Annotated in this window: 42 protein-coding genes and 1 pseudogene (2 of these 43 cut by a window edge); 28 read left to right on the forward strand and 15 right to left on the reverse strand. The window is 39.6% G+C overall.

The window, feature by feature from the left end; genetic code table 11:
• Positions 1-1,561, forward strand: the 3' portion of a protein-coding gene (locus EKM65_RS01900) for a glycoside hydrolase family 2 protein (RefSeq protein WP_125604942.1). Its footprint begins 179 nt before the window's first position; the window shows 1,561 of its 1,740 coding nt (coding positions 180-1,740); its start codon lies beyond the left edge, outside the window; the stop codon is at positions 1,559-1,561.
• Positions 1,562-1,642: 81 nt separating this feature from the next.
• On the opposite strand, the gene EKM65_RS11405 is transcribed toward EKM65_RS01900, so the two are convergent.
• The 4 genes from EKM65_RS11405 to EKM65_RS01920 form a co-directional block, all read right to left on the reverse strand.
• Entirely contained in the window at positions 1,643-1,822 is a 180-nt protein-coding gene (locus tag EKM65_RS11405) for a hypothetical protein (RefSeq protein WP_225420366.1), read from the reverse strand.
• A 169-nt stretch (positions 1,823-1,991) separates the two neighbouring features.
• A complete protein-coding gene (locus tag EKM65_RS01910) occupies positions 1,992-2,660 on the reverse strand; it encodes an SGNH/GDSL hydrolase family protein (RefSeq protein ID WP_125604946.1) in 669 nt (222 codons plus the stop codon).
• Positions 2,661-2,722: 62 nt separating this feature from the next.
• Complete coding sequence (locus EKM65_RS01915) at positions 2,723-4,924, reverse strand: GH92 family glycosyl hydrolase (protein ID WP_125604948.1); 2,202 nt, start codon at positions 4,922-4,924, stop codon at positions 2,723-2,725.
• A gap of 30 nt (positions 4,925-4,954) precedes the next feature.
• Entirely contained in the window at positions 4,955-6,031 is a 1,077-nt protein-coding gene (locus EKM65_RS01920; protein ID WP_125604950.1) for a GntR family transcriptional regulator, read from the reverse strand.
• A gap of 222 nt (positions 6,032-6,253) precedes the next feature.
• Here EKM65_RS01920 and EKM65_RS01925 point away from each other — a divergent pair, with 222 nt between their 5' ends.
• From EKM65_RS01925 to EKM65_RS01945, 5 genes are all read left to right on the forward strand, one after another.
• Positions 6,254-7,546 (forward strand): glycoside hydrolase family 125 protein, encoded by a 1,293-nt coding sequence (locus EKM65_RS01925; protein WP_125604952.1) that lies wholly within the window; start codon positions 6,254-6,256, stop codon positions 7,544-7,546.
• Positions 7,547-7,577: 31 nt separating this feature from the next.
• Positions 7,578-8,447 carry an ROK family protein gene (locus tag EKM65_RS01930; protein WP_125604954.1) on the forward strand — a complete coding sequence of 290 codons (870 nt, stop codon included), beginning with the start codon at positions 7,578-7,580 and terminating at the stop codon, positions 8,445-8,447.
• Positions 8,448-8,620: 173 nt separating this feature from the next.
• Entirely contained in the window at positions 8,621-10,921 is a 2,301-nt protein-coding gene (locus tag EKM65_RS01935; RefSeq protein ID WP_125604956.1) for a glycoside hydrolase family 31 protein, read from the forward strand.
• Positions 10,922-11,226: 305 nt separating this feature from the next.
• The gene (locus EKM65_RS01940) at positions 11,227-12,357 is read left to right on the forward strand and encodes a glycoside hydrolase family 88 protein (protein WP_125604958.1); all 1,131 of its coding nucleotides are present in this window, start codon (positions 11,227-11,229) and stop codon (positions 12,355-12,357) included.
• 88 nt (positions 12,358-12,445) lie between these two features.
• Positions 12,446-13,399 carry a sugar kinase gene (locus EKM65_RS01945; protein ID WP_125604960.1) on the forward strand — a complete coding sequence of 318 codons (954 nt, stop codon included), beginning with the start codon at positions 12,446-12,448 and terminating at the stop codon, positions 13,397-13,399.
• Positions 13,400-14,209: 810 nt separating this feature from the next.
• On the opposite strand, the gene EKM65_RS01950 is transcribed toward EKM65_RS01945, so the two are convergent.
• Entirely contained in the window at positions 14,210-14,998 is a 789-nt protein-coding gene (locus EKM65_RS01950; protein ID WP_125604962.1) for an AraC family transcriptional regulator, read from the reverse strand.
• 232 nt (positions 14,999-15,230) lie between these two features.
• On the opposite strand from EKM65_RS01950, the gene EKM65_RS01955 reads away from it, so the two are divergent.
• The 8 genes from EKM65_RS01955 (at position 15,231) to EKM65_RS01990 (ending at position 26,532) form a co-directional block, all read left to right on the forward strand.
• The gene (locus tag EKM65_RS01955; RefSeq protein WP_125604964.1) at positions 15,231-17,258 is read left to right on the forward strand and encodes a beta-galactosidase; all 2,028 of its coding nucleotides are present in this window, start codon (positions 15,231-15,233) and stop codon (positions 17,256-17,258) included.
• A 93-nt stretch (positions 17,259-17,351) separates the two neighbouring features.
• Positions 17,352-18,434, forward strand: coding sequence for a GntR family transcriptional regulator (locus EKM65_RS01960; RefSeq protein WP_125604966.1), 1,083 nt, complete (start codon positions 17,352-17,354; stop codon positions 18,432-18,434).
• A gap of 298 nt (positions 18,435-18,732) precedes the next feature.
• A complete protein-coding gene (locus EKM65_RS01965; RefSeq protein ID WP_225420368.1) occupies positions 18,733-20,004 on the forward strand; it encodes an ABC transporter substrate-binding protein in 1,272 nt (423 codons plus the stop codon).
• 64 nt (positions 20,005-20,068) lie between these two features.
• Positions 20,069-20,947, forward strand: a complete 879-nt coding sequence (locus EKM65_RS01970) for a carbohydrate ABC transporter permease (RefSeq protein ID WP_125604970.1) — start codon at positions 20,069-20,071, stop codon at positions 20,945-20,947.
• Between the two features lie 13 nt (positions 20,948-20,960).
• Complete coding sequence (locus tag EKM65_RS01975) at positions 20,961-21,806, forward strand: carbohydrate ABC transporter permease (protein WP_225420369.1); 846 nt, start codon at positions 20,961-20,963, stop codon at positions 21,804-21,806.
• Positions 21,807-22,504: 698 nt separating this feature from the next.
• Entirely contained in the window at positions 22,505-23,221 is a 717-nt protein-coding gene (locus EKM65_RS01980; protein WP_125604972.1) for an L-ribulose-5-phosphate 4-epimerase, read from the forward strand.
• A 16-nt stretch (positions 23,222-23,237) separates the two neighbouring features.
• Complete coding sequence (gene araA, locus EKM65_RS01985) at positions 23,238-24,662, forward strand: L-arabinose isomerase (RefSeq protein ID WP_125604974.1); 1,425 nt, start codon at positions 23,238-23,240, stop codon at positions 24,660-24,662.
• 259 nt (positions 24,663-24,921) lie between these two features.
• Positions 24,922-26,532 carry a xylulokinase gene (locus tag EKM65_RS01990; RefSeq protein WP_125604976.1) on the forward strand — a complete coding sequence of 537 codons (1,611 nt, stop codon included), beginning with the start codon at positions 24,922-24,924 and terminating at the stop codon, positions 26,530-26,532.
• A gap of 190 nt (positions 26,533-26,722) precedes the next feature.
• On the opposite strand, the gene EKM65_RS01995 is transcribed toward EKM65_RS01990, so the two are convergent.
• A complete protein-coding gene (locus EKM65_RS01995) occupies positions 26,723-28,684 on the reverse strand; it encodes a glycoside hydrolase family 127 protein (RefSeq protein WP_125604978.1) in 1,962 nt (653 codons plus the stop codon).
• Between the two features lie 99 nt (positions 28,685-28,783).
• Between EKM65_RS01995 and EKM65_RS02000 the strand changes: the two genes are divergently transcribed.
• A complete protein-coding gene (locus EKM65_RS02000) occupies positions 28,784-29,731 on the forward strand; it encodes a helix-turn-helix transcriptional regulator (RefSeq protein WP_125604980.1) in 948 nt (315 codons plus the stop codon).
• A gap of 3 nt (positions 29,732-29,734) precedes the next feature.
• On the opposite strand, the gene EKM65_RS02005 is transcribed toward EKM65_RS02000, so the two are convergent.
• Positions 29,735-30,703, reverse strand: coding sequence for an aldo/keto reductase family protein (locus EKM65_RS02005; RefSeq protein ID WP_125604982.1), 969 nt, complete (start codon positions 30,701-30,703; stop codon positions 29,735-29,737).
• 116 nt (positions 30,704-30,819) lie between these two features.
• Between EKM65_RS02005 and EKM65_RS02010 the strand changes: the two genes are divergently transcribed.
• Both EKM65_RS02010 and EKM65_RS02015 read left to right on the forward strand, forming a co-directional pair.
• The gene (locus tag EKM65_RS02010; protein WP_125604984.1) at positions 30,820-31,239 is read left to right on the forward strand and encodes a MerR family transcriptional regulator; all 420 of its coding nucleotides are present in this window, start codon (positions 30,820-30,822) and stop codon (positions 31,237-31,239) included.
• Positions 31,240-31,288: 49 nt separating this feature from the next.
• Entirely contained in the window at positions 31,289-31,948 is a 660-nt protein-coding gene (locus EKM65_RS02015; protein WP_125604986.1) for an aquaporin, read from the forward strand.
• Positions 31,949-32,137: 189 nt separating this feature from the next.
• Here EKM65_RS02015 and EKM65_RS02020 read toward each other — a convergent pair whose 3' ends face one another.
• The 3 genes and pseudogenes from EKM65_RS02020 to EKM65_RS02030 form a co-directional block, all read right to left on the reverse strand.
• Positions 32,138-32,761, reverse strand: a complete 624-nt coding sequence (locus EKM65_RS02020; protein WP_164506774.1) for a GyrI-like domain-containing protein — start codon at positions 32,759-32,761, stop codon at positions 32,138-32,140.
• A 31-nt stretch (positions 32,762-32,792) separates the two neighbouring features.
• Positions 32,793-34,285 (reverse strand): annotated as a pseudogene (gene glpK, locus EKM65_RS02025) (glycerol kinase GlpK).
• A gap of 214 nt (positions 34,286-34,499) precedes the next feature.
• Positions 34,500-35,036 (reverse strand): hypothetical protein, encoded by a 537-nt coding sequence (locus EKM65_RS02030; RefSeq protein ID WP_125604988.1) that lies wholly within the window; start codon positions 35,034-35,036, stop codon positions 34,500-34,502.
• 783 nt (positions 35,037-35,819) lie between these two features.
• On the opposite strand from EKM65_RS02030, the gene EKM65_RS02035 reads away from it, so the two are divergent.
• From EKM65_RS02035 to EKM65_RS02045, 3 genes are all read left to right on the forward strand, one after another.
• Positions 35,820-36,551 carry a GntR family transcriptional regulator gene (locus tag EKM65_RS02035; RefSeq protein WP_125604990.1) on the forward strand — a complete coding sequence of 244 codons (732 nt, stop codon included), beginning with the start codon at positions 35,820-35,822 and terminating at the stop codon, positions 36,549-36,551.
• Between the two features lie 195 nt (positions 36,552-36,746).
• Positions 36,747-37,595, forward strand: a complete 849-nt coding sequence (locus EKM65_RS02040) for an AraC family transcriptional regulator (protein ID WP_125604992.1) — start codon at positions 36,747-36,749, stop codon at positions 37,593-37,595.
• 153 nt (positions 37,596-37,748) lie between these two features.
• Positions 37,749-39,755 (forward strand): glycoside hydrolase family 31 protein, encoded by a 2,007-nt coding sequence (locus EKM65_RS02045; RefSeq protein WP_125604994.1) that lies wholly within the window; start codon positions 37,749-37,751, stop codon positions 39,753-39,755.
• Between the two features lie 286 nt (positions 39,756-40,041).
• Here EKM65_RS02045 and EKM65_RS11130 read toward each other — a convergent pair whose 3' ends face one another.
• Positions 40,042-40,185, reverse strand: coding sequence for a hypothetical protein (locus EKM65_RS11130; RefSeq protein WP_164506775.1), 144 nt, complete (start codon positions 40,183-40,185; stop codon positions 40,042-40,044).
• A 387-nt stretch (positions 40,186-40,572) separates the two neighbouring features.
• Here EKM65_RS11130 and EKM65_RS02050 point away from each other — a divergent pair, with 387 nt between their 5' ends.
• The 4 genes from EKM65_RS02050 (at position 40,573) to rbsK (ending at position 45,605) form a co-directional block, all read left to right on the forward strand.
• The gene (locus EKM65_RS02050) at positions 40,573-40,914 is read left to right on the forward strand and encodes a hypothetical protein (protein WP_125604996.1); all 342 of its coding nucleotides are present in this window, start codon (positions 40,573-40,575) and stop codon (positions 40,912-40,914) included.
• Between the two features lie 231 nt (positions 40,915-41,145).
• Positions 41,146-43,521, forward strand: a complete 2,376-nt coding sequence (locus tag EKM65_RS02055; protein ID WP_125604998.1) for a phosphoketolase family protein — start codon at positions 41,146-41,148, stop codon at positions 43,519-43,521.
• Positions 43,522-43,768: 247 nt separating this feature from the next.
• Positions 43,769-44,413, forward strand: a complete 645-nt coding sequence (rpe, locus tag EKM65_RS02060) for a ribulose-phosphate 3-epimerase (RefSeq protein ID WP_125605000.1) — start codon at positions 43,769-43,771, stop codon at positions 44,411-44,413.
• Positions 44,414-44,687: 274 nt separating this feature from the next.
• Positions 44,688-45,605, forward strand: a complete 918-nt coding sequence (gene rbsK / locus EKM65_RS02065) for a ribokinase (protein WP_125605002.1) — start codon at positions 44,688-44,690, stop codon at positions 45,603-45,605.
• A gap of 702 nt (positions 45,606-46,307) precedes the next feature.
• Here rbsK and EKM65_RS02070 read toward each other — a convergent pair.
• On the reverse strand, positions 46,308-47,300 hold the full coding sequence (locus tag EKM65_RS02070) for a LacI family DNA-binding transcriptional regulator (protein WP_125605004.1): 993 nt from the start codon (positions 47,298-47,300) through the stop codon (positions 46,308-46,310).
• Between the two features lie 202 nt (positions 47,301-47,502).
• Between EKM65_RS02070 and galE the strand changes: the two genes are divergently transcribed.
• The 3 genes from galE (at position 47,503) to EKM65_RS02085 (ending at position 51,279) form a co-directional block, all read left to right on the forward strand.
• Positions 47,503-48,492: a UDP-glucose 4-epimerase GalE gene (galE, locus tag EKM65_RS02075; protein ID WP_125605006.1), complete on the forward strand. Its 990-nt coding sequence runs from the start codon at positions 47,503-47,505 to the stop codon at positions 48,490-48,492.
• 14 nt (positions 48,493-48,506) lie between these two features.
• Entirely contained in the window at positions 48,507-49,694 is a 1,188-nt protein-coding gene (locus EKM65_RS02080; protein WP_125605008.1) for a galactokinase, read from the forward strand.
• Between the two features lie 91 nt (positions 49,695-49,785).
• Entirely contained in the window at positions 49,786-51,279 is a 1,494-nt protein-coding gene (locus EKM65_RS02085) for a UDP-glucose--hexose-1-phosphate uridylyltransferase (RefSeq protein ID WP_125605010.1), read from the forward strand.
• A 654-nt stretch (positions 51,280-51,933) separates the two neighbouring features.
• Here the strand turns inward: EKM65_RS02085 and EKM65_RS02090 are convergent.
• Complete coding sequence (locus tag EKM65_RS02090) at positions 51,934-53,274, reverse strand: FAD-dependent oxidoreductase (protein ID WP_125605012.1); 1,341 nt, start codon at positions 53,272-53,274, stop codon at positions 51,934-51,936.
• An 804-nt stretch (positions 53,275-54,078) separates the two neighbouring features.
• Here EKM65_RS02090 and EKM65_RS02095 point away from each other — a divergent pair.
• The gene (locus EKM65_RS02095) at positions 54,079-54,783 is read left to right on the forward strand and encodes an MgtC/SapB family protein (RefSeq protein ID WP_125605014.1); all 705 of its coding nucleotides are present in this window, start codon (positions 54,079-54,081) and stop codon (positions 54,781-54,783) included.
• Positions 54,784-56,093: 1,310 nt separating this feature from the next.
• Here the strand turns inward: EKM65_RS02095 and EKM65_RS02100 are convergent.
• Together EKM65_RS02100 and EKM65_RS02105 are read right to left on the reverse strand one after the other, a co-directional pair.
• Positions 56,094-57,026, reverse strand: coding sequence for an alpha/beta hydrolase (locus tag EKM65_RS02100; protein WP_125605016.1), 933 nt, complete (start codon positions 57,024-57,026; stop codon positions 56,094-56,096).
• A gap of 84 nt (positions 57,027-57,110) precedes the next feature.
• A protein-coding gene (locus EKM65_RS02105) for a tyrosine-protein phosphatase (RefSeq protein WP_125605018.1) crosses the window boundary here: on the reverse strand, positions 57,111-57,671 show its 3' portion. The gene runs 255 nt beyond the window's last position; the window shows 561 of its 816 coding nt (coding positions 256-816); the start codon falls outside the window, past its right edge — the gene reads right to left on this strand; it ends in the stop codon at positions 57,111-57,113.

Below are 57,671 nucleotides of genomic sequence, written 5' to 3' on the forward strand. Positions count from 1 at the left end.
ACTAAGCGGCATTCATTACACTGACTTTATTGCGGCGGTTTGGTATCAAAAAACATTTGAAATTTCTCAGGCTGAATTAGCGCATACGACATTAATACACTTCGGTGCAGTTGATTATTCATCGGAGGTTTATGTTAATGGTCAGTCAGTTGGCACTCATCGAGGCGGTTATTCCTCATTTAGTTTTGATATCAGTCAGTACTTAATTGTCGGTGAAAATGTCGTTACGGTTTACGCCGAAGATGATGTTCGCTCGTATCGACAACCTAAAGGCAAGCAAAGTAGTGAGTATTATTCTCACGGTTGTGATTATACGCGGACAACCGGAATTTGGCAGACTGTTTGGTTAGAATTTTTGCCACAACATCATTTAAATCAGGTGAAATTTTATCCTAACGTTACTCAGGGATTTGTTACTGTGGAAACCGAGACAGTTGGCCATGAATCACTGAATATTGAAGTTTATTATCAAGGCCAATTGTGTGGTCAAGCCATATTTACAGATGATACGAATCACCAATTGCATGAAGTTAAATTAGATCAGGTGCATCTCTGGAAAGTTGGTGCTGGTCGTTTATATGACGTGAAACTTACTTATGGTGAAGACAAGGTAGCAAGTTATTTTGGCTTGCGGGAAATTCAAATGGATGGTTACCGTTTCTTACTAAATGGTCAGCCAGTATTTGAACGCTTGGTACTAGATCAAGGCTTCTATCCAGACGGTATTTACACTGCACCAACAGATGCTGCCTTGCAGAAGGATATTCAACTTAGTTTGGATTGTGGTTTCAATGGTGCACGCTTGCATCAGAAGGCATTTGAACCACGTTTCTTGTATCACGCTGATCAAATGGGTTACTTAGTTTGGGGCGAAATGGCCAGTTGGGGAATCGATTTATCAGCGAATGAATCTATTTTAGATTTTGTTCCTGAATGGCAGGAAATCGTGGCACGTGATTTTAATCATCCCGCTATTGTGACTTGGTGTCCGTTAAATGAGACTTGGAATGTAAAAGATCGGCCGCAAATCAATGATATCGTTAAGTATTACTATCAAGTGACGAAGCAATTAGATCCAACGCGACCATGTGTTGATACAAGTGGTAACTATCATGTGCAAACAGATATTTATGATTTACATGATTATGAGCAAGATCCAGAGAAATTTGCGACGCATTATGCTGGTGAGCATTATGAAAATGGTGAATTCCGAGATGAACATGATGCTCGCCAACAGTATACTAGTGGATTACCATTTGGTGTTAGCGAGTATGGTGGTATTAAATGGGATCCTAATAGCGAGTCAGAAACGGCTTGGGGCTATGGTGAGGCGCCACAAACTATGGCCGAATTCATGAATCGTTATCGCGGTTTAACTGAAGTGTTATTAAACCATCCACGGATGTTTGGCTTCTGTTACACACAATTATATGATGTTGAACAGGAACGCAATGGTCTCTATTATTACGATCGCACGCCGAAGTTTAATGTTGAAGAGCTTAAAGCGATTAATCAACAAATTGCTTTAAGTGAATCACCTGATTTAGATGATAGACGTTAGCAAATTAAAATGAGGTAAACTAAAAGAGCTGGGAATCCCAGCTCTTTTTTTAACGATGAGATATGAGCAGATTTAACTGCTTTATTCACCTTTTAAAATAGTTTTTAATACATAACGAACGTTGCGAATAAGATCATTGCGATCAATTTTATTTTCTTTACAAGCGTCTAAAACACGTTTTGGATCACCATCAGGCATTTTAAGATTATTGCCGGCAATGATTTCTTGAACTTGATCGGCTTGATTCCACCAGTCTGTCATTACCATACCGTCAAAGTGCCATTCGTTTCGGAGAATACCAGTTATTAATTCAACATTAGTTGACGGATATAGACCATTGAGACGTTGCCATTTTTTAATCTCTCCACTCTGTAAAGTTTAAAAGTCAGTCTTGTCATCATTCAAGTTGTAAGGATAAAAGTGTTCGAATTTAATCGTTAAGTTGATGCTGCCAATCAAATTCAAGTGCATTTAAGATGATCGAAGCAACGAGCATGTGTCCCTTAATATTAGGATGAACCCGATCGACAGAAAGAATATAGCTTGACTGATTTTTAAGATAATCATCAACTCGACTTTGGACATCAACATAGATCAGATCATTTTTTTCAGCCAGGTCTTTGGCGATCATGCGATATTGATCGACCATTTTCCGCATTGGTTCTTCATGATTTGCTTCAAACATAAAGGGACTAATAATTAAGATTTTTTCTGAATCAGCTTTTGATTTCTCAATGAGCAGTTGATAGTTCTCCCGATATTGCTCTGAAAAAACCAAGTCAGTAGGGTGATAAAACGGTGCATCGAAGTGGCGCCAGACATCATTAACGCCAATTAAAATCGAAGTAAAATTAGGATGATAATCAATCACATCTTTATCCCAGCGATCGACTAATTGGTTGGTTGTGTCGCCACTCACACCAGTATTTTGTACCATCACAGTCAATTCGGGATAAATCGCAGTCAGTGCTGCGCTGATCAGATTGGGATAACCAGCACCTAATGATTCGGTGGTTCCTGGGTAACCATGACGATCACGCCCGCAATCGGTAACGGAATCACCAGTGAACAATAACTTAGAATTCTTTGACAATAACATACTGAAGCCTCCAGTTTATTCAGATATTTTTAAAAACAAAAAGACATGCTAGCACGAACTGTTTAGTCGATGTACTGACTGATGGAATAGGGCAACTCAGCATTACTTAAGGTTCGCGGATTTGGTGCCAAACTAAGATCAACTGTTAATTGACCACCAGCCATCAGTTTTTCTTGGGTTACATAGCTCAGATGGTAATCTACACCGTTCAAGCAACGGGCCTTGACGAATTGATTTTGATCAAAGTTGTGTTTCGTTTGTAATTTAAAGGTCTTCCCGTTAGGTAAGTGTAAGATTACTTCGTCAAAAAGAGGCATGCCTAAAACATATTCACCACTACCTGGAGTGACAGGGTAAAAGCCTAGTGCTGACAAAATATACCAACCTGCCATCGAGCCATTATCTTCATCACCAGGTAATCCAGTAGGACCATCATTAAATGCAGTGAGCATTAACTGCTTATCCAATAGTTGCGTCATTTCGGGATGCTTAGCATAAGTGAACAGATATGGAATATGAAAACTTGGTTGGTTGGACATGGCCAATTGACCAAAATTTAATGCAACCATTTCTGAAATCTCGTGAATTTCAAAACCATAAGAACTGGCGTCGAACTTGGGGGGAGTATTAACTAATTCAACAAGTTTTTGATAAAAGTTGTTGGTGCCGCCATATAAGTTGCTTAGTCCGGCGATGTCTTGATAAACGGCGAAGCCATTTTGCCAAGCGCTACCTTCTGTGTAGCCATGGCCCCATTCGATTGGTGAAAACGTTGCTTCAAAGTGTCCCTTCGTATCTTTGGGACGAACAAATCCAGTTTCTGAATCAAAAATATTCTGGTAATTCAAAGCACTTTGCCGATATTTATCAGCAATTTCAATATGTCCTAATTTGTCGGCAACAACCGAAATACAATAGTCGCTATAGGCATAGTCCAATGTATTGTTGACACTTTCGTCGTGAGTATTTGGGACATAACCGTACTGTAAATAATCTAGTGTGCCACGGCGACCGTATTTAGGATCAGCACTTTGAACGGTCGCACTCTTGACCATGGCCGTTAAGAATTCTTCGAGTTCATTAGACTCGATTAAATCCTTACGAGCAGCATCAGCAATTACTGCATCAATTAAAGTACCAGGCATCATACCACGCTCGTCGGGGGATAACCATTTAGGCAAGAAGCCACTTTCGCGATAACTGTTTAAGAAGCCTTTAAGCATCTCTTGTAGTAATTCAGGGGCAATGATTGAGAAGAACGGGTAGACTGTCTTGTACGTGTCCCAGAAGCCGTTATTGGTATAAAGATACCCAGACTTAGTAGTGCGCGCTTTTGTATCGTAATGAATTGGTTGTTGGTTTTCATCAAGTTCATAGAATTTTTGTGGGAATAAGAGCATGCGATACAACATCGTGTAGAAAGTCTTAACCCGTGCATGATGCTGCCGATCGTTGACCGCAATTCTTTGGCAGTAATTTTGCCATTGCGCTGTTGCATCACTTAATTGTTGATCGACGTCTTTGTTAAGCTGTCGTTTCAGGTTGAGCTTAGCTTGGCTGACAGAAATGAACGAGCTCGCTAATTGCAATGTGTTATCTGCTTGGTCATAGAAAACGCAGAGACGTAAATCTGTACCGGTAATATGTTTGACGTCTTCAAAAACAACTGCATCACATTTGTCGGTCAAAAGCCGAGTTTTAGCAAGATTAAGTGGTTGTGAGAAATTAAAGACAACATACATTTTAAATTCAGGATCTTCACAATCGCTAAAATTAGAAATCCAACCACTGATTTCGTGTTCGGTTAGCGCTAAATCGAATTTACCAGGTAATTCAAACTGCACGCCTGAATTATTGCTTTCGGCATGGTGGCTCGTAAGAATGGCGCCATAGGTTGAAGGAATTAATTGACTTTCAATATCATAGCGTAAGTCATGCAATTGCAATTGATTCGGGGCAAAAATTGCAGTTGTATTATCAAAAGATCCGGCGGTTTCGCTGATTTTAGTATTTTGATTAAGGTTGATAGGTAAAATCTGTAAATGCTGAAAATCACCAATCCAAGGACTAGGCTGATGCGTAAGTCTAAATCCTTCAAAGCGTCTTGAATCAGGGTCGAAGAACCAGCTACCACGACTACCATCATTTTGTACGGTGAAGTAGTTCAGGCCAAATGGTATTCCAGTAAGCGGCAGCGTATTACCGTTAGAGAAACGAAATTCACTTTTTGTTCCTAAACGGGTATCAATATCATTAATATTCATGAATAAATGACTCCTTTTTAATCAGATTGATTAATTTAGCGGGGACGATTGTACATTGACTGATTGACGTGATACTAATTCTACTGGCACAGTGGCCTTTTCGATCTTAGGTTCATAGGGATTGGTAATGCGCTGTTGTAATAGTTGGGCAGCTTGCCTACCGATATCAGTAAAGTTTTGTGCAATGGTTGACAACTGTGGTTTGCTAGTAGCCGCCTTAGAAATATTATCAAAGCCAATGATAGAAATCTGATTGGGAATAGGAAAGTTGTTTTGTTTAAAATATTTCAATAAACGTATTGCTAAGGTGTCGTTCTCACAAACAATGGCACTGAGTTGCTGCTGCTTAATATAGGGTAATAGCGCTGTAAAATTATTCTCTGTTAAGGTATATGCCGTTTGCGGAGTGGTGGCGCCAGTTAAATCGTGTTCTGCTAGTGCTTGTAGGTAGCCAAAGTAACGCTGCGCCACCGATGAATTTAATGCACGCGTTAATCCAGTTTGTGAGAGAAAGGCTATTTGGCGATGGCCCATCTGAACTAATGTATTCGTGGCTAGATAGCCACCCTGGACATTATCAGCAACCACTGATGGCACGGGTAAACCTGGAGCAGTCTGATCAATTAGAACAAAGGGGAAGTGTTCAAATAAAATAGAATTGATTTTAGTGAGTTCATTTGCTAAATCTTGAGGATAAAAAATAACACCATCATATTGAGTGGTTATCTTGCTCATTTGGTCTAATGAAAAGCTTCTGTTTTCAATTACCGTTAATTCTTGCTGCTGCTGCCTTAGGACACTCTTTATTCCAGTGAGGTAATCACCTAGTCCAGCTTCATCAAATGGAATAACAAGTAAAACTTGGTTGGTTCGTTGGTGGCGTTTAAATCCACTTCGAATAAAAGTACCACTACCTTGGCGTCGCTCCACTAGGCCAATGTTTGCTAATTCTTGAAGCGCACGTTTAGAGGTAATGCGACTAACGTGGTAAGTTTTGGCAAGTTCATTTTCGGAGGGGAGTTGTTGATTAGCGACATATTTCCCCGACCAGATTTGCTTAGCTAGTGCTTCAAAGATTTTTAGATATTTATTCGCATTGGTGGTCAATCTATCGACTCCTTTACCGGTACTGCCATAAGTAGATCATTAATTCACGACAAATAATAACATGATGATTTATGATATTGATAAAAAGTTATCATTAACTTGATATCTATTATTGTATATCATTTTTATGTAAAAACAATTCTTTTTTCAAAAAATAAGTGAAAATTATCCGCTTACATGATATACTTGGCTTGCAAAATAATATATCAAGTGGTGAAGTGAATGGCAGAATCATATGTAACATCGACGGTTCGCAAATTTGTTGAAAGGGTTAACGAACTTTGTGGAGATCAAGATAGAAACTTAGCAAAGATTTTTGATATTACGTATACAAATACGTTAGAAGAAACTTTAGAAGAGGATCAAAATAAAAATGTTTTTGTACTGACTGGTGATATTCCTGCAATATGGCAGCGCGATTCTACTGCACAATTGCGTCCATATTTGATTATGGCTCAATCAGATCCGCGAATTGCTGATCTAATCTTGAAAGTAGTTAAACGCCAATTCTTTAATATGAATTTGGATCCTTACGCGAATGCTTTCAATATTTCGAGTAATGGTCATGGACATCAGTCTGATTGCACAGATATGGGGCCTTGGATCTGGGAGCGTAAATACGAATTGGATTCGTTATGTTACCCAGTTCAACTTGCCTATCTGCTATATAAAAATACCGGATTGACTGAGCAGTTTGACGAAACGTTTATTAGTGCGACTAAGAAGTTATTAGATGTTATTGAAACAGAGCAACATCATCATGAAAAGTCGTCGTATCGATTTGCTCGAAAAGTAGAAGGATCTAAAGATATTTTAGAGAATGATGGGATTGGGAAACCGGTTGGCTATACAGGAATGAGTTGGTGTGGATTCCGGCCTAGTGATGATATTTGTCATTATGGCTATTTGGTACCAGCCAATATGTTTGCGGTTGTCATTTTGCGTTATTTAACCGAAATTTTGACAACAATTTTGGAAGAACCCCAATTAGCAAGCCAAGCAGAAAAACTAGCAACTGAAATTCACGATGGTATTGAAAAATACGGTACGATGATTAACGATCAAGGTGAGAAGGTTTATGCCTACGAAGTTGATGGCCTAGGTCATCAACTGTTAATGGATGATAGTAATGTTCCTAGTTTACTAAGTGCACCGTATTTGAATTATTTAACAATGGCGGATCCAATCTATCTAGCAACGCGTAATACTTTACTGAGCTCAAGCAATCCATTTTATTATGTAGGAACGCATGGTGTAGGTATAGGGAGCCCGCATACACCGGAGAATTATATTTGGCCAATTGCACTCTCCGTTCAAGGTTTGACGCAACCAGATCGACTTGAAAAATTACGATTACTAAAATTGTTAGCCAAGACGACGGCAGGTACCAACATGATGCATGAAAGTTTTGACGCTAATAATCCAGCTAATTACAGTCGTTCATGGTTTTCTTGGGCCAATATGATGTATTGCGAGTTATTGCTTGATTATCTTGGTATGAAAGTGAAGAACTAAGTTTAGTAAAAACCAAAGGAGAAAATAAAATATGACACATTTATTAGGTGGTATTGAAGCAGGCGGTACAAAATTTGTTTGTGCAGTTGGTGATGAGCAAGGTAATATTCAAGAACGGGTTAAGTTTCCCACCCGAACGCCTGCAGAAACGATGAAGGATGTTTTTGCCTTCTTTGATAAATATCCGGTTGAAGCGATTGGAATTGGCTCGTTTGGTCCGATTGATATTAATCCAGATTCACCAACTTATGGTTATATTACCGACACTCCCAAACTTGCTTGGAAAAATTATAATTTCCTCGGTGCAATGAAAGCTCGCTACGACATTGCCTATGAATGGACAACGGATGTTAACGTGGCTGGGTATGGCGAATACAAGAAGGGTGCGGGTGTTGGTAAGGAAAATGTCCTTTACGTGACAGTTGGGACTGGCATTGGCGTGGGTTATATTTCTCACGGCGAACTTTATCGTGGCCGCAGTCATCCTGAAGGCGGTCATATCTTGTTACAACGTGAGTTAGGCGATGATTTTGCAGGGGTCTGCCCATATCATGGTGCTTGTTTAGAGGGCCTTGCTGCTGGGCCGGCGGTTGAGAAGCGTGCTGGTAAGAAAGGTAATTTGTTATTACCAACAGATCACGCTTGGGAAACAGAAGCTTTTTATTTGGCACAAGCTTGCATGACCTACACTTTGACATTCTCACCAGACGTTATTATTTTTGGCGGTGGTGTCATGAAACAAGCACAATTATTCCCGCTGGTCCGTACAAAGTTCCTAGAATTAATGCATGATTATGTCCGTATTCCGGATTTAGACAAATATATCGTCCACGTTGAATTAGGTGACGATGCCGGCATTACTGGCTGCTTGTTAGCAGCTGCAGATGTGTTGGGGAAGTAATTAAAATAATCTTTTTGAAGAGAATAGTTGTGATGAATCATTTTATTATGACTATTCTTTTTGTTGTTTTATACAGATGCAACTGATTAAAGCAACAGTAGCTGAGCATGAATTTTTAAAAAAAACTAGAAGGATAGTTAGTTGATTGCATTCTAAATAGTTTCAGTGAGGAGATGTTCCAATTGAATCATGTCAACATGTATGAGCAAGAGCACCAGACGGTAAAGATCAATACTATTAAAGGAAATCTTTGGTTAACAGCATTAACACCAGAAATTATTCATATTCAAGATGACGCGGCGCACGCTACTAACTCTTATGCAGTTGAAGGCAACAAACAAGAAGTAGTTCCACTTACTGTAGCGGTTCAAGATGGCAAAGTTGAGATAACGACTCCCAAACTGCGAATTGAAATTGATCAGGATGGTTATTTAGATATCTTTAATGAACACGATCAAGTTGTATTAGCAGATTACCGTGGTCAGCGGGAAAAAACGGTTGTGCAGTTTAGTGAAGAACAACAGGAGCTACTTAAAGCAGAAGGCCACGTTGTTGTTAAGCAATCCACGGCGTCTAAACTAGAGGTTGTGAAGGTATTAAATACTAACGATCATTTTTATGGTTTAGGTGATAAAACCGGATTTTTGGATAAACGTGGCTATACTTATGATAATTGGAATACAGATGAACCTAATCAGGGAGAAGAGGTCACGAAGCTTTATAAAAGCATTCCTTTTCTAATTGGGACTAATGGTATTACGACTTATGGATTATTTTTTGACAATAGTTTTGCTAGTCATTTTGATTTGGGTAAAGAAAGCACTAAATATTTCTACTATACAGTTGCTGGCGGCGGTCTAGATTACTATTTTATGCTTGGTTCTAATGTAGCTGATGTGGTGACGAATTATACGTACCTAACTGGTCGCACGCCACTGCCACAAAAGTGGGCGTTAGGTTATCATCAATCTAGATACAGCTACAAAACGGAACAGGACGTTTATCAGGTCACCCAGAAATTACGTGAACTGCAACTTCCTTGCGATACAGTCCATTTGGACATTGATTATATGGATGGCTATCGCGTCTTCACTGTTGACAAAAATCGTTTTCCTGATATGAAGAGACTTTTAGCAGATTTGAAAACTAATCATTTCAAAGTTGTCACGATTATTGATCCCGGTGTGAAAAAAGATGATCAATATCATATTTATTGTGAAGGTGTCAAAGCACAACTTTTTGCGACCAATCCTGATCGTTCTGTTTATACCAATAGCGTTTGGCCGGGTGTTTCAGTTTATCCAGATTTTGGGCAAGCAAAAACGCGGCAATGGTGGGCTTGCAATCAAAAGTTTCTAACAGATTTAGGGGTTAGTGGTGTTTGGAATGATATGAATGAACCGGCCTCCTTTAATGGTCCAATTCCAGATGAAACTGTATTTTTTGACGAGAATCAGCCAACAACGATTCAAAAGATGCATAATCTTTACGGACATAATATGGCTCGAGCAACTTATGCTGGTTTTAAAAAACAAACTGGCAACCGGCCCTTTGTTATTACTCGGGCCGCTTATGCAGGTACACAAAAATACAGTACGGTATGGACAGGCGACAATCGTAGTTCATGGGCGGCGTTGCAAATGATGATTCCACAACTTTGTAATTTGGGATTGAGCGGTTTTAGTTTTGCTGGAACTGATATTGGCGGATTTCTGGGGGATACCAATCCAGAATTATTGACGCGTTGGATTGAGGCGGGTATTTTTAGTCCGCTGTTGCGTAATCATAGTTGCGCTGGAACTAGAATGCAGGAACCGTGGCAATTTGGTGAGCCAACGTTAGCAATTTATCGCAAATATTTACAATTACGTTATCAGTTGATCGATTATTTATATGATTTATTTGCTCAAGGTGAATCAGATGGGTTACCAATTATGCGCCCATTAGTCACTCATTATGGTACTGATCCAGAAGTTTTGAATCTAAATGATGAGTTTTTGGTTGGGTCAGATTTATTAGTTGCACCTGTTGTCGCCCCTGGTGTGACGAAACGGATGGTCTATCTACCCGAAGGTTCTTGGTACGATTACTGGACAGGATATTCATACGCTGGACAGGCGTATTATTTGGTAGATGCGCCTTTGGACCAATTACCATTATTTGTTAAAGATGGTGCGATTATCCCACTACGACCAGTTACCGAGTATATCGACGTCCAAGCAGAAAACATGATTACATTTAAACTATGGGGTGAGCAGGGAACTTATCATCATTACCAAGATAATGGGGCAGATTTTGCTTATCAAAACGGCGAGTATAACCTGTATGAAATTAAGATGACTGCGAATAATGATGCTATTCGATTGATGCATCATGGCTATCAACCAGTCTATCGACAGATCAATCTTCAACGTGGTGATCTAGTAATTTCATTTTATTTTGATGCGACGGTTCAAACTTATAAGACTAAATAATATTATCGAGTTAGAAATGGCAGGTAACCTTATTATTTTATAGATAAGGTGACTTGTCATTTTTAAATTAAGCTTTTGATTTGGTGTTGCGTTGTTTTAAAAAGAATTAGCATGCCTTTGTTATGGTTCAATGCTCATTTTAAATAATAGTGAAAAATTTAGACTTAGTTTTCTAGTGACATTTCACTCACGATCACATTGCTGCTCTTAATTGTCATTGATAATCAATGTAAGGGTTCTCTTTTTAGAAGGGATTAGCTTATAATGTTAATTATGAGTTTAAATTACTAGGAGGAACTTTTTTAATGCAAATTCAAAACCAGGAATGGGCACAATCAACGTTAACACGAATAGAGGCCAAAATGGCGCGGGTCGTTGCGCGTAATCGTCACATCATTCCTTACACAACGGATCAGGCAGGTCACTTCCAAGACATGGATGTTCAGAATCCTTATTGGTGGACGAATGGCTTTTGGGGTGGGATCTTGTGGCAACTTTATCATTTAACCAATGATCAGTTGTACCGTGAGGAAGCAATTGAAGTTGAAGAAAAATTAGATCGAAATCTACAGCGTTCGGAATGTTTGGATCACGATAATGGCTTTAAATGGGGGTTGACTGCTGTTGCACATTATCGAATTTTACGCGATCAAGCCGCGAAGAATCGTGGTATGTTAGCAGCTGAAAACTTGGCCGGCCGCTTCAATTTAAATGGTCGTTATTTGCGGGCGTGGAATGATTTGCCTGACCAAAATCGTAGTGGAATTGTCATTATTGATTGTATGATGAATCTGCCACTTTTGTATTGGGCGAGTGAAGAAACACAGGATCCACGTTTTAAACAAGTTGCTGTTGCGCATGCTAAAACGGCGCAGGCACATATTGTGCGTCCTGATGGTTCTGTTAAGCACATCATTGAATTCGATCCAGTCAGCGGTGAGTATTTGCGATCAGATGGTGGACAAGGCTATGGTCACGGTTCTTCATGGACGCGGGGACAAGCTTGGGGCATTTATGGCTTTACATTAAGTTATGAGGCGACGAAAGACGAAAGCTTTTTAAATACTGCTCGCCAAATTGCACAATACTTTATTGCTAATACACCTGCTGATCATTTGATTCCAATTGACTTTCGCATGCCCAAGGAACCCTGGTGGGAAGATGATACTGCAGCGGCCATTGCAGCTAGTGGCCTGATCGAATTAGCTAAGCACGTAGCAGAGGCCGACGCTGCGATTTATTTAAATGCAGCTGTTGCGTTATTAAAGACGCTTGTTGAGCAACGCTGTAACTGGGATCAGGAAACCGATAATTTATTGACGAAGTGTTCGGCTTCGTATTTTGAAGATCAGCATGAATATCCGATTATTTATGGCGATTATTTCTTCATCGAAGCCTTAACGAAATTAGCCGGGCAGGATATTAATTTATGGTGATTTTTTCTTGATCAAGAGAGTATCTATTTTAAAATTTGGGCTTAAATGATTTAAAATAAAACTATCAAACGAAATCTGGGAGGTTATCATGAAAAAGTTTGTCACAATTGGGGAGCCACTAGTTGTTTATGCAGCTGATGATGTTGATGTGCCGTTGACTGCGGCCACTCATTTTACAAGATTTCCTGCTGGTGCAGAGTTAAACGTAACGATTGGCTTGACGAAGCAAGGTTTTGATACGGTCTATATTTCTGCGTTAGGTGCGGATTCGAATGGTCATTTCTTGCGAGCGGCAATAAAAAAATTAGGAATTTCGACAACTCATCTTGCTGAGAATGCTCAAGCGCGAACCGGAATTTACTTCAAAGAGCGAGTTTCTAAAGGTGATCCCGCGATTGAATATGCACGGGTCAATTCGGCCGCGAGTCAATTACAATTGGCTGATATACCTGCAATTGATTTTAAAGACGTTGGTGTCTTGCATTTAACCGGTATTGCTGCCGCAATTTCTAAGCAAATGTTCAAAAATGTTGAACAGTTAATTCTTGAGGCTCATCAAGCTGGAACGTTGGTAACTTTTGATCCTAATATTCGCCCAGCTTTGTGGTCATCACGAGAAGAAATGATCGGAAGTTTAAATCATTTAGCTGCGCAATGTGACGTGATTCTGCCCGGTTTAGGTGAAGGTGAGATTTTAACTGGTCATCAAGATGCAGGTGAAATTGCTGATTTCTATTTAAATTTAGCGACGCCTAAATTAGTTGTCGTGAAAAGCGGTAGTACTGGTGCTTATGCTAAAAATGATCACAATGAAATTTATCAAATTGGTGCCTACCATGTTGAACAAGTTGTCGATACTGTTGGGGCAGGCGATGGATTCGCCGCGGGCTTCATTTCTGGTATTCTTTCTGAACAATCTTTAGAAGTTTGTTTAAAACGGGCTAACGCGGTTGGTGCGTTAGCTGTTCAAAGTGAAGGCGATAATAGCGGCTATCCTAATCAGGCCGAGTTAGCTAAATTTCTTGAAGAAAACGAAGTATAGAAAATTGTGAGTGAGACAAAAATGGTTTTTGTCTGATAGCCACGTCAAAAAAATGGAGCTGGGATTTTTGTCCAGCTTCATTTTTTTGTGTTGAAATGTGCCCCAAGTAACTGCTGGTACGAAATTTAAGTGAAAATCTTGCTGCATTGACATGCATTGATCTTTCCATTTAAATTTGGATCAGCAACCCGTTGCTTCTCCGCGCTCTGATCTGAAACGTGCTCCCAGCAACTGGCGACAGTGAATTTAAGTGTGAATCTCCTTGCGCTGTCACGCAATGATCTTCCCATTTAAATTCATATCGCCACCCCGTTGCTTTGTGCACTCTGATTTTGAAATGTGCTACGAACAACTGACTGCGCATAATTTAAGCGTGAATCTCCTTGCGTTAACACGCAATGATCTTCCCGTTTAAATTAAGACAGTCAACCCGTTGTTCTCCGCGCTCTGATTTGAAACGTGCTCCCAGCAACTGATTGCTATGTCTAACTAGAAATCCCATCTGGGTTAACACCCAGCTGTGCTTCCTAGTTAGAGCTACGCAAGCAACCCGTTGCTTTGCGCACTCTGATCTGAAACGTGCTCCCAGCAACTGGTGGTAGTGAATTTAAGCGTGAATCTCACTGCATTAGCATGCAACGATCTTCCCGTTTAAATTCATACCGCCAACCCGTTGCTTTGCGCACTCTGGTTTGAAACGTGCTCCAAGCAACTGGCGACAGTGAATTTAAGTGTGACTCTCCTTGCGTTGGCACGCAATGATCTTCCCATTTAAATTCATATCACCAACCCGTTGCTTGGAGCACTCTGTTAGTGTAGCGCTCTGAATTGTTTTGGGGTCATGGTGGTGTTGTTGTGGAATTGGGCGATGAAGTAGCTGGCGGAGGTGAAGCCTGTGCGGATGGCGATTTGGTCGATTGATAGTTGTGGTTGGCTGGCTAGTAGTGTTTTGGCGTTGCGTAAGCGTAGGTCGTTGAGGTATTGTAACGGCGTAATACCATACATACTTTTAAAAAGGCGAATTAAATGTTGAATGGAAAATCCAGCAAGGTTAGCTAATTGTTCGTTGGTTAATGGTTGCTGATAATTCGTGTCCAAGTATTGGCGCACGCGATTGATGACGCTAGTATTAGCAGTTGGGGTGTGCTCGGTTAGCTGCGAATGTTGTTTCAAGTATAGCAAAAAGCGATACAGTGAAACGGAAAGTTCAATTGGATCTGATGAAGTTGAAATCGTTGGTTTGAATGCTTGCTCGAGATCCAAAGCTAGATTGTTAAAAATCTGATAGTTGACACCGGTTGGTAAAACCAAATGACTAGCTTCTTGACCGGAGAAGGTTAAATATTGCGTGAACCATTTCTCGTTAGAAACTGCGCGGTATTGATGTGCAACATATGGAGCTAACAATAGGCCAGTATTTGTTGGTAATAAAATATTCTGTTTATTAATTGTGATGACGCCCTGACCAGATGTTGTTTGCAACCAATGATAATAGGGATAGCCATTGGGACGAACAACGGCTTCTTGGAACCAGTCGTAACCAATGCTTTCGATGAATAGTGGGAGGTGTTGATCAATTCGGGTGAAGACGACGCGCATTATTAAAGACCTCCAATGTTCAAATTGTGTTACTTTTACTTCAAATTATACAACATTTTGCGACCGTTGTTGTGTAAACTGAAGCTGAAAGTAAATGCTGGAAATGTGCTGTGAAGCGTAGATAATTGTGGTTAAACTGATTCTGACTAAATTTTAAAGCACAAAGATCTGTCGGAATTCCGTTAATCCTCGTTGCCTAACCGCTTCTCTGCATTTTGATGGAGGTATTCTGATGGAGACAAAACAATTTAAGCAGATTTTATTCGGCGGTGATTATAATCCGGAACAGTGGCCTAAAGAAGTTTGGTATCACGACATGCAGTTGTTGACGAAAGCAAACATTAATGAGGCGACAATTAATGTTTTTTCGTGGGCACAATTGCAGCCGACTGAAGAAAAATATGATTTCTCAACTTTAGACGCTATTGTTAAGCTACTGGTAGAAAATAATTTTCAAATTGTCCTTGCCACTTCAACGGCCGCCGTGCCTGCTTGGATGGCTAAACGCTATCCAGAAGTTGAACGGACTGATTTTCAAGGACGTCATCATCGGTTTGGTGAGCGACATAATGCTTGCCCGAATAGTCCAGTTTTTCGGATGTATGGTCGTCGTTTAGCTAGCAAGTTGGCCCAACGTTATGGCGAATTAGCGAATGTTGTTTGCTGGCATGTTTCGAATGAATACGGTGGTCAATGCTACTGTGACAATTGCGCCAAGGCATTTCGTGTTTGGTTGCAACGGCGTTATAACTCAATCGCTGACGTCAATCAAGCCTGGAACACTAATTTTTGGGGCCATACGTTTTATGATTGGGACGAAATTTTCCCGCCTAATGAACTTGGCGATGCCATTGGCAGTGACAATAGTAATTCAACGATTGCAGGCTTGTCGATAGATTATCGCCGCTTTATGTCCGACAGTATGCTGCAAAATTACACTGACGAACGTGATGCAATTCGTGAGTTTGATCCAGAAACACCAATTACAACTAACTTGATGGGTACATTTAAGGACTTAGATTATTTCAAATGGGCTCGAGAAATGAATCTTGTGTCTTGGGATAATTATCCTGCCTACAACACGCCCTTTAGTTATACCGCAATGTGTCACGATTTAATGCGTGGTGTTAAAAATGGTGCACCATTTATGTTGATGGAACAAACACCATCACAACAGAACTGGCAACCATTTAATTCTTTGAAGCGTCCTGGACAAATGCGGGCGATGAGCTATCAAGCAATGGCACATGGTGCAGATACGATTCAATATTTCCAATTGCGTCAGTCACGTGGTGCCACAGAAAAATTCCATGGTGCAGTTATTAGTCATGCTGACACTGATAACACACGTGTTTTCCGGGAAACAGCAACGCTTGGTCAAGAATTATCAGCTTTAGGGACGGAGACGTTGGGTGGTCGGACACCAGCTAAAGTCGGAATTATTTTTGATTGGGATAATTATTGGGCATTGGAATATGCTAGTGGTCCTAATGTTTTGTTGAAATATGTTGATCAAATTCATCGTTACTATGCGGCTTTTTATCGACAAAATATTGCTGTTGATATGATTCCAACCGACTTATCTGCTGAACAAATGGCTCAGTATGATTTAGTCGTGGCACCAGTGTTATATATGGTTAAGCCAGGTGTAGCTGAGCAATTAACTCAATATGTCAAAAATGGCGGTCATTTTATTACAACATTTATGAGCGGCTTGGTCGATGAACACGATAACGTTGATATTGGTGGCTATCCGGGCCAGTTGCGTGAGTTAATGGGTGTTTGGGTGGAAGAATTTGACGCATTGCCACCAGAAAAAAGTTATCAAGTTAAATTTAACGATCAAACGACCAGTCGGTGTGATTTAATCTGCGATATTATTCATCCAGAAGGAGCCGAAGTACTTGCTACTTATGATAAAGGAGAATTTTATCAAGATACACCAGTCGTCACGAAAAATAAGTTTGGCGCAGGCTCAACAATTTATGTAGGTACCCAACTTGCTGATGAAGGGTTAGATCACCTTGTTAACGCGCTAATTAGTGAATTTGATTGGGAACATTACACCACACCGGCAGGTATTGAAATCACACGTCGGGTTAACGATGATCAAGCCTTGTATTATCTTGTAAATAATACAAATGAACCAGCAACGATAGATTGGCCAGTTGCTGGTGTAGATTTGCTTAGCGGTCAAGCAGTCGCTGCAGGTGAAATGAGTGTTGCAGCGTTTGATGTGAAGATTGTGAGGAAGAGATAAGCATCAGTACGATGTTAAAAAGAGCGATAAGTACTTGTACAACTCACAATAGTGATATATAATTTATACGTATAAATCGTTGTGAGGTTGCATATGGAAAAAAAATATCAAATCGTAATAGATGCAGTTGAGAAGTGGATCAATATTGGTAAATATCAGGCGAATGATAAATTGCCAACAGAATCTGAATTAATGAATATGTTTAATGTTAGTCGTCATACAGTCAGAAAATCACTTTCCGATTTAGAAACTAAGGGAGTGGTTTATAGAATTCAAGGCGGTGGTACATTTGTTGCTGAGGAAAAAAGAGGAACTAATGCGTTTACTGATAATCAAATTATTGCTGTTTTAACGACTCACATAAACGACTATATTTTTCCATCAATCATATCCGGTATTGAAAGTGAACTGAGCCGTAAGTCAATATCTTTAACATTGAGTAGCACTCAAAATAACGAAGATGTAGAAAGAAAAGAGCTACTTAAATTACTTAACGGCGGAATTAATGGCTTGATTGTTGAACCGACTAAGAGCGCGTTCAATTTAAAAAATTTTGATTTATATGACGAGTTAATAAAAAGTGGACTCCCAATAATTACTATCAATTCACATCCAGCACAGTTAAATATTCCCTATTTTGTGATGGACGACTTTCGTGGTGGCCAAGTTGCAACTGAATATTTATTGCACCATAATCACACCAATATTTTAGGCATTTTTAAAACGGATGATCAACAAGGCATTGACAGAATGAATGGCTTTACTGATGAAATGCAACGTAGCCAATTGACAAGCAATGCTGCTAACTTGTTGTTTCAATCTGGAGATTCGAAGCAACGTATTAGTCAACACTTACTGGATTGCCTTTCTAGTTCGAATAGACCAACTGCTATTATATGCTACAATGATCAGGTTGCAGTGATAACGTATAATCTTGCAGTAAGTTTAGGAATGAGAATTCCTCAAGATCTGTCAATCATTGGTTTCGATAATTCAACCTTATCACATAGCTTTGGTATTCAGCTAACATCGATTGACCATCCTAAAGATAAAATGGGACATGATGCTGCAGGATTAATGATTAAAATGTTGGATAATCCAACAAAAGATTATAGCACTAATTCAGAAATTTATAGACCAATAATTATTGAAGGTGATTCTGTAGTTAAGATATAGAATATTTTTATTTTATAAATTGAAGAGCGACTTGATGAAGAAGGCCCAGGCATATCAATATGTCTGGGCCTTCTTCATCAAAAAATAAACGAACGTTATTGTGTTAAAACGACATTTATATTGACAAATTATATATATTTTTTTCATACGTATAATTTTTCTTGACTATAAGCGGTTTTCGTGTGATAATAAATTCGAACGTTAGCTAATGTTTGAACAATATTCTATATATATTTAATGGTCACTATTTTTGTACGAATAAATTGATACAAGATAAAAAGTATATGGAGGATTAATTTTGAAGAAAATAACTTTTTTTAAAGCGCTATCATTTTTAACGATTACGTTAGTGTTTGCAACGGGCTGTGCCAAGAAAAATACTGAATCAGTAAGTAAAACTGCTGATGATAAGAAAGTTACTATAAAGTTTTCGAATTGGGATTCGTTTGATAAAAATATTATTAAGGATTTTGAGAAAGAAAACCCAAATATCAAGGTAGAACATGTTAACATTCCAGATTCTGATTATTCTCAAAAAATAAATACTATGTTGATTGGTGGAAATGCACCAGATGTAATGCTACAGTTTGAAACGGATTTACCAAGATATGCTAAATCTGGAAGTATACTTAATTTAGAAAAGTATATTAATAAAACACCGTCAATAAAAAATGCAAAATTTATTTCAGCAGTTAATGATTTAAATAAGGATGTCAAGGGAGAATATGGGTTGCCATGGTGTTATGGCGCAGAAGTTTTATTCTATAACAAGGATATGTTTGATAAGGCCGGGGTAAAATATCCAACCAATGATTGGACTTGGGAAGACTTTGAAAGTGCTGCAAAAAAGTTAACTATCAGAAATGGCGATTCAGTTAGCCAGTGGGGTACAGATTCATTAACATTTCGAGGTGGCTGGTGGTCAATGGCAGGACAAGCCGGTGATAAGGTTGCGACTTCTAATGATAAACTAAAAGTCGGAAGTGGTTTAGAAAAAGCATTAAAGTTTCAAAATCGTTTAACTAATATTGACAAGGTTAGTCCGCAACCATCTACAGGTGAAAATGTTGCCGATCTGTTTGGTGCGGGTAAAGCAGCAATGACCAGAACTGGCAATTGGATGATCCCTCAATATAAGGATGCAAAATTCAAGTGGGACATAGCGCCCTTGCCAAAGGACGAACAGCAGTATACAACACTACACACAGGGTTTTATACTATTAATGCTAAAAGTAAAAATCCGGATGCAGCATGGAAATTTATTTCTTATATGATGAGTAAAAAAGGGCAGAGGTGGACAAACAAACATTACAATAACGTTTCAGCAATTGATGAATATGCTAAAAAGCAATGGTTTAAGAGCCCAGGAGCTAACGGGCCAACTAATTGGGATGTTCTGAATGATGCAGGTAATTATGGCAAGTTTGGATATGTTTTGTTAAATGCACAAACTACGACGGATATGGTAAATCAGTTTGATTCATATTTGCTTGGAAAAACAACAATTGACAATATTATGAAGAAACAAGTACCAAAAGCAAATACTAGTTTAAAGAAAAATACTGATTAAGGCTTAAATATTTGTTGATATTTTGTATAAACATTTTTTCGAATAATTAATATAGAGTTGAGAAGTGATTAAAATTAAAACCAAGTTTAGTAATTTAAAAGCATGGACGTATCTTACTCCATGGATTGTTGGATTTGTTGTTTTTACAGGCGGACCAATTATTGCCGGTTTTTTACTTAGCTTAACACGGTGGAATATGCTTGGAAATCCGACTTTTGTTGGGCTGGATAACTATAGATCTTTATTTTCTAAGAATTCAGATTTTGGGAACACAATTAAAATAACATTAATTTATACAATATTGGCTGTTGGATTGAGTGTCATTACGGCGTTATTCTTGGCAATACTATTGAATATGGATGTTAAGCATAAAGCAGTGTTTCAATTTATGTACTTTGTTCCATCGGTTATGCCATCTGTAGTAATGGCTGGTATTTTACTACTTATGTTTAATAAAGATTTGGGAGTTGTTAATTGGTTTTTGAGTTTATTAGGAATTAAGGGGCCAAATTGGATGGGGTCGAGTGGATATATTTGGGTAGTTATTGCCTTAGCCAGCGTATTTTCATACTCAACTGGACAAATGATGATTACGTTTAATACCGCGCTAAAAGATGTTCCAACTGACAGATATGAAGCAAGCGCCTTAGATGGTGCAAGTTCCTGGCAACAGTTCATTCATGTGACTCTACCTGGGATTTCGAGTATTTTGTTGTTCAATACTGTTGTTGCTACGGTCAATTCATTTAATAGCTCATTTTCAATGCTTTTTCCATTAACAAATGGCGGACCCGGAACCTCAACGCAAGTATTGAGTTTGGCAATTTATCAAAAGGCATTTAAGGAATTTGATATGGGTCTTGCATCTGCGATGGCGGTAATTTTGTTTGTTTTGGTAGCAATAATTGGTATTATCGAGTTTCGATTAATGTCAAAGGATTAGAGGTGAAAGGACATTGAAAAATAAAAATATGAAGGCAGCAGGACGATATTTATTAATGTCAATTGTTGCGTTAATAATGTTCTTTCCGATTGCTTGGATTTTTATTAATTCTTTAAAAACCCTCGGAGGGATTAGTTCATTTCCTCCACAATTCTTTTTAAAGCATCCCCAGTGGTCAAACTATCGTCGTGTATTGTTGACACCTAATGTATTGAACTATTTTAGAAACACGTTGATTCTAATTGCCGGAAATACAATAGGAACTTTACTCTCAAGCTCTATCGTGGCCTACCCATTGGCTCGGATGAATTTTAAAGGGAAATCTGCTGTTTTTTCATTGATTATAGCAACGATGATGGTTCCAACAGTAACAACAATAATTCCACAGTTTATTCTATTTCGGTCTTTCGGTTGGCTTGATAGTTTTCTGCCAATGATCGTTCCATCCTTTTTTGCAGGACCATATAACGTCTTTTTATTCCGTCAATTTTTCAAGACAATCCCTAAAAGTATTGACGAATCGGCGGCTATGGACGGGCTTAATTCTTGGCAGATTTTTATTAAGATGATTGTGCCACTTTCAAAGGGAACCTTTATTACAGTTGGAGTACTATCTGCTATTTTTTGGTGGAATGAATTATTTACTCCGTTGATATACATTAACAGCGAATCACTAAAACCATTAACTCTAGGTGCATTGAATGCATTTAAACTAGATGGTGGGCAAAATGTTACTGCATGGAATCTTCAAATGGCTTTTGCCATGTTGATGGCAGTTCCACCTATGTTGTTGTATATGTTTGCATCAAAATATTTGATGGTTGGTAATGGCGCATCAACTGGAGATAAAGAAGGTTAGATATGAGATATACTAAAATAAGTATTGCTACTATAACAGCGGGTATATCGTTGTTGACTTGGGTACAAGGCTTGGTAATTTCTTTGAAAGATATTTCAATAATTCAAGTATTCTGTTGTATATTGATGGGTATCCTTGGAATATCGCTTTCGATCCGTTTGGTGAGACGAGAATATTTGATGTTTTCTGATATTTTCATTGTACTTTTGTTTTCTGTTGTTGGAGTATTCTCGAAAATTCCGATAGCGCAAATTGGGGCCCTTTTGGTAGCGTCATTGGTAACCTTACTGATGATTTTATCTCGTAATAAGCTGTCACCGAGAAAGTGGGTATAAATGATGCACAATGCAATCATGATTACTTTGGTTGGATTATATTCTTTGGTAGTTTTGTTTGTTTCTGTGGTCTGGTTGTTTTTTGCGAAGAAAAGAGAAAAGTCGGTTGTCAAACCACTTTGTATGACGGTTGTTAGTAGTTTCCTATTCCTCGGAAGCATTGTTATTGTAAGCTACTTAAAGTTCTGAAAATTTAGATGCTTTATTTATTTTGGATAGTAGTTTCTTATGATATGGTAATGGAAGCGAATAGGGTTATGACACTACCGATTAATGCGTTACTAATACGGTATATATCATAACTCTTTTTTTATTCATAAATGAAGTTAATTAGCAATAGTAGTCAATTAAGGAGGCAGTTCATTGTTAGAAGCATTAAAAAAAGAAGTCTATGACGCTAACATGTTATTACCAAAGTATGATTTGGTTACCTTTACTTGGGGTAACGTTAGTGCGATTGACCGCGAAAAAGGGTTATTCGTTATTAAACCAAGTGGCGTTGACTATGATGAATTAACCCCAGACGACATGGTCGTTGTTAACTTAAAAGGTGAAGTCGTTGAAGGCAAGTTAAATCCTTCCAGCGATACGCCAACACATACAGTTTTATATAATTCCTTCCCAGAAATCGGCGGTATTGTTCATACTCATTCTCCATGGGCCGTTTCTTTCGCAGAAGCTGGGCTTGATTTACCAGCGGCTGGCACAACCCACGCAGATACTTTCTACGGACCAGTTCCGGTTTCTGACGCGTTAACGCAAGAAGAAATTGAAGATGCTTACGAAGAAAATACTGGTAAAGTAATCGTACGAACTTTCAAAGAGCGTGGTATCAAGCCAATGGATGTGCCGGCCGTCTTAGTTCAAGATCACGGGCCATTCACTTGGGGTGCGACTGCTGAAAAGGCTGTCTACAACGCTAAAGTTTTAGAAGTATGTGCTGAGATGAGTTACCACACGATGATGTTGCAACAATTCGCTGGTCAAGCTAAAGAAGTTGGCACGCCACAATATCTGTTAGATAAACATTATTACCGTAAACACGGCGCAAACGCCTATTATGGACAAAAAAATAACTAATTGAGGAGTAAATATCATGTTAAAAGTACCTGATTATAAATTTTGGTTTATCGTTGGTAGCCAAGCACTTTATGGCGAGGATGATTTAAAAGCAGTTGAAAAAGACGCTAAAGAAATCGTTGCTAGCTTAAACGAAAGTGGTTCATTGCCTTATCCCGTTGACTTCAAAGAAGTTGCCATTGACGCTGAAACAATTACTAGCGCTATGAAAGAAGCCAACTTCAATGATGAGGTTGCCGGCGTTATTACTTGGATGCACACCTTCTCACCAGCTAAAAACTGGATTCGTGGAACTAAATTATTACAAAAGCCATTATTACATTTAGCAACTCAATTCCGTCAAGACATTCCTTGGGATACCATTGACATGGATTACATGAACTTAAACCAAAGTGCTCATGGTGATCGCGAGTATGGCTATATTAACGCTCGGTTACGTAAGAATAACAAAGTTGTTTATGGCTACTGGCGTGATCAAGAAGTCCAAGCTGAAATCGCTGATTGGATGAATATTGCCGTTGCATATAACGAAAGTTTTAAACTTAAAGTTTTGCGCTTTGGAGATACAATGCGCAATGTTGCTGTTACTGAAGGTGATAAAGTTGAAGCACAAATCCAACTAGGCTGGACTGTTGATTACTTCGGTATCGGTGATTTAGTTGAAGAAATGTCTCATGTTACCGAAGAGGATATTGATAAAGAATATGCTGACCTTGAAAGTCGCTATGATTTAGTTGTTGGCGATAACGATCCTAAGTTCTTTGAAGATCACGTTCGCTATCAATTACAAGAAAAGATTGCCATGGAACGCTTCTTTGAACGTGGTGGTTACTCTGCCTTCACAACGAACTTCGAAGATCTTTGGGGTATTAAGCAATTACCTGGCTTAGCAGTACAATTGTTAAATCGTGAAGGTTATGGCTTTGCTGGCGAAGGTGATTGGAAGACCGCTGCACTTGATCGGTTATTGAAGATTGTTAGCCATAATACTGATACTGGCTTTATGGAAGATTACACACTTGACTTACGGCATGGTCATGAAGTGATTCTCGGTTCACATATGTTGGAGGTTGATCCAACTTTGGCTAGCTCTAAACCACGTGTTGAAGTTCACCCATTAGGAATTGGCGATCGTGAAGATCCTGCTCGTTTAGTCTTTGATGGTCAAATTGGTGATGGTATTGATGTAACAATTTCTGATTTTGGTAACGAATTCCGACTAATTGGATATGAGGTTGATGCAAAAATGGCTGAAGCTTCTGCACCACACTTACCAGTTGCTCGGCAATTATGGACTCCTAAAATGGGACTAAAAGACGGCTCTACTCAATGGATTGAAAATGGTGGCGGCCATCACACGGTCTTCTCTACAAAAGTAACAATGCAACAAGTAGAAGATTTAACTAAAATGTTCGAATTGAAATTTATTAACATTAAATAAGTACTATTTCTTCCTCCTAAGAAACGTGAAAATTAGTTTAAAATCTTGATCAATGATTCAACGCTGTAGCAAAAGTGATTTGCTTGGATAATGGTCAAAAGGCTAAATATTAAACAAAAAAATAAAAGGGACTGGGATTTTTGTCCCAGTCTCTTTTATTTTTAGGCTCACAATAATTGTTCAATATTGTGAAATTGATAAAACAAACATGATCGAAATGATAATTATATTCGCTGCGATCGCGGATATCACGAGGTGTATGATGACAACAATTAAAGACGAAATTACCACTGGACAAACCGCCCTCGGTATTGAAATGGGTTCAACCCGAATTAAAGCAGTTTTACTTGGTTCTAACCATGAAGTAATTGCTTCCGGTAGTTATGCCTGGGAGAATCAATTAATCGATGGCTTCTGGACTTATTCCCTGGAACAAGTTTGGATGGGTATTCAGGCCAGTTACACTGAACTACGAACAGCGGTTGAAACTCAATACGGCGTTACTTTAACTAAAATTGGTTCTATTGGTGTTAGTGCTATGATGCATGGTTACTTACCATTTTCAACTGAAGATGAATTATTAGTTCCGTTTAGAACTTGGCGTAATAACACCACCGGTGAAGCTGCTAACCAACTTACGAAACATTTCGATTTTAATATTCCACAACGCTGGAGTATTGCCCATCTCTACCAAGCAATCTTAAATCAAGAACCCCATGTTAAACGAGTTAGCTTCTTAACAACCTTAGCTGGCTATGTTCATTGGCAATTAACCGGTGAAAAAGTCTTAGGGATTGGTGACGCTTCAGGAATGTTTCCGATTGATGAAGCGAGTCATAACTATGATCAAGAAAAGCTGGAAAAATTCAATCATTTAATTAATGTCTTAGGTTATTCATTCAAGGCCCAAGACTTATTACCTATACCATTATTAGCTGGTACTATTGCTGGTCATTTAACTGTTAATGGCGCGCATAAGTTGGATGTTAGTGGGCAATTAAAAGAAGGTGCAGTTATGGCGCCACCTGAAGGCGATGCGGGCACTGGTATGACTGGCACTAATAGTGTCAAGAAGCGCACAGGTAACATTTCTGCAGGTACCTCGGCATTTTCAATGGTTGTCTTAGATCAGCCATTATCTAACGTTCATCGTGATATTGATATTGTAACAACACCAGAAGGCGCCCCAGTGGCCATGGTTCACACAAATAACTGCACATCCGATGTCAATGCTTGGATGAAAATGTTCACTGAGTTCAGTCAACTTATTGGTTCAGACTTATCAGTTGATCAGTTATACGCTAAATTGTTCAATCATTCAGCCGATAACGGTGAGGACGATTGTGGCGGTTTAGTTAACTATGCTTATTTATCGGGCGAAAATATTACAGATGTTCAAGAAGGCCGGCCACTTTTCGTTCGAACACCTAATAGCCACTTTAATTTGGCCAACTTTATTAAGACACAAATTTATTCTGCTTTTGCACCATTAAAAATTGGAATGGATATTTTAACTAAAGAGGAAGGCATTACGACTGATTCATTAATCGCCCAAGGTGGTCTGTTCAGAACACCTATCGTTGCCCAACAAGTGTTGGCGGATGCTTTAAATACACCAATTACAGTAATGGCTAACGCAGGTGAAGGTGGTCCTTGGGGTATGGCCATTCTCGCCCAATTCGTTGTTGCTAAACAAGCCAATGAATCTCTGTCCGACTATCTTGACCATAATGTCTTCAAAGATCCCGAAAGCTCAACGATAACGCCAAACGCAGCCGGTGTGGCCGGTTATGATAAGTTTATTGATCGCTATAAAGACGGCTTGGTTGCTGAAACTGCTGCAGAGAAGATTACGGATTTGAATGATTAGAATAATATTTTTAATGACTTATTGATAATAAGAGAAATAGTGGTACCGTCTTACGGGTACAGACCAAAATGGCGAACCAATATTTTTGAAGCGAACGTAATGCCTGTTAATATTGATCACACTAAAAAAACGAGCCCGATCAAACTTAATAAGGTTTGACTTGAGTTCGTTTTTTGATGTGACTTGATAATTACGCTCGGTTAATCCAGACTTGCATTTCACCAGGTGTTCTATTTGCCCAAGCAAAGTATGGAATGAAGGTTAGCGTCTGATCTGGGGTAGCTAACTTTTGAACCGCTGAATAAAGGTCGGTAATTGTATTATTTATTTTTTGACCATGAGTTGTAATTTTAATGAATTTAATTGGCAAGTCAGTATCATCTAGCTCAGTAACAAAATTTGGTTGATTGGTTACGCTGAATTGAGCTAAATGTGGGCCATTATCAGCTTCTTCCAAGCAGTAAACCAAAGGCCCTCGCTCAATCGCAACTTTGCCAACATCGGCGGTAACTAATGGATTAGCTTGTGTTTGACGGACCGACATATTAAGCGTTAGTACAACATTTGTTGTGCCATTAGGAAGATCAGTTAAGTACCAATAGCCATTCTTTAATGTTGGTGTAATGAGTTGTTGATTAACTTTAATTTGATAATCGTCAATTGACCAACCGGGAATTCGAATAGCAATATCAGGATTATTGCCTTGAGTTGCTGTAATAGTAAAGTTGATCTTTCCAGACCAAGGATATTGGCTAGTTTGTTCAATTTTTATACCATTATCAAAGCTGGTCGTGTTACTGATGAATTGATCACAGAAGATAGTATTATTCGTAGTGGTATAAAGATATTGGTCCACAGAAGCAACTAATCGTGCCAAATTGGGTGGACAGCAGGCGCAGCCAAACCAATCAGCTCGTTGTACCTTAACATGAGACTTAGTCGGATCTTTCGCGCTGGCTTCTGGATTAACTTCAAGTGGATTAACATAGAAGAAATGTTTACCATCTAATGACATGCCACTAATTGTACCGTTGAAAAGTTCTCGCTCAATAATATCAGTAAATTCGCTATTAGGTTCGAGTTCTTGCATTTGTTTCGCAAAAAAAGTCATTGCACAGGAAGCACAAGTTTCGCAGTACATTGTGTCATTTGGTAGATCATAGTCAAAAGTAAAAGCTTCTCCAGCAACGGTTGAGCCAATCCCACCAGTGATATACATTTGTTTATTGGTAATGTTTTGCCAAAGACGTTGACAGGATTTTATTAAAGTTTGATCGTGATTTTGACGTGCAACATGTGCCATTCCTGTTAAAAGATAAGCCATTCTAACAGCGTGACCATCGGCAGTATCCATTTTGCGAACGGGTTTTTGATTCTGAAAGTATTTGGAACGAGGGTCGGGATCCATATTATTAAATAATTCAGAAATGTGTGCTGTTTCGCGTTCTAGCGCTTGTTGAGCGAAGAAATTTGGTTCAGTACCACGTTGGTCGATCATGTAGGCGGCCAAATCAGTGTATCGCGAATCAGCAGTTACTTCTGCAAGTTTGGCTAAGGCCAGTTCAAGTTCTGGATGACCAGGATAACCATGTAGTTTGTTTGTTTCAGGGCCAAAGTTATGATCAATACAGTTTGCCATCTTTATCGCAATATCTAATGCTTGCTGATTATGCGTTGTTTGATAATAAGCAACTCCTGCCTCAATATAGTGACCCATACAATAAAGCTCATGACTCATTGAAACATGTTTAAATTTTCGATCAGGTGATTCAAGCTGGAAATACGTATCTAAATAACCATCAGCCTCTTGTGCGTTTGCAATTAGGTTAATCAGACCGTCCGCTTTGTTTTGGAGTTCTTTGTCAGGTGCATAACGCAAGGCATAGGCAGTTGCTTCTAACCATTTATAAACGTCAGAGTCTTGAAACCAAAAACCGTAAAACTTTCCTTTTTTCAGGCCTGCGGCAATTTTTAAATTTTGAATGGCATGACTCTTCTCTGAGGCGTTTAAGGTATTAGCATTCTCCTGCTGAATAGTGACGTTAATTTCATCATTAATGACTGCCCACTGATAAGGAATAAGTTGATCTTTAACTAATCGACGGTAGTTGTTCCAAAAGGTATCAGTGATTTTGGTTGATAATTGTTTCATGACAATTCCTCCTTACTAATAAGATTATTGTAAGTGATTACATGAGGCAAAGAAACTGTTATAGTTGTAGAAAAAGTGGACGAAAACGACGAGGTACTAATGCTGATGAAAGTATTACAAATATCAATTAATCAACCAGTTAAATATTTGCAAAGTGGTCAATTTAGCGCAGAGCTTGGTTGGAAACATCATCAAATGACTCATCGTGAGGATACAGAAGTTATTATTGGTCTGAGTGGACGAGTGTTTCTACAAGTTTCTGGGCAGAAATATACAGTTGAAACTGGTGACGTTTTGGTGATTTTTCCTTGGGAAACAATTAGTGGCTATTTGGAAACAATTAAACCTAGTGAATTTATCTGGTTTCACTTCGATGCGGGTATGGTTGTTCTGAGTGATCATAACCATCACATGGTTCAGGAACAGACGGATAAACATATTTATTTACCACGATTCTTTCATTTAATCGCTGGCGAAAAGGCGGTCATTAGTGCAAAGCAGTTATTAGATGTTGCCCATAGTCAATATTTAGTTAAGAGCGCAGCCGATTACGCTACGAGTATGTTATTAATTGAGTTGGCCAATAATTACTGGCAACAAAGACAGGACATTTCTGGGAAGCAGAATTATATTAATCAAATTAAAGAATGGATTCGCGTCCAAATGGGACGTGATTTGAAGGTAGCTGATATTGCCAAGCAATTTGCAATTAATGCGGATTATTTAACGCGTATTTTCAAGGAAAATACCGGTATGACGGTTAAAGAATATATGAATATGGTGAAATTGGATAACGCGAAATACTTATTATTAACAACTTCAGACTCAATTCAGGAAATTGCTAGCCAATCTTTTTTTGAGGATCCTAAGTACTTTATGAGACTATTCAAAAAGAAGGTACAGTTAACGCCGCGACAATATCGCTTAGCGTATACGCATACCTTCTTAAATAACCAACAAGTGGATCCAGGCGTGGATATTCATTTTTTAGTTCAGTCCGTTGAGAATTCACGGTTACCAACTAATCGTGATAAAAATCAGCGCTAATGATTAGCCAATTTGTCGTTTGAACTTTTTAAAACCGAACAGTTGATCAACTTCAGTTAAGGCTGTTTGCGGAATTTCTAATTCTAACGCTCGTAAATTCTTTTCTAATTGTACCGGTTTACTTGCACCAGTAATTAAGCTGGTAATACGCTGATCGCGTAAAGCCCAGGCTAGTGAAAATGTCGCGAGGTCAGTGTTGAGCTCCCCAGCAATCTTAATTAATGCTTCGACTTTATCTAGATTAGCTGTGGTTAATAAATCGCGGATTTGTGATTGGTAAGTCGCACGAGAACCAGCAGGAATTTCCTGACCTTGTCGATACTTACCGGTTAATAATCCTTGGGATAATGGTGAAAAGGGGACAATTCCGATACCGAATTGTCCACAAACGTCCATTAATTCATGCTCAATATAACGATCGAAAATATTGTATTGCGGCTGAACAATACTAATTGGATTTAAATGATCACGTTGGATAATTAATTCTGCTTCTAATAGCTGAACAGGAGTCCATTCACTAACGCCGTAATAGAGAACTTTACCGGCATCAACTAAATCGCTTAAAGCCTTCAGCGTTTCTGACAATGGTGTTGTTTCATCAAAGCGGTGGCAGAAATATAAGTCTAAATAATCAGTCTGCATATTTTTTAACGATTGCTCAATCTGTTCAAAGATGTGCTTGCGCGAAAGTCCGCGATCGTTAATGCCACGACCAACCGGGAAATAAACTTTACTAGAGAGGACAAGTTCCTGACGTGGGAATTGTTTTAAGGTTTGACCTAGGAACTTTTCCGCTTCACCACCGCTATAAGCATCTGCACAGTCAAAAAAATTGATACCATTTTCAAATGCTAATTTAATTGATTGCGCGGCAAGATTTTGTTGTTCAGCGGTTGCAAGGTTAGTCATCCAACTTCCTAAGGCTAATTCACTGACTTTTAAATCATATTGACCAAGATTACGATATTTCATTTTTACATCCTTTCAATTACAATGTAGATTAGTAAATCGCTTACAATAGTAATCTAACACTTCAAGTATGCTTGAGGTAAAGTGTTTTTTAACAAAAAATAGAAATAAGAGGAAATATGAAAACTTATACAATTCGGGAACTAGCTGATCGATTTAATCTAAACATTTCAACGTTGCGTTATTACGAAGAGATAGGTCTGTTAACGGAAGTTGAACATCAGGCTGACCGTCGCATTTATAATGAATATCATTGCGATCGGCTACGGGCAATCGAATGTTTTAAGGCGACCGGTATGACGAATAAAGAGATTCAGTCTTTTTTTAAATATGAAACAGCTGACCCGCAAAACCTGGTACAAATTATTGAGCTTCTGACTAATCACGTTGACGAAACAGAGCGTGCACTACAAAAATTAACAGCAAATCTCGCCAACATCAAACGCAAACTGGCTTATTATCAAGATATTGAAACTTGCCAGGTCAAAAATTTACCGAGCCCTGACTGGTGTGATTATTTGCAACGCCAATTTGATTAGTAATGATTCAATGAATGAATACAATAAAAAGCGAATAGGATAACAAATAATGATTAATTTAGGTGAAATAATCGGAACATATTTAATGTTGATGATTGGTTTGGGAATGGGGATGTATTTAAAGTCTACGCGCCACGTTGTCATTGGTTTATCGTGGGCGTTGGCCATCTTTGTTGCTTCGGCAATTGGTACGCAATTCGGTACGGCAGACATGAATCCGGTCTTTTCAATTCATGCGTTTATGCAAGGTCAACATTCAGCCGGCTTTTTGGCCGGTCAGTTAATTGGTCAGGTAATCGGAACATTATTGGCCGTGTTTTGTTTAGCAGCACTTTTTGATCGTCAACGTACTTTACCACTACAGAATTATGCTGCAGTACCTAATAATTCACACGTTATTGTTAACACAGTTCTAGAAATGTTAGCAACAACCAGTTTATTAATTGTCGCCGGCTTTTTAAGTGCCACTATTAAAATTGACCTGCTGCGGTTTCTGCTGATTGGGCTTTATATTGGGGTAATTATTACGTTGTTATGTAAGCGAACGGGTGCTTCTTTTAATCCAACGCGTGATATTTTACCTCGCTTTTTCTGGTATTTGACAAGACAGCAACCCCGAGATTATTCACTTGTAAAGCGTGGGTTAATTTCATCCAATCTCGGCCCATTATTGGCGTTGATTTTGGTGCAATTTATTTTCAAAAAATAATTAAAAAGAGTCTGGGACATTAACACGTCTTGATAGTTGAATAGGCTAATGATGAATAATAACCACTAAACGTGTTCTCAAAGTTGGATAAGTCTAAATCAAAAAATCTCTAAATCCAAATTTGGATTTAGAGATTTTTCAGTATAACTCACCTTGTCTAACCGGTTTTTATTAATTATATTGTGTGAATTACTGCTTGGTGATTCCCACACGTAAAATTGTTTTACGTTTTGCTTCCGGTACTTTGCGGAAGTCAGATAAATAAATCTCCTTGTGGTTCATACTGGTCCGTTGATAACCAGCGGCGGTAATGAAGTCGGCTAGTTTTGCAAAGCTCGCCGGCTCATCATCGAAGGAGCCAACATGGAGGATCATCGCAACCGATCCTTCAGTAATCGTTTCAAACTTTAATTGATTTAACAACTCAGGCGCTGTTTTTTCCTGAACCATTGTAAGTGCTTGTTCAAAAACGGTCTGATCAACAAAACTTGGTTGTTTAATCATGATTTTGTATTGTAAAAAGTTTTTATTGAGAGGACCTTCGCGATGGCCTTCAGCCAATGACCAAAAACCTTCTAACGGGTAAACGGTATAGTCAAAAGCACCGGGGAATTCAATGCCTTTTTTAGGTGCCATTCGAATTGCGTAACTAATTGGATAGAGTGCTTGAATTTTGGCCGCAAATTCTGGACCGTTGGGATCACCTTCACCAGTGATTGTAATAAAGTTTTGTGCGGGTAAGGTGATAATCGAGGGTGTCTTCTTCAAAGGATAGATTTCTTTTTCGTCTTTGCGCCAAGTAACTTTTTCCATGATAATTAGGCCTCGTTTTGTGAGTAATTTTTTATTCGAAGGCGCGGGTTGCGGTAACAGCTTTACACCAGCCTTGATATAATTGTATGCGTCGTTCTGCATTCATTACGGGTAAGAAGGTTTGTCCACTTTGATAAATGTTGTGGAGTTCTGTGATATTTTGCCAATAACCAACGGCCAAACCGGCTAAAAAGGCGGCACCTAGGGCGGTTGTTTCTAAGTTGTGAGAACGTTCGATGGGAATATTAAGAATATCAGCTTGAAACTGCATGAGATAATTGTTATTGGCAGCACCACCGTCAACGCGTAAAGAGGGAATTGTCATTCCTGTATCTTGGTTCATTGTGTCAATGACATCACGAGTTTGATAAGCCAATGATTGCAAAGTTGCTTTAATAAAATCATTGCGTGTGGTGCCTCGAGTCATTCCAAAAACAGCACCGCGGGCATCGCTATCTCAATAAGGTGCGCCTAAACCAGTGAAGGCTGGCACCACATAAACTTCATCATGACTTTGCGAGTTTAACGCAGCTGTTTCAGACTCAGGGGCAGAATTGACTAAGCCCATACTATCACGCAGCCATTGAATTGCCGAGCCGGCTACAAAGACGGAGCCTTCCAAAGCGTAATGAATATCACCGTTAAGACCGTAGCCGATTGTAGTTAACAAATTATGTGCCGATAATGTGGGTTTAGTGCCAGTATTCATCACAATAAACGCGCCGGTGCCGTAAGTGTTTTTGACCATTCCGTCGTCTAAAGCTAATTGGCCGAACAAAGAAGCTTGTTGATCACCAGCCATGCCAGCAATGGGCACGCGACTACCGTAGAAATGATAAGGCATTGTTTCGCCGTAGACTTCAGAATTAGAACGAACTTCAGGCAAGATAGCGGCAGGAATATTTAAAAGATCTAAAATTTCTTGATCCCATTTTAAGTCATGAATATTGAATAGCATGGTGCGACTGGCGTTCGTATAATCTGTAACGTGAACCTCACCGCCGGTTAATTTCCAGACTAACCAAGAATCAATTGTGCCAAATAAAAGTTCACCGTTCTCGGCTTGCTGCTGAGCACCGGGAACATGATCCAAGAGCCAGCGGATTTTAGTTGCAGAAAAATAAGCGTCAATGATCAGACCGGTTTTTTCGTGGATTAAATTGGCATAACCGTCCCGTTTTAATTGTTCAGCGATGTCACTGGATTGCCGTGATTGCCAAACAATGGCATTGTAAATTGGCAGGCCCGTCTTTTTATTCCAAACGACGGTTGTTTCACGTTGATTAGTAATGCCGATGCCCTTAATCTGAGTTGGTTGAATACCAGAATTAATAAATGTACTGGCAATCGTGGATAAGACCGCGTTCCAGATTTCATTGGCGTTATGTTCCACCCAACCTGGTTGAGGGAAATATTGGGGAATTCATTTTGGACCTCCGCAATTTTTTGACCCTGATGATCAAAAATAATTGCACGTGTACTGGTTGTTCCTTCGTCGATCGACATAATATATGAATTTGCCATAGGCTGGCTCCTTAACGGTTAAAGTTAGTGAACTAATTGACTTAAATAGTGTGCGAAGAAAGTCGGAATGACAACGAGCATTAAGAAAGCAATGAAAAAGTTCGTCCTTTGAACTTTTTCATTGTAGGCCTAAACGATATTGTCAAACTTTCGGAGCACGTTTCAATCACATTTTACCGCAACTCGCCAACCGCGCAAAGGTGGCCCACATTCATTATTTCAAATTAATATTTATCATGTGTGCATTATCACCATTTTTGGCCGCGATTTTCACTTCAAGTGGATGGGTTAAATCGAACAAATGATAATCAAGTTCAACATCTTCACTGGCATCGGTAGCTAAGAGGTCATTAAGGTCGTTGCCGTGATCGGTCATAATCAATTCTTCATCGTTTTGAAAGACTTGAACCTTAAGTAAGTCGGAAAATTTGGCCTCTTCGGTGGTTCGATTGAGCCAAGTTAAGTCCAACTGCAATTCTTCTGCTTCAATTTCGGCATTTATTTCTGTAACTACGAAATTATCCCAGTTCAGTGAATGTGTTAATAAGGTGATATCCTGTCGACTCGTCGTACTTAAAGTCAGATTTTCCTCATCAACGGCGGCTTCTTCAACGGAGTTTGTGGTTGTATTGGTGGCAGTTTGCGAATTTGATCCGGTGTCGTAATTGGTTGAGCTAGTCGTTTTTTCACCGCAAGCACTAAGTGTCAGTGAAATAAGCAGTAGCAGTGCAACAAGTGCGTTTTTTGCCATCTTAATTCCTCCTGAGCATGAATAAATTACCTTTGTTTTCAGAATAAAAGATTGCCAGTGTTCATACAAGAAAAACGCTAGTAAATATTAAATTGGCGGTTGAAAGCTTAAACTTTTGTAGTTTAAAAACCGGAATGTGCGCGTTGTCGTGGCGGCGAAGAAATACCACTTAGTTAGCAAGATAAAGACTAAAACTGTTATGCTATTCTTCGCGCTTCCGCAAAGTCGCTCATGGAGCGTGGTGGATGCTGCTTGAAGCCAATCGAAGATTGTCTTCAAGACAGGTCTTACTGTAAGCAATAAATTGCTAACAGTAATTTCACCACTGATGGCAACTTTGCTCCAGCGCTGACAAACATGTGGTTGAAACATTTCCAATTTTTGGAAGTATAAAATTGCAGTTACGTTGAACCACAGCTCTTTCGTTAGTGCCGGAGGGAAATCGCGGTCAGCCGCGGAATTATTGTTAGTGGCTATGCCACTTACAGTAAAGCTTGTGTTTGAGACGATTTGATTTTTAATCGGCTCAAACCAATGCTCGCAGCGTTCCACCAGCGATTTCCCGGAGGCACGAAGAAATACAGCATAACAGTTTTAGAATTAAGCTGATTAGATTTCAGAAGCAACCATGTTTGCGAATTTTTTTGCAAATCTGAGGAAAATTAAGTAATATTAGTCAGTATAGTTATTAAGCAGATTGTTTTTGTTATTGTACAGTGTATATAAAACAGGTATTATCACAGCAATTATTCCACCAAAATTAATCATCAAGGGATGTTTTTTATGGCTGATTTAGTTTATCATCGGCTTTTAACGACTTTAAAGAAGAATATTATGGCGGGCGAATATCCGTCATTGAAGCTACCTGACGAGCGTTCATTGAGTGAACAATATGAGATCAGTCGCAGCTCTGTTAAGCGCGCCTTGAATATCCTGGCTGATCAGGGTGTTGTTTTTAAGAAGCGTGGTTCGGGCACATTTATTAATCCACTATATTTAAAGAATCGTTCTGTTTTTCATTACAATAATGGTTCTAACTTAGGGGTTACGGACAGTTTTCAAATGAACGGGCGTAAACCTGGCATTAAGTTACTGGACTTTCAAGTTATCAAACCAGATAAAGAATTACGTCGGGATTTATTTTTGAGTCATGATGATTTTGTTTATGAAATCAAACGGCTTCGTTTATTTGATGATCAACCGTTTATGATCGAGACGGGTTATATTCCCATTAAAATTATGCCGGAATTAACGCGGGAGATTGTGTCAGGCTCGATTTTTAATTATTTGCAAGACGAAAAAAATCAGGCCGTTACCAAATCTTATTTAACGATTTCGGCGGAACCATCAACTGACGAGGATCAGCAGGAATTGCACCTAAAACCGGTTGAACCGGTTGGCGTCATGGCTGGTATTTTCTTCTTAGACGATGGCACGCCGTTTGAATATTCACGAATGCGGCTGCATTATCAGTATATGAAATACAATACGTTTGTAACTTTAGGCGAGGAATAAATTAAAACAGCATTGTTGTTAGCTTGCGGCTAATGGCGGTGCTGTTTTTATTTAGTCAATCTAACAATCGCTTCGCAGTTAGGTTAAAATAAAGGTAAATTGAATCGCTATTACAGATCAGCAAGCTTAGTAATTGAGTGTGCCGAGCAGAGAGGGAGGCTAATTCTGCAAAAAATTTCAGCAGCGTGGATTGATTTGAAGGAGCAGGCGCAACATGGTACTGCGCAATTCCCATTAGGTTGGTATCCGCATATGAATAGCTCGTGGCAAGGTTATTTCTTCGTTCCGCACTGGCACGCTGAGTTAGAATTGATCATTATTGAAAGTGGCACTATGGAGTTAGTTGTGCAGGGTAAGTCTTATATTTTGCTAGCAGGTGAAATTGCCTTGATTCCGCCCAATGTTTTGCATACTGCTTATCGATTGCAAGAGCGCGCTTGTACTTTTTCTTGTGTGGTGTTTGTGCCTAAGTTTATTGCCAGTGCTAGTGCTGACGAGCTGCAAACCGAATTATTGCAGCCACTTTTTAGTGATGGTGTTGGTCCGTTAAGGTTAGAAAAGAGTGCCGGAGATTTCGAATTGAAGCGGGAATTGGATTTATTAATGATGGCGTTAGATGGTCAAAAATACTATGACCATTTACGGGCGAAAGGCTTGTTATTACAAATCCTCGCCATCTTATTTGCTGATAAGGAGGACTGGGTTAAAAGTTCAGTTCCGTCAGAATTGCGATCACGGCGAGAAAAGCTAATTTTACAATTTTTAGAAATTCACTACGCTGAAAAACTAACACTTGCGGATTTGGCGAAAGTTTTAAAGTTGAGTAAAGAGCAATTCTCGCGCTTCTTTCGTCAATCATTTCGCCGTAGTCCGTTTCAATATTTAATCCAATTTCGTCTGCAAAAGGCCTGCCAATTACTAATTAGTGGGGATCACACAGTTACTGAAATAGCAGAGGCATGTGGGTTTGAAAGCAGTAATTACTTCGCACGAGTATTTAAGGAGCATTTCAATCTGAGTCCGACTGAGTTTCGCCAAAAATGACAATATGATGCTAAAGGATGCCAAGAAATTCAAGGCAGCCTTTTTTATTTGGCGGTACAATCAACTTATTTAATATTGTAGTCACACTAAATCTTGGCGGAATGGATTCGCGAGTTCGGTCAAGTTAACGCTGATAAGCAAGGAGAAAATGGAATGACAATATTTCGCAAGGGTCAAAATTATTTAGAGATTCAAAATAATAATGAAACCGTTCGGGTAATGCCGTGGGGAGCTAATAGTTTACGCGTCATTGCAGTTCCAAATGGGCCAGTGGAACTAACAGAGGCGGCGTTACTACCACCTGTCGAAAATCAAGCGCAGGTTACAATCACAATCGGTGACCAGCAAGCTGAAATTAGCAATGGTCAGATTAAGAGTGTTGTTGATCGTGAAGGCTGGTCTAACAACTTTGGTCGAATTGCATTTTACAATCAAAATGGCGAACTATTACTCGAAGAAGCAGATGGTGGCGGGGCTTTGAATAAGACACCACGGAATTTTCGTGCCCAAATTGGTGGCGACTATCGTTTAACTGCCACTTTTAAGGCCAACGATGGTGAAAAAATTTACGGTATGGGACAATATCAGCAAGATTTCCTTGATTTAAAAGGTTGTAACTTGGAATTGGCCCACCGGAATTCGCAAGCTTCAATTCCGTTTTACGTTTCCAATCATGGCTATGGTTTTTTATGGAATAATCCGGCCATCGGTACTGTTTCATTCGGTTCGAATACAACAGAGTGGCGCGCCGATAGCACCAAGCAGCTTGATTACTGGATCACTGCTGGTGATAAGCCGGCCCAAATTGAGCAACAGTACAGTAGTGCCATTGGTCGTGTGCCGATGATGCCAGAATATGGGTTAGGTTTCTGGCAGTGCAAGTTACGTTACGTCAGTCAAGACGAAGTTTTAGAAGTAGCCCGTGAATATCATCGGCGCGGTATTAAAATTGATGTGTTGGTGATTGATTATTATCATTGGCCACGTTGTGGAGATTTCCGGTTTGACGAGAATTTCTTCCCAGATGTTAAGGCGATGGTAGCCGAATGTCGTTCTTATGGAATCGAATTAATGGTGTCGATTTGGCCACAAGTTGATCACCGTAGTGAAAATTATCATGAGATGAAAGAAAAAGGTCTCTTGGTTCAAACGGTTCATGGCGTTGATGTGCAAATGGTTTTTCATGGCAATAATGTTTTTTATGATCCAACTAATCCGCAGGCTCGCGAATTTGTTTGGCAAAAAGTTAAAGAAAATTATAGTGATGCTGGGGTTCGTTTGTTCTGGTTGGACGAAGCAGAACCGGAATACGGCACCTATGACTATGATAATTATCGTTATTATGCAGGCAGCGTTTTGCAAAAGGGTAATATTTTCCCACGTGAATATGTTCGTGGCTTCCATGAAGGTGAAGCCCGTGATTTTGGCGAAAATACAATTAAGTTAGTTCGTTGTGCTTGGGCTGGTAGCCAACGTTATGGTGCGTTAGTTTGGTCTGGCGATATTCATTCAACTTATCAAGACTTTAGAAACCAAGTCGTGGCCGGCGTGCAAATGGGATTGGCCGGTATTCCTTGGTGGACAACTGATATTGGTGGCTTCCATGGCGGTGATGTTCGTAAGCCAGAATTTCAAGAGTTGTTGATTCGTTGGTTCCAATATGGTGCCTTTAGTCCAGTTATGAGAATTCACGGTTCTCGGTCACCACACCGAGAAATTTTCAAAGCTGACGGCGAACCTACTGAAGCAAGCGGTGCAGCAAATGAAATTTGGAGTTACGGCGAAGCCAATTATGAAATTATGAAGAAATTTATCGGCATTCGCGAATTAATGCGCGATTACACACGCGATTTAATGAAAGCTGCCCATGAAAGTGGCGCGCCAGTTATTCGGGCGATGTTCTATGAATTCCCAGATGATCAGTTGACTTGGGATTTACAAGACCAATATTTATTCGGACCAGATGTTTTAGTGGCACCAATCTTGACGGCTGGTGCGCAAAGTCGCAAAGTTTATTTGCCGGCCGGCAGTCAGTGGACTGATGCTCGTGATGGCAAAGTTTATCAGGGTGGTCAATGGGTTGAAGCAGTTGCCAGTATTGAAACACTACCAATTTTTCTCCGTGACGGACGCCAATCATATTTAATTAGTCAGATTTAACGCAACTAAACTTAAAAACTGTTTTGTTGTTAATGGTCGAGTGCTAAAACTGTTAGTTTGTGATTGTTCGTACCTCCGGGAAATGCGCCAGTGGAACGCTGCGATCATTGGTTTGAGCCGATTAAAAAACAAATCGTCTCAAACACAAGCTTTATTGTAAGTGGCAGAGCCACTAACAATAATTCCGCGGCTGACCGCGATTTCCCTCCGGCACTAATGAAAGAGATTTAGTACAATTTAACTGCAGTTTTATGCTTCTAAAAGTTGGAAGTGATTCAACCACACGTTAATTCAGCGCTGGAGCAAAGTTGCCATCTTGTTTGTTAAGTGGCGGAAAATAAATACCGCGCAGTAGTGAAATTATTGTTGGCGATTTATCGCCTACAAACAAGACCTGTCTTGGAGACAATTTTGTAAAAATTGGCTTCAAGCAGTGTCCACCACGTTCCAGCGAAAGTATTTATTTTCCGCCACGGCAACACGCCACATTTCATATGCAACTTTGCGGAGGCGCGAAGAATAGCAAAACAACAGTCACTATTTTGGTAAAACTGCTTCAGCATCAAGTATTTTGTCGTCGCCGCGTGAATGCTAGCTGAAGCCATGGAGAAGAATACAATCCAATTTCAATGGGCCTAAATCCAAAAGCGGATTTAGGCCCTAGTTATTTTAAGAAGTCTTGTCGAATCAACTATCTTATTCTTTTGAGAGTGAAGTTAAACTACGGATAAAATGGAGTAAAAGACATCGCTTACATTTGTGACGTTAATGCGTTAAGCTATGGTCATCAAGAATAGATTTCTAAAGGAGTGATCGGGTGGCTCAGCAAATTGAAATCAAACCATTTACAAATGAATCAGCATTATTAGTATTGGCCTATGGTCCGACACATTTAGACGACAACCTGAAGTTGATGTCGGTTGCCGAATTGAATAACTATTTACAAAGTCATCAAGTATTTTTATCAGCCGGATTAGAAAGCTTGGCGACATTTCAGCAACGGTTGCTAGCCTCGGACTTTCCAAATCTATTTGGTGTCTGGCATGCCCAACAATTGTTAGGCTACATTTTGCAAACGGATCGAGAGAATTATCAAACCAGTGACTTTCCTGACGAAATTGCTCACCAAGTCGTTGATTTTATTGCAAGAAAACAATAAAAAAACAGTTAAATCATGTAAAAAATTGTCACTCATGATGCCAAGAAATGGCTGATCAATTGTCAAAAAATTAAAATGTAATCGCTGCAATTGCCCTAATAATAAGATTTTTAAAATTGGTACGACCCAATAAATAAAATGGTTGACTTTTGTTGAAATTTTAGTATGATATAAGTGTAAGTTAATTAATTAAGTCATTAAATTTAAGCTTAAAAAAGCGGGAGGAAAATCATGGATTCAGTAAAAAATACTGTCAATTATGATTCACCGGAATATTTAAAGTTAATGAACGAATATTGGCGTGCTGCTAATTACGTTTCTGTGGGCCAACTTTACTTAAAGTCTAACCCATTGTTACGTGAACCATTAAAAGCATCTGATGTTAAAGTTCACCCAATTGGTCACTGGGGCACAATTGCTGGCCAAAACTTCATTTACACTCATTTGAACCGTGCAATTAAGAAATATGATTTGAATATGTTCTATATCGAAGGTCCAGGTCATGGTGGCCAAGTTATGGTTTCAAATTCATATTTGGATGGCACTTATACTGAAATTTATCCTAACATTACTGAGGATGAAGAAGGTATGGGCAAGTTGTTCAAACAATTCTCATTCCCAGGTGGCGTTGCTTCTCATGCTGCTCCTGAAACACCAGGTTCAATGCATGAAGGTGGCGAATTAGGCTACTCAATCTCTCATGGTGTTGGTGCAATTCTTGACAACCCAGATGTTATCGCTGTTTCTGTTGTCGGTGATGGCGAAGCCGAAACCGGTCCTTTAGCAGCTTCATGGTTATCAACAACTTTCATTAACCCAATTAATGATGGTGCTGAATTACCAATCTTGAATTTAAATGGCTTCAAGATTTCTAACCCAACAATTCTTTCTCGTAAGTCTGATGAAGAATTGACGAAGTATTTCGAAGGTAACGGTTGGGAACCAATCTTTGTTGAAGGCGATGATCCTGATAAGATGCACCCAGCAATGGCTAAGGCCGTTGATGAAGCTATTGAAAAGATCAAAGCTATCCAAAAACATGCTCGTGAAAACAACGATCCAACACGTCCAATTTGGCCAATGATCATCTTACGTGCACCTAAAGGCTGGACTGGTCCTAAAGAATGGGATGGCGAACCAATCGAGAATTCGTTCCGTGCTCACCAAATTCCAATTCCTGTTGACCAAAACGACATGCAACATGCCGACAAATTAGTAAATTGGTTAGAATCATACAAGCCTGAAGAATTATTTGATGAAACTGGTGCTTTAAAACCAGAAATCAAAGCAACAACTCCTGCCGGCGAACACCGGATGGCTGCTAACCCAATCACAAATGGTGGTATCAATCCTCGTCCTTTGAAATTACCAGACTGGCGTGATTATGCGTTAGATAATTCAGAACATGGCAAAAACATTGCTCAAGATATGAATATCTTTGGTAAATGGACTCGCGACGTTATCGTTAAGAACCCAGACAACTTCCGTGTCTTCGGTCCTGATGAAACAATGTCTAACCGTTTAGCACCAATCTTTGAAGCTAGCGAACGTCAATGGCTTGAACCAATTAAGAAGCCTAACGATGAATTCGTTGCACCTGCTGGTCGGATTATTGATTCACAATTATCTGAACATCAAGCTGAAGGTTTCTTGGAAGGTTATGTTTTAACTGGCCGTCATGGTTTCTTCTCAAGTTATGAAGCATTCTTACGCGTTGTTGATTCAATGTTGACACAACACTTCAAGTGGTTACGTAAAGCTAATGAATTACCTTGGCGTAACAAGTACCCTTCATTGAACATTATCGATACTTCAACTTCGTTCCAACAAGATCACAACGGTTATACTCACCAAGATCCAGGTATCTTAGGTCACTTAGCTGACAAGAAGCCTGAATATATCCGTGAATATTTACCAGCTGATGCTAACTCACTCTTAGCAGTTGCTAACAAAGCATTTGCTAGTGAAGAGAAGATCAACTTGATTGTGACTTCTAAACACCCACGTCCACAATGGTATTCTGCTGAAGAAGCTGATGTCCTTGTGAACAAAGGCTTGAAGATTATCGACTGGGCAAGTACTGATAATGGTGAAGAACCAGATATCATCTTTGCTGCTGCTGGTACTGAACCTAACTGGGAAAGTTTGGCTGCAATCTCTATCTTGCACAAACAATATCCAGATATGAAGATTCGTTTCATCAACATTGTTGACTTGTTGAAATTACAATCACCAAAAGTTAACCCTCGTGGTTTAAGTGATGAAGAATTCGACAACTACTTCACAACTGATAAACCAGTTATCTTCGCTTTCCATGGCTTTGAAGGCTTGATTCGTGATATCTTCTTTGATCGTCACAATCATAATCTTTATGTTCATGGTTACCGTGAAAACGGTGATATCACAACACCATTTGATATGCGTGTTGTTAACCAATTGGATCGCTTCGATCTTTCTAAAGACGCCGCTTTGGCTGTATATGGTCCTAAAGCTGCTGGCTTTGCACAAAAGATGGACGATAAAGTTGCTTATCACAATGCATATATTCGCGACTATGGTACTGATATTCCAGAAGTTGAAGAATGGCAATGGGAACCACTTAAGTAATCATTTACCGGTGATCGCTTAACCATCCTTTCAGCATCACAATATGTAACTCCTCCTAAAAAAATATATTTAAGTCAGAGAATTGAGGCAAAGTTAATTTTGCCTCAATTCTTTTTTGAAATTAAAATATGATTTATGTTTTACAATCTAAGAGCGAATTTTAGATACTCGTCTAACTTTTGTTCGTTCTGTTTTTGTGGCACAATCTAATTATCCTAACGATTAAAAAATTATTGAGGTGAGTCAAATGACGATTGTTGCACCTTCACTGTTAAGTTCAAGTCTGTTTAAATTGAAAGAACAAATAACGACAATTGAAAAAAGTCCGGCTGAATATTTGCACGTGGATATTATGGATGGCCATTATGTACCCAATATCAATTTTGGCGACCAATTTGTTAAAGAATTGCGGGCACAAACGGATTTGGTTTTGGATTGCCATATTATGGTAGAAAATCCGGAACAAGTTGTTTTTGACGTTGCGCAAGCTGGTGGCGACATTCTGACTTTTCATCCCGAAACATCACAACATGCTTATCGGTTAATTGAAGAGATTCATAAACTTGGTAAAAAAGCAGGCATTGCCTTTGATCCGGCTTTAGGCATTGCTGCTTATCAAGATCTGTTGCCAATCGTCGATCAAGTTTTAGTCATGACGGTTAGCCCGGGTTTTGGTGGCCAAAAGTTCATTGAAAAAATGACGACTAAAATTGCTCAGGTTGAACAATTACGAGTTGCCAATCATTATCATTACAATATTGAAGTCGACGGTGGCATTACTGAAGGGACTGGCCGTCTTTGTGTGGCAGCGGGTGCCAACGTCTTAGTTGCGGGTTCATATGTTTTTAAGAATGGTATTACTGAACCGATTGTAAAATTAGCAAGTCTATAAGTAACAAGTGTCGAAAGGAACTGAGTTAAGAGCTCGGTTCTTTTTTTGTGTTGTTATGTGATTTGGCCGAATTCATAAATTTTGATGCTGTAACTCGGTCGCTTTGTACGCTCTCAGTATGATCAAATATAAGAGTAAAATTTATTGGAGCTGGCAACATGGCTCTCGTTTCACTGAACATTTGTCAGATAGCTTCGAAGTTTTTGACGTTGCGGCTTTTTAAGTGCTGTTATTTATCGTAAAATAAATGTAATTAACTTAATGAGGTATGATCATGGCAAATAAAGTGACAATTGTAGGTAGTATTAATGTGGATCGAATTTTACAAATCGATGCATTGCCACAACCAGGCGAAACAATTTGTATGCAAGATTTAACAATCGCGGCTGGTGGCAAGGGTGCTAATCAAGCTGTTGCGGCAGCTCGTTCTGGTGCCACAACCAGTTTTATTGGTGCAGTTGGGCAAGATTTGGATGGCCAAATGATGTTACATAAACTCGGCGATAATCAAGTTAATACCTGTGCGATTCAAGTAATGAATAGTCGGGCAACGGGTCAAGCGTATATTTTATTGCAGGCGACGGGACAAAACTCGATTATTATTAGTGCTGGTGCTAATGCGGATGTTTCAAGCACCCAAGTTAACGCTAATCAAGATTTAATTACACAAGCCGATTATGTGGTGGCACAATTTGAAACACCGATCACGGCAACGACCACGGCATTTCAAATTGCTCGAGCGAATCAAACCCTAACGATATTAAACCCCGCACCGGCCACAGAAACGATCTCTAAGGATTTATTACAGTTAACTGATATCATTGTTCCTAATGAAACGGAAGCTGCTAATTTGACGGGAATTGAGTTTACTAATGAACAATCAATGCAAATGATTGCAACAGAGTTCTTCAAGGCTGGTGTTAAAGTTGTGATTATTACATTGGGCAGTCGCGGTTGCTTCGTTGCTCGTGAAGGCTTCGCGAAGATTATTCCAGCATTATCCGTTGAAGCGGTAGATACAACCGCAGCTGGAGATACATTTATTGGCTCGTTAGCGACAGAATTAGCACCAGATTTTGTGAATTTAGAGTCAGCTATCAACTATGCAAGTCGTGCTTCCGCATTAACCGTCCAAAAGCTTGGTGCATTCCCATCAATTCCAACACGGAATGAAGTTGAGGCATTGGGCTAGAGACGTACATTAAAACTGTTATTTAGAATTTCTTCGCGCTTCCACAAAGTTGCACAGAAAACGTGGCGCGTTGACGTGACGGAAAATAAATACTTGTCGCTGGAACGTAGTGGGCGTTGTTTGAAGCCAATTTTTACAAAATTGTCTCCAAGACAAGCCCTATTGTAGGTGATAAATCACCAACAATAATTTCACTACTGAGTGATATTTTTTCGCCGCCACTCAGTTTGTATGTTGTAAACTAAAACTGTTATTTTGTTGTTCTTCGCGCTTCCGCAAAGTTGCGCATGGAACGTGGTGGACGCTGCTTGAAACCGATTTTTACAAAATCGTCTCCAAGACAGGTCTTACTGTAAGCAATAAATTGCTAACAGTAATTTTACCACTGATGGCAACTTTGCTCCAGCACTAACAAACGTGTGGTTGGCTCGCTTCTAATTCGTAGAAGTATAAAATTGCAGTTAAGTTGCACTAAATTTCATTAGTCAGTGCCGGAGGGAAATCGCGGTCAGCCGCGGAATTATTGTTAGTGACTTGTCACTTACAATAAAGCTCGTATTTAAGACGAATTGGTTTTGATTCGGCTTAAATCGATGCTCGCAGCGTTCCACCAGCGTATTTCCCGGAGGCACGAAGAAATAAAAAAATAGACTAAATAATAAAATCCTCTAGTTCAGAAGTTATTGAACTAGAGGATTATTTTTATTTAGAGCTCTCTCGCAAAATCAATTCAGTACCGATATTCATGTTAAGTGGCACAGTTCGTTGAGAGTCTAGGCGGTCTAATAATAATTCAACGCTTTTCTGCCCCATCAATTCAGTGTCGACCTTAACCGAACTTAATTGTGGTGAGAAATATTTTGCAACGGTGCTGTCGTTAAAACCAATAATACTGACGCGCTCAGGTACGGCGATGTTGGCTTCTTTTAAAGCGTGAAGAGCACCAATAGCTAGGGCATCGTTGGCGGCAAAGAAGGCATGAGGTAGGCGTTCGCCTAATTGCTTAATTGCAGTTGCCATCATTTGGTGCCCAGATTCAACGCTAAAATTACCCTTCAGTACGAAATCGGGATTTAATAATTTACGGTCGCGTAGAATATTACGGAAAGTTTGGTAACGCTGATCGGTTAAACGTAATTGTTGATCACTGGTGACTTCTTGACCTGCGAGAATACCAATGTCATCAATGCCAACATCTTGGAAATGATCAATAATTTGTAACACGGGGTAGTGGAAATTAGTCGTGACGCTGTCAAAGCCATAGTTCAATGTATTAAAATCAACAAAAGTTGTGGGCAAACCAGTGGCTTTAATCCGCTTAATCTGATTATGACTGAATTTACCAATGGCAATCATCCCAACAAAATCCGGTGCAGTAGGCAACTTTTTTTGTTGCAAACCGATTTGTTGAGGCTCAAAACCGGCCTCGTGAATTTTATTTTCCGCACCTAACCGAATTGAGAGGTAGTAGATATCGTCCAATTCTTCTTGCTCATTATACCAAGTCAGTAGCGCGATTTTTTGTGATGGTCGCATTGCCTTTTTCTTATGCTGGTAATTAAGATCTTCGGCCGCTTCAAACACTCGTTTTTTAGTTTTGTCAGTGACGGATAGTTCGGGATCATAATTTAAAACGCGCGAAACGGTGGCTGGTGAAACGCCCGCCTTCTCGGCAATGTCTTTAATTGTTGCCATGGGATTTACCTCCGATAAGGAATGACGCGAAGTTAAGAAGTGGTACTCTGATTTTCATTATAGATTTATTTAGTAAATATTTCAATCATTGTTTCCTACGATTTTAACGAAAACTAATTGACTTTAGCGCTAATTCAGTGGTATAACTAAGTTAATAAAATTTAGTAAAAACTAAATAATTTACTAAAAAGGAGCGCTAATTATGACAATTTTAGTAACAGGTGGTGCAGGCTACATCGGTTCACACACAACCGATCGCTTGATTGAACAAGGATTTGATGTGGCAGTCGTTGACAATTTGGTCACAGGTCATCGTCAATCCGTCAATTCAAAAGCTAGATTTTACGAAGGGGATCTTCGTGATCGTGCATTTTTGGAATCAGTATTTACTAAAGAGGATATTACTGGCGTCGTTCACTTCGCAGCTTTCTCATTAGTTGCAGAATCAATGAAAGATCCGTTGAAATATTTTGACAATAATGATTATGGCTTCATTGTTTTACTTGAAGTAATGCAGAAGTATAACGTTAAACAATTGGTCTTCTCTTCAACAGCGGCAACTTATGGTGAAGCTAAAGAAATTCCAATTACAGAACAAACACCACAAGAACCAACCAATCCTTATGGTGAAAGTAAATTAACCATGGAAAAATTTGCTCATTGGCAAGATGTTGCCCATGATTTGAAATGGGTGGCATTACGTTACTTCAACGTTGCTGGTGCTAAGGCCGACGGTTCAATCGGTGAAGATCACCGTCCAGAATCACATTTAATTCCAATCGTCTTACAAGTGGCTAGTGGTAAACGGGAAATGTTACAAATTTTCGGTGACGACTATGATACTAAAGATGGTACTAATGTCCGCGATTATGTTCACGTTGTTGATTTGGCCGACGCTCATATTTTAGCGCTTAAGTATCTTGAGGCAGGCAATGAATCTAATCAATTCAACTTAGGTTCAGCAACTGGTTTCTCTAATTTAGAAATTGTCGAAGCAGCTCGAAAAGTGACTAAAGAACCAATTCCTTATGAAATCGCTGCTCGTCGTCCTGGTGATCCTAGTACTTTGATTGCGTCATCGCAAAAAGCACGGGAAATTTTGCACTGGGAACCAAAATATGATGATATTGAAAAAATTATTGCAACTGCTTGGCTCTGGACTGAAAAACATCCAAATGGTTTTGATAAGTAGGAGAATGATCGAATATGCAATTAGCAGAAATTAATACTCATTTTACCGAAGTATTTGGTGAGCAGGTCGATGCTAACTATTTCGCACCTGGTCGAATTAATTTAATTGGTGAGCATACCGATTATAACGGTGGTCACGTTTTTCCAGCGGCGATTAGTCTGGGAACTTATGCAGCAGTTAGTCCAACAGCTGATCAGCAATTACATTTATATTCTGCAAATTTTGAAACACAAGGTATTCATGAAATTGATTTAAACAACTTGGTTTTCAATAAAGATGACGATTGGACTAACTTTGTTAAAGGTGAGTTCTTCTTACTTCAAGAAGCTGGCGTGGTTTTTAATCATGGCTTGAACATTTATTTCTATGGTAATTTACCTGCTGCTTCAGGCTTATCTTCATCAAGTTCGATTGAATTATTAACCGGTACGATTATTAACGCTTATTACAATTTAGACAAGACGCCACTTGATTTGATTAAGCTGGGTCAACAAGTTGAGAACCAATATATTGGTGTTAATTCTGGTATTATGGATCAATTTGCAATTGGTATGGGTAAAAAGGATCAGGCTATTTTCCTTGATACGAATACTTTAGATTACCACTATTATCCGATTACCTTAGATGATTATGAAATTGTCATTATGAATACAAATAAGCCACGGGCCTTAAGTGACAGCAAGTATAACGAGCGTCGTTCTGAATGTGAAGCTGCATTGGCACGGTTGCAAAAGGTTGTGGCAATTGACTCATTAGGTGATTTAACTGCCGAGAGTTTCGATGAATATTGCTACGCGATTAATGATGATATTTTGATCAAACGTGCCCGCCATGCTGTTTTGGAAAACCAACGAACTATTATGGCGGCGAAGGCCTTAACTGACGGTGATTTAGTAAAATTTGGTCGATTAATCAATGCTTCCCATGTCTCACTTGAGTATGACTACGAAGTAACTGGCATTGAATTGGATACGTTGGCGCACACCGCTTGGCAGCAACCTGGCGTGTTAGGTGCGCGAATGACCGGTGCTGGTTTTGGCGGTTGCGCAATTGCAGTGGTTAAATCAGCTAATATTCCTGATTTCGTAGCAAAAGTTGGTGCAGCTTATCGTGACGTTGTCGGTTATGATGCTGGGTTCTACCGTGCTAAAATTGCGGACGGTCCGCACAAAATTATAGATCATAACTTAATCATTGAATAATAACCTGTTGATTCAGGGTTTGATCATTAAATTGTTGCGTCATTAAATTATGTGTTTAACTTTCAATTAAGCTTAGGAGTATGTTGGCATAATGAGTCAGACAAACTTAGTCACACCGTTTGTGACAGAAATTTTGAAAAATAATTCGCAATTCCAAGACTTAGATCGGATTTACTTGCAAAATCAAATTTTGGCCTTAGTTGGGGCTGATGATTTTGAAGATGTTGTGGGAACAAGCGCTGAGGAACCTATTGCCTTAGCTAATCAGCTAGTTGATTTTGCTGTTCTTCACGAAACGATTGCCGATAATCAGCCTGCTCGGGAAATTCTTGAAGCCCAGTTGTTGAATTTAATAACGCCGTCGCCTAGTTTTGTTAATCAACGTTTTTGGAATTTATACAAAGAAGCGCCACAAAAAGCGACGAAGTATTTCTATCATTTATCAACGGCCAATGATTATGTTAAGACGGCTCAGATTGCCAAGAATATTAAGTTCCCAGTGGCCACAGAATACGGCGATTTGGAGATTACCATTAACTTGTCCAAGCCGGAAAAAGATCCGAAGGCAATTGCGGCGGCTGCTACAGCGGCGCCGTCAAGTTATCCTGCTTGCCAATTGTGCATGACCAATGAGGGTTATCGTGGTCGAATGAATTATCCTGCGCGCAGCAATCATCGAATTGTTCGTTTCAATTTAAACGGTCAAACTTGGGGTTTCCAATATTCACCGTATGCTTATTTTAACGAGCATTGTATTTTCCTTGATTCTGTTCACGAGCCAATGCATATTAATCGGCAAACGTTTTGTAATCTCTTTTCAATTATTTCGACTTTTCCTCATTATTTTGTCGGAAGTAATGCCGATTTACCAATTGTCGGTGGATCGATGTTGAGTCACGAGCATTATCAAGGTGGACGGCATGTTTTCCCCATGAACAAGGCGCAGGTTGAGCGGGAATTCCAGTGGCCTACCTACCCCGATGTGAAAATCGGTGTTGTGAATTGGCCAATGTCAGTCATTCGATTGTCTGGTCAGAACCAAGCCGAGATTATTAATGCCGCAACAGATATTTTAGAAAAGTGGCAGCATTATTCTGACGCATCACAATCAATCTTAGCGCGTGATGCTGATGGCACGTTGCATCATACGATTACGCCAATTGCGAATCTCATTGATGGTGAGTATCGTTTAGATCTCGTTTTACGTGACAATCAAACTTCAAGTGCTTATCCGGACGGAATTTTTCATCCCCACCAAGATGTGCAGCATATTAAGAAAGAAAATATTGGTTTGATTGAAGTGATGGGCTTGGCAATTTTACCAGGGCGATTGTTAAATGAACTGGCAGAAGTAAACAAGTATCTTTTAGATCAACCCAATCAAATTTCAGTAATCCATCAACCTTGGGCCGAGAGTTTGAAGGCCAAATATTCCGATCAATTAACCGTCGACAATGTTGAACAAATCGTCCGTGAAGAAGTCGGCCATGTCTTTGCGCGAGTTTTGGAAGATGCAGGGGTATTTAAAAGAACCGCAGCAGGCCAAGCAGCGTTTGACCGCTTTATCAAGCGAGTCATTGCTTAAAAATAAATTTTGGGTTGTTGGTAATATTTTGAAGTGCTAAACCCTAAAACTGTTATGTTGTACTTCGTCGTGCCTAAAGAAAACACGCTGGTAGAACGCTGCGAGCTTGATTTGAGCCAAATCAAAAACCGATTTGTTTCAAATACAAACTTTCTTGTAAATGGTAAACCATCAACAAGAATACCGCGGCTGACCGCGATTTTCCTCCGGCACTGACAAACGAGATGTGTTGGTGTGATTTAACTTCAAGTTTGTACTTCTCAAAATTTTAGAGGGCAGTCCAACCACTTGTCAATTCAGCGTTTGCGCAAAGGTTGCTATCTTGTCAGATTAGTGGTGGCGAAATAATACCGCTCAGTAGTGAAATTATTGTCAGTGATTTATCACCTACAATAAGGTTCGTATTTGAGACGATTTGTTCTTTAATCGGCTCAAATCGATGCCCACTACGTTCCAGCGCAAAGTATTATTTCGCCGCCACGACAACGCGCACGTTCCGTATGAAACCTTTGCGTAAGCGAGAAGCAGTACGAAATAATAGTTTTAGCTTTCACCGCCACGACAACACACTATGTTCTATATGCAGCCCATTTTTAATCACAGCACAAATGGCCCACGAGAAAAAATCTCGTGGGCCTTCTGAATTAGTCGCTGTTATTTTTGAGCAGCCTTGGTGACTGCAGCGCCGGCGAGGGCGTTGACGTAGTTAATTGGTTGATCGTAGTTTGGTTGAAAGAACATGTCAACCATTGCTAGTTGATCAATTGTCATTTTGTTTTGAATTGCTAATGAAATAACGTTAGCGGATTGAGCACAGTCATATGAACTGTAGAAGGCACCACCTTTGATTACTCGTGTTTCCGGATCCCATGTTAGTGACATTAAGATGGGTTCTGTTGTTAACATGAAGTCAGGGCGGTAATCTTGTTCCAAAGTGACACTAGCAACTTGCAAACCGCGAGCTTCAGCGCCATCAACGGTTAAGCCAGAAGCTGCTAATGTTTTTTCGAATAGGCAAACGGCGGAGGTTGCCTGGGTACCGAGATATTTCTCAGTAGGAACTTCAATGTTCTTGCCCACTAAGATCCCTTGGCGAACAGCGTTAGTTGCTAGCGGAATATAATCGTCTTTACCAGTTGGATTGTAGTGAACAACTGAAGAATCACCAGCAGCATAAATATCGGGATTACTGCTCTGCATGTATTCATTGGTGATGATTGCGCCATTCCGGAGCATTTCAACTTGCCCTTTTAATAATTCAGTGTGAGGTCGGAACCCAACTGCCAAAATTGCCAGGTCAGCAGTATAGCTTGACTGATCCGTTGTGACGGTAATTTGGTCAGTACCAGAGAAACTGACTACTTTTTCATTGAGCGCTAATTTAACGCCGTGGTCAGTATAATCTTTTTCGACACGATCAGTGATGACGCTATCAAAGTTCTTAGCTAGAACACGAGGTAAAGCATCAATTAAGGTAACTTCTTTGCCAGTAACCGCGTATTGTTCTGCTAATTCGGCGCCGATATAGCCGGCACCAATCACGATTACAGATTCAATTTCAGGTGCTAAGTCTTTTAAGGTCTTAGCATTGTTCCAGTCCTTGCACAATTTCAGCTTAGGATGGTCAATGCCCTCTAGTGGTGGGATAACCGGGGCCGAACCGGTCGTGACAACTAATTTATCATAAGTATCAGTGGTGATTTCGCCAGATTGCAAATCTTTAACGCGCACCGATTTAGTCGCGCTGTTGACTTCTAAAACGTCATGTTGCATTTTCATTGTGGCGCCCAAAGAAGTCAATGCTTCAGGATTAGAGTAGAACATTTTATTAGGATCCGAAACATGACCGCCAACCCATAATGCAATACCACATGATAAAAATGATAATGTATCGTTGCGCTCATAAACGGTAACGTCCCAGTCAGGATGCTCTGTCAGAATTTGTTGCGTTGCAAAAGTACCCGCGTGTGTACAACCAATAACAATAACTTTCATAGAATTGCCCTCCGATTTTATCCTTATATAATTTCAGTTTAAATGATTCACAAGTAATGTCAACGCTAACAACTTGTGAAAAATCAGAGTGCAGAGAAGCGCGGGTAGTTTATGAGGATTAAGTTCAGACCAGTTAAAATCTTGAATTTAAGATTTAAACTGGTCTAGCTTAACCGGAATGAACTGCGCTTTGCAGCACGTTTCAAATCAGAGTGCGAAAAGCAACGGGTTGCTGGTATTAATTTAAATGGAGAGATTGATGCGTGGCAACGCAGCAAGATTTCCACTTAAATTACGTACCAGCAGTTGCCTTACAGCACGTTTCAAATCAGAGCGTGAAGGACAACGGGTTGGTGACATGATTTTAAATGGGAAGATCATTGCGTGCCAACGCAAGGAGATTCACACTTAAAATCACTGTCGCCAGTTGTCTTGAGCACGTTTCAAATCAGAGCGTGAAAAAAGTTAGAGTTGTCAAACTTTTTCCGCATATTTCACTACAAATAAGTTTAGGTTTTTTATCCCGATCCCATTTAATCAAATGACACTTCAATCCAGAGAAATATTGAATTGGTACGATTAAAAATCGTATCGTGATTATGATTGCAGTCAAATTGCGACATTATTGTGAACAACGGCAACATAAAATGGTATAGTAGATGTTAACAATTTAATGAGGCTGTGTTTTAATTTGACGAAGTTCACCGAAGTTGAATGGACACTGTCATGAACATTGGCGTTTCTTAGTTACTTTTATTAAGAAACCATCATTCATTAAGAAATAAAGTAAGAGGAGACGTGGTTGTGAAATTAACCGTAACAACAGTAGAAATTCTGATTAGACTATTTGCAGCCGTCTTGATTGCTGGATTAATCGGCTATGATCGCGAGCACAAAAATCATCCCGCCGGCATTCGGACTCATGTTTTAGTCTGTGTTGGTGCCTGCGTCATTGCCATGATTCAACAAGAAATCGGCTTTCAGGCAATTTCATTTGCTAAGGCTTACCCACAGTTTTCAGGTGTTGTTCGCGCGGATGAAGCCCGTTTAATTGCCCAAGTTGTCAGTGGAATTGGCTTTCTTGGTGCTGGGACAATTGTCATTACTCGCCATTCTGTTACAGGCTTAACCACAGCTGCTTCATTATGGGCCACTGCTGGATTAGGTTTGGCCATCGGCATGGGCTATTATCGAATTGCTTTTTTCAGCGCGGTGGTTGTACTAATGGTACTCGCCTTATTGAAAAAAGTTATTCGCGTGCACACTTATAAGCGTATCGAGATTAAATACACGCACAAAGGCGCAACACATCAACTTATTAACGATTATTTTAAGAAGCAGAAAATCCATGTAGCTGGAGTAAGTTTTAAGGCGGAGACCGTTAAAGGTGAAAAAATCTACACCAATATTTATGCGATTGAAATTCCGAAGGACCTTGACTATACCGCCATTGTTGAAGACCTTTCACAGTATGATCATATGTATCAAGTACGTCTGGTTAATATTTAATCAATAGTTTGTTGACATTGCTCGTAGCTAATTAAAAAGCAAATTGTCCTCAAGACTAGCCTTGATGAATCACCAATCACTGTCATTAATGTAACGTATTAAGTCCTAAAACTGTTTTGTTGTGGTTCTTCGCGCTTGCGCAAAGGTTGCTTATGGAACGTGCGAGGTACCATGGTGGCAAATAAATACTTGTCGCTGGAACGTAGTGAGCACTGCTGATTAAGACAGTGGCAACTAAAACTATTATTTTGTTGCTTCTTCACGCTTGCGCAAAGGTTGCATACGGAATGTGCGAGTATCGTGAGGGAAAATAAATACTTTCGCTGGAACGTGGTGGACACTGCTTGAAGCCAATTTTTGCAAAATTGTCTTCAAGACAGGTCTTGTAGTAACAGCTAAAGCTGCAACAACAATTTCACCACTGAGCGGTATTTATTTTCCCTCACTAAACAAACGAGAGGGCAACCTTTGCACAAGCGTTGAATTGATAAGTGGTTGGACTGCTTTCAATTTTGAGAAATACAAATTTACTGTTAAATCACACCATATCAGCTTGTATGTCAGTGCCGGAGGAAAATCGCGGTCAGCCGCGGCATTCTTGTTAATGGTTTACCATTTACAAGAAAGTTTGTATTTGAGACAAATCGGTTTTTGATTTGGCTCAAATCAAACTCGCAGCGTTCCACCAACGTATTTTCTGTAGGCACGAAGAAACGCAATATAACAGTTCTAGGGTTTGCCGCTCTCAATAAAGCTCACATTCAAGACGAATTGGATTTGATTTGGCTCAAATCAACACTTGCAGCGTATTTCCCGTAGGCACGAAGAAGGCAAAATTGACACAAATAAAAGCCACACATTCAGCGGGCAACTGAACGTGTGGCTTTTTGAGGAAGAATAAAAATATATGTTAGGGTCTCAAAGCAGAGGGGAGTCTGCCTTGAGAGTATTCAACGAAACGGGCAATCTCGTTGAATCAAAATCAACTCAAGCGGGCAACTTTCATTGATTTTAGTTGAAATACTTTGCGGGCAACAAATTATTTCAAAGGGTTTTCATTTTAAAGGGAGGAATAAAATGAAGAAACTAGTAATTATCTTTGGGATAAGATGGAAACTAGAGAGTCAAGCTCAGCGTAATCGCGGTTAATCTCAAGTGCAATTATCTTTGCTGCTTTCTATGTTAATAACTATAACTTACAGGTGTGAAAGAAAGACTATGAAAAAATGTTTGTTTTGTGGAAAAAGTGTGATGAAAGTATGAACTTTTCCTTGAAAATAGTTGGATAATCGTTCATCACGCAATATTAATTATAAATTAAAGCGTCGTAAAAACTCGGCGATACGATATTGATACTCAGCAGGATCAATTGCCAACGCTTCTGCATGGTCAGCGTTAGGTACAATCCACATTTCTTTTGGTGCCGTGGTTGCGTCAAAGTTTTCATAACACATCTTAGTTGGTACGTAGCTATCTTTGGCACCATGAATAAAGAAGATTGGTCGCGTATTTTTTTGCAGCGCTTTTAATGAATTAACGTCATTAACACCGAATCCTAATAGTGCGTGATTAATCACGCTGGCGATTGGGATAACAGGGAAAGCGGGCAGTCTGAATTCTACTTTGGCCCGATAGGCTAGTTGTTCATGCAACGTGCTATAACCACAATCTTCAATGATCCCTCTAACTTGCGGTGGTAAATTCTCGCCACTCATCATCATCACGATGGCCCCACCCATGCTGACGCCGAATAAAATGATTTCGCTATCAATGCCTAAATAATCGACTAGCTCGAGACACCAGTCGCGATAATCGAGGCGATCTAACCAGCCAAAGTTGATCCATTCGCCGGAGCTTTCACCATGAGCTCGATTATCTGGCAGTAAAATATTGAAACCCAGTTGCTGGAAAATCATGGCATAGGCCATCATTGATTGACCATTGCCATGATAGCCGTGAGCAATGACAACGGCCTTGTTAGTTGGCCGCGGATTTGGTAAGTAGAGGGCATGAATTTTGTTCTTGGGATCGTCTGCGTATAACCACCAATCTTCTTTTGGTTGTTGAGCAAACCACGCTTTGACCGGTTCAAAGGCCGCCAGATAATCGGGATTGTCGGTATCAGGGATTCGTGGTGCTTCAACACGTTGAAAACCGTAGCGGTACATTTTTGAACCCAGAATACCTAAACCAATTGCGGTCGCAGTGGGGAGGGTGATGCCGGCTGCTTTTTTCCAATTCATTCAATCACCTCGTTTAGTTAGGTTGTCAGTGTTGAGTTGCTCGGCTTATTTTTTACCAGCTCTTTTTACTTTTGAAAATAGTGCTTATTTTAGAAACATTTGTTGGAATTGTTTTAGATCACCGGTTGATAGACCAAGTGCTTCACGCCAATAATTGGCAATGCCACCAAAACCGTCGTTAATCGTGGTAAGCACACCTTGAATATAGAGTGCTTCACCAACTTGGGTGTTCATTTGATCAACGGACTGTTGTACGGCGTCATTGGTTGGAGTCTGGTGATCGCTAGAATAGTTATATAAATCATTGGTTAATAGATAATCCTGAGTAATAATCTCGTCGGGCACGTTTAAGGCAAGTAGAATCATTGCCGCGGTCATACCAGTCCGATCTTTGCCGGCGGCACAATGAAAAACAGTCGCTTGTTCGGGCGTCATGCTTAATAACACCGAAAAAGTTTCAGCGAAACCTTGCTGACTGTCTTTGGTCATGATGACGTTTTGATAAATATTCGCAACAGGATTGGACAATTTAGGAATCTCGCGCCGCCGCTTGAAGATTTTACGAACGCGGTGATTATTTAAGACACGGTTAAACCCAGTTGTTGGGTATAATGGATTAGAGATCAGCCGAACGGAATCCCAGCT

This window comes from Lapidilactobacillus bayanensis (assembly GCF_003946695.1).
In the GTDB taxonomy this organism is placed as follows: domain Bacteria; phylum Bacillota; class Bacilli; order Lactobacillales; family Lactobacillaceae; genus Lapidilactobacillus; species Lapidilactobacillus bayanensis.

What these genes read in the sequence shown, in the direction of transcription:
- EKM65_RS11405 (WP_225420366.1), bottom strand. Translation starts at nt 1,822, where the DNA reads ATGACAGACTGGTGGAATCAAGCCGATCAAGTTCAAGAAATCATTGCC.
- EKM65_RS01910 (WP_125604946.1), bottom strand. Translation starts at nt 2,660, where the DNA reads ATGTTATTGTCAAAGAATTCTAAGTTATTGTTCACTGGTGATTCCGTT.
- EKM65_RS01915 (WP_125604948.1), bottom strand. Translation starts at nt 4,924, where the DNA reads ATGAATATTAATGATATTGATACCCGTTTAGGAACAAAAAGTGAATTT.
- EKM65_RS01925 (WP_125604952.1), top strand. Translation starts at nt 6,254, where the DNA reads ATGGCAGAATCATATGTAACATCGACGGTTCGCAAATTTGTTGAAAGG.
- EKM65_RS01930 (WP_125604954.1), top strand. Translation starts at nt 7,578, where the DNA reads ATGACACATTTATTAGGTGGTATTGAAGCAGGCGGTACAAAATTTGTT.
- EKM65_RS01935 (WP_125604956.1), top strand. Translation starts at nt 8,621, where the DNA reads ATGTTCCAATTGAATCATGTCAACATGTATGAGCAAGAGCACCAGACG.
- EKM65_RS01940 (WP_125604958.1), top strand. Translation starts at nt 11,227, where the DNA reads ATGCAAATTCAAAACCAGGAATGGGCACAATCAACGTTAACACGAATA.
- EKM65_RS01945 (WP_125604960.1), top strand. Translation starts at nt 12,446, where the DNA reads ATGAAAAAGTTTGTCACAATTGGGGAGCCACTAGTTGTTTATGCAGCT.
- EKM65_RS01950 (WP_125604962.1), bottom strand. Translation starts at nt 14,998, where the DNA reads ATGCGCGTCGTCTTCACCCGAATTGATCAACACCTCCCACTATTCATC.
- EKM65_RS01955 (WP_125604964.1), top strand. Translation starts at nt 15,231, where the DNA reads ATGGAGACAAAACAATTTAAGCAGATTTTATTCGGCGGTGATTATAAT.
- EKM65_RS01960 (WP_125604966.1), top strand. Translation starts at nt 17,352, where the DNA reads ATGGAAAAAAAATATCAAATCGTAATAGATGCAGTTGAGAAGTGGATC.
- araA (WP_125604974.1), top strand. Translation starts at nt 23,238, where the DNA reads ATGTTAAAAGTACCTGATTATAAATTTTGGTTTATCGTTGGTAGCCAA.
- EKM65_RS01990 (WP_125604976.1), top strand. Translation starts at nt 24,922, where the DNA reads ATGATGACAACAATTAAAGACGAAATTACCACTGGACAAACCGCCCTC.
- EKM65_RS01995 (WP_125604978.1), bottom strand. Translation starts at nt 28,684, where the DNA reads ATGAAACAATTATCAACCAAAATCACTGATACCTTTTGGAACAACTAC.
- EKM65_RS02000 (WP_125604980.1), top strand. Translation starts at nt 28,784, where the DNA reads ATGCTGATGAAAGTATTACAAATATCAATTAATCAACCAGTTAAATAT.
- EKM65_RS02005 (WP_125604982.1), bottom strand. Translation starts at nt 30,703, where the DNA reads ATGAAATATCGTAATCTTGGTCAATATGATTTAAAAGTCAGTGAATTA.
- EKM65_RS02010 (WP_125604984.1), top strand. Translation starts at nt 30,820, where the DNA reads ATGAAAACTTATACAATTCGGGAACTAGCTGATCGATTTAATCTAAAC.
- EKM65_RS02015 (WP_125604986.1), top strand. Translation starts at nt 31,289, where the DNA reads ATGATTAATTTAGGTGAAATAATCGGAACATATTTAATGTTGATGATT.
- EKM65_RS02020 (WP_164506774.1), bottom strand. Translation starts at nt 32,761, where the DNA reads ATGGAAAAAGTTACTTGGCGCAAAGACGAAAAAGAAATCTATCCTTTG.
- EKM65_RS02030 (WP_125604988.1), bottom strand. Translation starts at nt 35,036, where the DNA reads ATGGCAAAAAACGCACTTGTTGCACTGCTACTGCTTATTTCACTGACA.
- EKM65_RS02035 (WP_125604990.1), top strand. Translation starts at nt 35,820, where the DNA reads ATGGCTGATTTAGTTTATCATCGGCTTTTAACGACTTTAAAGAAGAAT.
- EKM65_RS02045 (WP_125604994.1), top strand. Translation starts at nt 37,749, where the DNA reads ATGACAATATTTCGCAAGGGTCAAAATTATTTAGAGATTCAAAATAAT.
- EKM65_RS02055 (WP_125604998.1), top strand. Translation starts at nt 41,146, where the DNA reads ATGGATTCAGTAAAAAATACTGTCAATTATGATTCACCGGAATATTTA.
- rpe (WP_125605000.1), top strand. Translation starts at nt 43,769, where the DNA reads ATGACGATTGTTGCACCTTCACTGTTAAGTTCAAGTCTGTTTAAATTG.
- rbsK (WP_125605002.1), top strand. Translation starts at nt 44,688, where the DNA reads ATGGCAAATAAAGTGACAATTGTAGGTAGTATTAATGTGGATCGAATT.
- EKM65_RS02070 (WP_125605004.1), bottom strand. Translation starts at nt 47,300, where the DNA reads ATGGCAACAATTAAAGACATTGCCGAGAAGGCGGGCGTTTCACCAGCC.
- galE (WP_125605006.1), top strand. Translation starts at nt 47,503, where the DNA reads ATGACAATTTTAGTAACAGGTGGTGCAGGCTACATCGGTTCACACACA.
- EKM65_RS02080 (WP_125605008.1), top strand. Translation starts at nt 48,507, where the DNA reads ATGCAATTAGCAGAAATTAATACTCATTTTACCGAAGTATTTGGTGAG.
- EKM65_RS02085 (WP_125605010.1), top strand. Translation starts at nt 49,786, where the DNA reads ATGAGTCAGACAAACTTAGTCACACCGTTTGTGACAGAAATTTTGAAA.
- EKM65_RS02090 (WP_125605012.1), bottom strand. Translation starts at nt 53,274, where the DNA reads ATGAAAGTTATTGTTATTGGTTGTACACACGCGGGTACTTTTGCAACG.
- EKM65_RS02100 (WP_125605016.1), bottom strand. Translation starts at nt 57,026, where the DNA reads ATGAATTGGAAAAAAGCAGCCGGCATCACCCTCCCCACTGCGACCGCA.